The organism is Streptomyces sp. NPDC057302, from assembly GCF_042667685.1.
In the GTDB taxonomy this organism is placed as follows: domain Bacteria; phylum Actinomycetota; class Actinomycetes; order Streptomycetales; family Streptomycetaceae; genus Streptomyces.
Genome location: NZ_JBHUZJ010000066.1, coordinates 1 through 56,805, shown reverse-complemented (window position 1 = coordinate 56,805; position 56,805 = coordinate 1). Strand labels below are relative to the sequence as shown.

At 70.9% G+C, this 56,805-nt stretch carries 43 protein-coding genes, 6 tRNA genes and 1 riboswitch; of the genes, 29 read left to right on the top strand and 20 right to left on the bottom strand.

The features are described from left to right. Positions 1-40: 40 nt before the first annotated feature. Complete coding sequence (locus ACFUPX_RS33150) at positions 41-637, bottom strand: Uma2 family endonuclease (RefSeq protein WP_383331197.1); 597 nt, start codon at positions 635-637, stop codon at positions 41-43. Positions 638-734: 97 nt separating this feature from the next. Here ACFUPX_RS33150 and ACFUPX_RS33145 point away from each other — a divergent pair, with 97 nt between their 5' ends. The 4 genes from ACFUPX_RS33145 (at position 735) to ACFUPX_RS33130 (ending at position 3,938) form a co-directional block, all read left to right on the top strand. Then, complete coding sequence (locus ACFUPX_RS33145) at positions 735-1,571, top strand: M23 family metallopeptidase (RefSeq protein WP_383331194.1); 837 nt, start codon at positions 735-737, stop codon at positions 1,569-1,571. Between the two features lie 5 nt (positions 1,572-1,576). Further along, positions 1,577-2,215: a TetR/AcrR family transcriptional regulator gene (locus ACFUPX_RS33140; RefSeq protein WP_383331191.1), complete on the top strand. Its 639-nt coding sequence runs from the start codon at positions 1,577-1,579 to the stop codon at positions 2,213-2,215. 9 nt (positions 2,216-2,224) lie between these two features. Then, entirely contained in the window at positions 2,225-3,019 is a 795-nt protein-coding gene (locus tag ACFUPX_RS33135) for a sterol carrier family protein (RefSeq protein ID WP_383331188.1), read from the top strand. Positions 3,020-3,125: 106 nt separating this feature from the next. Further along, positions 3,126-3,938 (top strand): META domain-containing protein, encoded by an 813-nt coding sequence (locus tag ACFUPX_RS33130; RefSeq protein ID WP_383331185.1) that lies wholly within the window; start codon positions 3,126-3,128, stop codon positions 3,936-3,938. Here the strand turns inward: ACFUPX_RS33130 and ACFUPX_RS33125 are convergent. From ACFUPX_RS33125 to ACFUPX_RS33115, 3 genes are all read right to left on the bottom strand, one after another. Further along, a complete protein-coding gene (locus ACFUPX_RS33125; protein ID WP_383331182.1) occupies positions 3,898-5,232 on the bottom strand; it encodes an LPXTG cell wall anchor domain-containing protein in 1,335 nt (444 codons plus the stop codon). The two genes, ACFUPX_RS33130 and ACFUPX_RS33125, sit on opposite strands and share 41 nt — an antisense overlap. A 181-nt stretch (positions 5,233-5,413) precedes the next feature. After that, positions 5,414-6,844: a sulfatase gene (locus tag ACFUPX_RS33120; RefSeq protein WP_383331179.1), complete on the bottom strand. Its 1,431-nt coding sequence runs from the start codon at positions 6,842-6,844 to the stop codon at positions 5,414-5,416. 77 nt (positions 6,845-6,921) lie between these two features. Beyond that, positions 6,922-7,023, bottom strand: coding sequence for a putative leader peptide (locus tag ACFUPX_RS33115; RefSeq protein WP_383331176.1), 102 nt, complete (start codon positions 7,021-7,023; stop codon positions 6,922-6,924). Positions 7,024-7,210: 187 nt separating this feature from the next. Here ACFUPX_RS33115 and purF point away from each other — a divergent pair, with 187 nt between their 5' ends. Both purF and purM read left to right on the top strand, forming a co-directional pair. Then, entirely contained in the window at positions 7,211-8,737 is a 1,527-nt protein-coding gene (gene purF / locus ACFUPX_RS33110; protein ID WP_383331173.1) for an amidophosphoribosyltransferase, read from the top strand. Between the two features lie 37 nt (positions 8,738-8,774). Further along, complete coding sequence (gene purM, locus ACFUPX_RS33105; protein ID WP_383331170.1) at positions 8,775-9,869, top strand: phosphoribosylformylglycinamidine cyclo-ligase; 1,095 nt, start codon at positions 8,775-8,777, stop codon at positions 9,867-9,869. A gap of 122 nt (positions 9,870-9,991) precedes the next feature. Here the strand turns inward: purM and ACFUPX_RS33100 are convergent, their stop codons facing one another. Beyond that, the gene (locus ACFUPX_RS33100) at positions 9,992-10,252 is read right to left on the bottom strand and encodes a DUF3073 domain-containing protein (protein ID WP_383331167.1); all 261 of its coding nucleotides are present in this window, start codon (positions 10,250-10,252) and stop codon (positions 9,992-9,994) included. A 290-nt stretch (positions 10,253-10,542) separates the two neighbouring features. Continuing rightward, positions 10,543-11,625 carry a Leu/Phe/Val dehydrogenase gene (locus tag ACFUPX_RS33095; protein ID WP_383331164.1) on the bottom strand — a complete coding sequence of 361 codons (1,083 nt, stop codon included), beginning with the start codon at positions 11,623-11,625 and terminating at the stop codon, positions 10,543-10,545. A 210-nt stretch (positions 11,626-11,835) separates the two neighbouring features. Here ACFUPX_RS33095 and ACFUPX_RS33090 point away from each other — a divergent pair, with 210 nt between their 5' ends. Both ACFUPX_RS33090 and bldC read left to right on the top strand, forming a co-directional pair. Next, on the top strand, positions 11,836-12,720 hold the full coding sequence (locus tag ACFUPX_RS33090) for a hypothetical protein (protein ID WP_383331161.1): 885 nt from the start codon (positions 11,836-11,838) through the stop codon (positions 12,718-12,720). 488 nt (positions 12,721-13,208) lie between these two features. Further along, positions 13,209-13,415 (top strand): developmental transcriptional regulator BldC, encoded by a 207-nt coding sequence (gene bldC / locus ACFUPX_RS33085; protein ID WP_003949541.1) that lies wholly within the window; start codon positions 13,209-13,211, stop codon positions 13,413-13,415. A gap of 559 nt (positions 13,416-13,974) precedes the next feature. Here the strand turns inward: bldC and ACFUPX_RS33080 are convergent. From ACFUPX_RS33080 to hrpA, 3 genes are all read right to left on the bottom strand, one after another. Then, positions 13,975-14,184 (bottom strand): DUF6274 family protein, encoded by a 210-nt coding sequence (locus tag ACFUPX_RS33080; RefSeq protein WP_383331158.1) that lies wholly within the window; start codon positions 14,182-14,184, stop codon positions 13,975-13,977. 272 nt (positions 14,185-14,456) lie between these two features. Further along, positions 14,457-14,531, bottom strand: a tRNA-Asp gene (locus tag ACFUPX_RS33075). 95 nt (positions 14,532-14,626) lie between these two features. Next, complete coding sequence (gene hrpA / locus ACFUPX_RS33070) at positions 14,627-18,595, bottom strand: ATP-dependent RNA helicase HrpA (protein ID WP_383331155.1); 3,969 nt, start codon at positions 18,593-18,595, stop codon at positions 14,627-14,629. Positions 18,596-18,678: 83 nt separating this feature from the next. Here hrpA and ACFUPX_RS33065 point away from each other — a divergent pair, with 83 nt between their 5' ends. From ACFUPX_RS33065 to ACFUPX_RS33050, 4 genes are all read left to right on the top strand, one after another. Continuing rightward, positions 18,679-19,083 (top strand): hypothetical protein, encoded by a 405-nt coding sequence (locus tag ACFUPX_RS33065; protein WP_383331152.1) that lies wholly within the window; start codon positions 18,679-18,681, stop codon positions 19,081-19,083. 74 nt (positions 19,084-19,157) lie between these two features. Beyond that, positions 19,158-19,943, top strand: a complete 786-nt coding sequence (locus ACFUPX_RS33060; protein ID WP_383331149.1) for a DsbA family protein — start codon at positions 19,158-19,160, stop codon at positions 19,941-19,943. After that, positions 19,940-20,794: a cytochrome c biogenesis CcdA family protein gene (locus ACFUPX_RS33055; protein WP_383331146.1), complete on the top strand. Its 855-nt coding sequence runs from the start codon at positions 19,940-19,942 to the stop codon at positions 20,792-20,794. Before ACFUPX_RS33060 ends, ACFUPX_RS33055 begins: the two co-directional genes overlap by 4 nt. A 52-nt stretch (positions 20,795-20,846) precedes the next feature. Then, positions 20,847-21,944, top strand: a complete 1,098-nt coding sequence (locus tag ACFUPX_RS33050; protein WP_383331143.1) for an ABC transporter permease — start codon at positions 20,847-20,849, stop codon at positions 21,942-21,944. Positions 21,945-22,019: 75 nt separating this feature from the next. Here ACFUPX_RS33050 and ACFUPX_RS33045 read toward each other — a convergent pair. From ACFUPX_RS33045 to ACFUPX_RS33030, 4 genes are all read right to left on the bottom strand, one after another. Next, positions 22,020-22,093 (bottom strand) — tRNA-Phe (locus ACFUPX_RS33045). A gap of 22 nt (positions 22,094-22,115) precedes the next feature. Continuing rightward, a tRNA-Asp gene (locus ACFUPX_RS33040) sits at positions 22,116-22,190 on the bottom strand. Positions 22,191-22,229: 39 nt separating this feature from the next. After that, positions 22,230-22,302: transfer RNA gene (locus tag ACFUPX_RS33035), tRNA-Glu, on the bottom strand. A 79-nt stretch (positions 22,303-22,381) separates the two neighbouring features. Continuing rightward, on the bottom strand, positions 22,382-23,932 hold the full coding sequence (locus tag ACFUPX_RS33030; protein WP_383331140.1) for a metallophosphoesterase: 1,551 nt from the start codon (positions 23,930-23,932) through the stop codon (positions 22,382-22,384). A 59-nt stretch (positions 23,933-23,991) separates the two neighbouring features. Here ACFUPX_RS33030 and ACFUPX_RS33025 point away from each other — a divergent pair, with 59 nt between their 5' ends. From ACFUPX_RS33025 to ACFUPX_RS32970, 12 genes are all read left to right on the top strand, one after another. After that, positions 23,992-24,342: a metallopeptidase family protein gene (locus tag ACFUPX_RS33025; RefSeq protein ID WP_383331137.1), complete on the top strand. Its 351-nt coding sequence runs from the start codon at positions 23,992-23,994 to the stop codon at positions 24,340-24,342. Between the two features lie 108 nt (positions 24,343-24,450). Continuing rightward, positions 24,451-25,011: a hypothetical protein gene (locus ACFUPX_RS33020; protein WP_383331134.1), complete on the top strand. Its 561-nt coding sequence runs from the start codon at positions 24,451-24,453 to the stop codon at positions 25,009-25,011. 329 nt (positions 25,012-25,340) lie between these two features. Beyond that, positions 25,341-27,725 carry a DEAD/DEAH box helicase gene (locus ACFUPX_RS33015; RefSeq protein WP_383331131.1) on the top strand — a complete coding sequence of 795 codons (2,385 nt, stop codon included), beginning with the start codon at positions 25,341-25,343 and terminating at the stop codon, positions 27,723-27,725. Positions 27,726-27,878: 153 nt separating this feature from the next. Further along, positions 27,879-29,402: an amino acid permease gene (locus ACFUPX_RS33010; protein WP_383331128.1), complete on the top strand. Its 1,524-nt coding sequence runs from the start codon at positions 27,879-27,881 to the stop codon at positions 29,400-29,402. Between the two features lie 109 nt (positions 29,403-29,511). Continuing rightward, a tRNA-Lys gene (locus tag ACFUPX_RS33005) sits at positions 29,512-29,584 on the top strand. A gap of 184 nt (positions 29,585-29,768) precedes the next feature. Further along, positions 29,769-30,443 (top strand): ANTAR domain-containing protein, encoded by a 675-nt coding sequence (locus ACFUPX_RS33000; protein WP_383331125.1) that lies wholly within the window; start codon positions 29,769-29,771, stop codon positions 30,441-30,443. Positions 30,444-30,504: 61 nt separating this feature from the next. After that, positions 30,505-31,254: an ANTAR domain-containing protein gene (locus ACFUPX_RS32995; RefSeq protein ID WP_383331122.1), complete on the top strand. Its 750-nt coding sequence runs from the start codon at positions 30,505-30,507 to the stop codon at positions 31,252-31,254. 119 nt (positions 31,255-31,373) lie between these two features. Further along, positions 31,374-32,588: an alginate lyase family protein gene (locus ACFUPX_RS32990; protein WP_383331119.1), complete on the top strand. Its 1,215-nt coding sequence runs from the start codon at positions 31,374-31,376 to the stop codon at positions 32,586-32,588. Positions 32,589-32,654: 66 nt separating this feature from the next. Continuing rightward, positions 32,655-32,728 (top strand) — tRNA-Met (locus tag ACFUPX_RS32985). Between the two features lie 142 nt (positions 32,729-32,870). After that, positions 32,871-34,058 carry a PP2C family protein-serine/threonine phosphatase gene (locus ACFUPX_RS32980; protein WP_383331116.1) on the top strand — a complete coding sequence of 396 codons (1,188 nt, stop codon included), beginning with the start codon at positions 32,871-32,873 and terminating at the stop codon, positions 34,056-34,058. A 221-nt stretch (positions 34,059-34,279) separates the two neighbouring features. Beyond that, a riboswitch (cyclic di-AMP (ydaO/yuaA leader) is annotated at positions 34,280-34,426 on the top strand. Positions 34,427-34,437: 11 nt separating this feature from the next. Further along, positions 34,438-35,523 carry a M23 family metallopeptidase gene (locus ACFUPX_RS32975; RefSeq protein ID WP_383331113.1) on the top strand — a complete coding sequence of 362 codons (1,086 nt, stop codon included), beginning with the start codon at positions 34,438-34,440 and terminating at the stop codon, positions 35,521-35,523. Positions 35,524-35,634: 111 nt separating this feature from the next. Beyond that, positions 35,635-36,579, top strand: coding sequence for an aldo/keto reductase (locus tag ACFUPX_RS32970; protein WP_383331110.1), 945 nt, complete (start codon positions 35,635-35,637; stop codon positions 36,577-36,579). On the opposite strand, the gene ACFUPX_RS32965 is transcribed toward ACFUPX_RS32970, so the two are convergent. The 4 genes from ACFUPX_RS32965 to ACFUPX_RS32950 form a co-directional block, all read right to left on the bottom strand. After that, positions 36,576-37,955 carry a PrsW family intramembrane metalloprotease gene (locus tag ACFUPX_RS32965; RefSeq protein WP_383331107.1) on the bottom strand — a complete coding sequence of 460 codons (1,380 nt, stop codon included), beginning with the start codon at positions 37,953-37,955 and terminating at the stop codon, positions 36,576-36,578. The two genes, ACFUPX_RS32970 and ACFUPX_RS32965, sit on opposite strands and share 4 nt — an antisense overlap. A 43-nt stretch (positions 37,956-37,998) precedes the next feature. Next, the gene (gene trmB, locus ACFUPX_RS32960; RefSeq protein ID WP_383331104.1) at positions 37,999-38,790 is read right to left on the bottom strand and encodes a tRNA (guanosine(46)-N7)-methyltransferase TrmB; all 792 of its coding nucleotides are present in this window, start codon (positions 38,788-38,790) and stop codon (positions 37,999-38,001) included. A 105-nt stretch (positions 38,791-38,895) separates the two neighbouring features. Further along, positions 38,896-40,098: an L-2-hydroxyglutarate oxidase gene (gene lhgO, locus ACFUPX_RS32955; RefSeq protein ID WP_383331101.1), complete on the bottom strand. Its 1,203-nt coding sequence runs from the start codon at positions 40,096-40,098 to the stop codon at positions 38,896-38,898. A gap of 160 nt (positions 40,099-40,258) precedes the next feature. Next, positions 40,259-41,725: an MFS transporter gene (locus ACFUPX_RS32950; RefSeq protein ID WP_383331098.1), complete on the bottom strand. Its 1,467-nt coding sequence runs from the start codon at positions 41,723-41,725 to the stop codon at positions 40,259-40,261. 699 nt (positions 41,726-42,424) lie between these two features. Here ACFUPX_RS32950 and ACFUPX_RS32945 point away from each other — a divergent pair. After that, the gene (locus ACFUPX_RS32945) at positions 42,425-44,524 is read left to right on the top strand and encodes an asparagine synthase-related protein (protein ID WP_383331095.1); all 2,100 of its coding nucleotides are present in this window, start codon (positions 42,425-42,427) and stop codon (positions 44,522-44,524) included. 185 nt (positions 44,525-44,709) lie between these two features. Further along, on the top strand, positions 44,710-47,994 hold the full coding sequence (locus ACFUPX_RS32940) for a BTAD domain-containing putative transcriptional regulator (protein WP_383331092.1): 3,285 nt from the start codon (positions 44,710-44,712) through the stop codon (positions 47,992-47,994). Positions 47,995-48,022: 28 nt separating this feature from the next. Here the strand turns inward: ACFUPX_RS32940 and ACFUPX_RS32935 are convergent, their stop codons facing one another. Both ACFUPX_RS32935 and ACFUPX_RS32930 read right to left on the bottom strand, forming a co-directional pair. Continuing rightward, positions 48,023-49,945 (bottom strand): sigma-70 family RNA polymerase sigma factor, encoded by a 1,923-nt coding sequence (locus tag ACFUPX_RS32935; protein ID WP_383331089.1) that lies wholly within the window; start codon positions 49,943-49,945, stop codon positions 48,023-48,025. A gap of 224 nt (positions 49,946-50,169) precedes the next feature. Continuing rightward, positions 50,170-50,943: a TetR/AcrR family transcriptional regulator gene (locus ACFUPX_RS32930; protein WP_383331086.1), complete on the bottom strand. Its 774-nt coding sequence runs from the start codon at positions 50,941-50,943 to the stop codon at positions 50,170-50,172. A 373-nt stretch (positions 50,944-51,316) separates the two neighbouring features. Here ACFUPX_RS32930 and ACFUPX_RS32925 point away from each other — a divergent pair, with 373 nt between their 5' ends. Continuing rightward, entirely contained in the window at positions 51,317-52,675 is a 1,359-nt protein-coding gene (locus ACFUPX_RS32925; RefSeq protein ID WP_383331083.1) for an NAD(P)/FAD-dependent oxidoreductase, read from the top strand. Between the two features lie 142 nt (positions 52,676-52,817). Beyond that, positions 52,818-54,488, top strand: coding sequence for a SpoIIE family protein phosphatase (locus tag ACFUPX_RS32920; protein WP_383331080.1), 1,671 nt, complete (start codon positions 52,818-52,820; stop codon positions 54,486-54,488). A 36-nt stretch (positions 54,489-54,524) separates the two neighbouring features. On the opposite strand, the gene ACFUPX_RS32915 is transcribed toward ACFUPX_RS32920, so the two are convergent. Then, complete coding sequence (locus ACFUPX_RS32915; RefSeq protein ID WP_383331077.1) at positions 54,525-55,802, bottom strand: MDR family MFS transporter; 1,278 nt, start codon at positions 55,800-55,802, stop codon at positions 54,525-54,527. A 123-nt stretch (positions 55,803-55,925) separates the two neighbouring features. On the opposite strand from ACFUPX_RS32915, the gene ACFUPX_RS32910 reads away from it, so the two are divergent. Beyond that, positions 55,926-56,474: a MarR family transcriptional regulator gene (locus ACFUPX_RS32910; protein ID WP_367043520.1), complete on the top strand. Its 549-nt coding sequence runs from the start codon at positions 55,926-55,928 to the stop codon at positions 56,472-56,474. Positions 56,475-56,805 lie beyond the last annotated feature (331 nt).

Below are 56,805 nucleotides of genomic sequence, written 5' to 3'. Positions count from 1 at the left end.
ACTTCAGGTCGTCGGACGGGGCCTTCGGCGTCGGCGTCGGTCAGCCGAGGAAGTCGAGGAGTTCTGCGGTGTCGAGCTTGAAGCCGACCGGGTCCGGCAGGTCCACGGCGGATCCCAGTCGCAGCTCGTGGACATCGGTGTAGGCGCCGGTCTGGGCGTCGGGGCCGCTGTGGACCACCAGCTTGCCGAACTCGCGGTCGATGAGCAGGTACACCGGGATGCCGGCCGCCGCGTAGGCGGCGGGCTTCTCCTCGCGGTCCCGACGGTGCGTGTCGGCGTCGTGTGACGTGACCTCGACCGTCATGAGCACACCGCTGGCGTCGGCCCAGTCGCGGCGGCCCTTGAAATAGCCTTTGGGGGCGAGCGAGCTGTCCGGGCGCGCGCGGCCCTTCCGGTACGTCCCGATCGTCAACCCGTGCTCCGCGCTGTACAAGCTCAGGTCCGGCCGGTGCTGCATGCACTGCTCCTGCAGCCACGTCACGATCTCGACGTGATCTCCATCCGGCACGTTCTTGACCCCGATCCGCCCGTTGACGAACTCCAACCTGACGCCCTCGAACTGCTTCTCGGCGAATCGTGCGAGTTGCTCGAACTCCTCCACCGACATCTGAGATGTGTGCTCGGCCATGACTGTCATGTTGCACTCCTCCCTGGGCAACGGCCAGTGTTGTCCGCTGACCAGCAGTGCGGGGGTGTTCGGGGATCGATCACCCATATGAGGGGGTTCACGCACCATGTCTGTACGTCAGCGCGCATTCGCCGTCCGGCTCCAGTACCTGCTGGTCCTGTACGTCATGGGCCAAGTGATCGCCGGGTTCTTCGTGGACCTGCCCTACCCGTACTGGGTGGGCTGGATCCCGATCGTCGGGGTGATCGTGATCGCCCTCGCGCGGCGCGCTTCCGTCAACAGGGAGATAGCGGCAGATCCTCCGGCCACCGTGGAGACGGATCCGCCCGTCACCGGCCGCTGGTCCGCGCTGAACAGCCCCGCTGACAAGGTGCCGAGCCACGGCACGCACGCCCTCGGGCAGACCTACGCCATCGACATCGTGGCGGAGCCCGAGGGCGGGGAGCGTCCCGCTTTCGCCTGGCTCTGGCCCATCGCGCGGGGCAATCGCGCCTTCCCTGCCTTCGGGGCACCCCTCGTCGCCGTCGCCGACGCCACCGTCGTCCACGCGGAGGACGGCCAGCGTGACCACCTCAGCCGCAACTCCCTGCTCGCGTACCTCTACTTGTTCGTGGTCGAGGGCGTCGGCAGGGCGGTGGGCGGGGCCCGCCGCGTAGTCGGCAACCACATCGTGCTCGACCTCGGCGAAGGGACGTACGCCATGTACGCCCACGTGCAGCGCGGCTCGCTCGCGGTGCGTGCCGGGGACGAGGTCCGGGCCGGGCAGGTCATGGCCCGCTGCGGCAACTCCGGCAACTCCACCGAGCCCCACGTGCACTTCCAGCTGATGGACGGCCCCGACCTGGGCACCGCGCGGGGTGTGCCGTTCCGCTGGCGGGGCGTCGGAGTGCCCGCGGGCGGCGAGACGTTCACGGTGCGGGAAGAAGCCGCCCCGGTACCGTGACCTGCATGACTGACGAGCTGGGGCTGCGTGCGCGCAAGAAGAGGCAGACCGCCTCGCGGATCTGGCGGGTAGCTGTGGACCTCTGCTCGGAGCGCGGCTTCGACCACGTGTCCGTCGCGGAGATCGCCGAGGCCGCCGAGGTGTCGAAGATGACCGTCTTCAACTACTTCGGCACCAAGGAAGGCGCGATCGTCAGCCCGATGGAGGAGCACGTCGGCGACCCGGCCCGCGCGGTGCGCGAGCGGCAGCCGGGGGAGTCCGCGGTCGCCGCGATGCGCGGCCAGTTCCTGGAGCAGATCGCCGGGCACGACCCCTCGATCGGCCTCAGCCCCGACCCGCGCGCCCTGAAGGTGCGCCAGCTCATCAGCGAGACGCCGACCCTCGCGCACCGCATGGTGGGCTTCCACATGAGCAGCGTCCAGCTCCTCACGGACGCGCTCGCCGAGGAGACGGGCGACCCGCTCCTCGCCCGCGTCGCCGCCTCGCAGCTGATCGGCGCCCGCAACGCGCTCATCATGGAGAACCACCGGCGCACCCTCGCCGGCGACCCGCTCGACGAGATCGCGAAGGACTGCGTCGCGTCCGCCGAGCGCGTCTTCGGCCAGGTGGAAAAGGGTCTCCAGGGGTACCCCGGGAAGAATTAGGCTCGGCCCATGCCACCGGCCAAGAAGCGCACGCGCTCGTACGACTCCGCCAAGATCCGCACCGCCGTGCTCGCCCAGTTCGGGAACGTACGGGAAGCGGTCGGCGCCCTGGAGCCCGCGCAGCTCGCCCTGCCGACCCGGCTCGGGAGCTGGAGCGTCCGCGAGCTGGCCGCGCACCTCACGATGGCGCTCGGCGGCGCCACCCGCTTCCTCGCCATGCCGGAGCCCCCGGCACGCGAAGTGGCCCTGCTCGACTGGCCGTTCGCGACCGCCTCGGCCGCGGGCCAGGTGGACGAGGCGGTGCGGGCGTTCGCCGCGCAGGAGGATCTCGGCGAGCTGTACGGGCGCACGCTCGCCGAATTCGAGGCCGCGCTGCCCGACGTCACGGCCGGGCGGCTCATGCCCACCCGGTTCGGGGCGATGACCCTGGACGACTTCATGGTCACGCGTACGGTCGAACTCATCGTCCACACCGACGACTTGAACGACGCGGTGCCGGGCCTGGACGTCCCCTGCGACCGGCAGGCCCTCGCCGCCTGCACCCGGCTGCTCGCCGACGCCCTCGCCGTGCAGGCACCCGGCGGCGCCGTCGAGGTCAGGATCCCGCCGTTCGCCGTGGTCCAGTGCGTGGAAGGGCCCCGGCACACCCGCGGCACCCCGCCGAACGTCGTCGAGACGGACGCGCTCACCTGGATCCGCCTCGCGACCGGGCGCACGGACTGGAAGACGGCCCTGGACGCGGCGAAGATCAGCGCGAGCGGGGAGCGGGCGGATCTGGCGGGGCTGCTGCCGGTCATGAGCTAGCCGGGCCGCGCCGGGGAGCCGGCGGGGAACCCATCGGCGGACCGGAGGGGACCCCATCGGCGGACCGGAGGGGAACCAGATCACCCACTTGTCCCGTCACAGCGGCATGCAGAAGCAACGACTGACTCCGACCGTCATGGCCCTGGCCGCCGCGGGCATGCTCACCGCGTGCGGCACCGAGACCGGCTCCGGCAGCGGGTCCGTCGGGTCCCGACCGAACCTCACCGGCGTCCACTGGAGCGTCGAGAGCCTCACGGTGGACGGCAAGAAGCAGCAGGCCCCCGGCGACGCGTACGTCAAGATCGGCGACAAGGGCAAGGCCGAGGGCAACTACGGCTGCAACGGCTTCACCGCGGACGTGTCGATGGACGGCGACACCGTCGGCTTCGCCAATGCCCTCTCCACGAAGCGGGGCTGCGACGAGCTGGACTTCGAGAGCGCCCTCAAGGGCGCCATCGGCAAAGGCGAGCTGAAGGCCGCCGTCGACGGCGACAAGCTGACGCTCACCACGGACAAGGGAGACCGCGTGGCCCTCACCTCCAAGCCGGACACCCCGCTGACGGGCACGAAGTGGAACGTGAACGCCGTCGGAGACCGCAAGGCCACGGCGCCCCTGCCGAAGGAAGTGGACGGCAAGGCCCATCTGACCTTCGGCAAGGACGGCACCGTCCGCGGCAACCTCGGCTGCAACAGCGTCACCGCCAAGGCCGAGGTGAAGGACGGGCAGATCACCCTCGGCGCTCCCCGGACCACCCGGATGATGTGCCAGGGAGCCGCGGGGGAGACCGAGAAGAAGCTCCTCAAGCTCTTCGACGGCAAGGTGAGCTACCGGCTGAGCGACGGCGGGCTCTCGCTCACCGCCGCCGACGGTACGGTCGTCAGCGCGAATGCCGACCTGAAGCAGGAGAAGCAGAAGTAGCGGCCTTGCGGGTGCGGGACTTCAGCAGGAACGCGCCGCCGAAGGCGAGCAGCAGGCCGCCGCCGACGGAGTAGGCGAGCGTGGTCTCGGAGTCGCCGCCGGTCTCGGCGAGCTCGGTGGAGCTGCCTTCGGGGCGCGCGTCGTTGGAACTGCCCTCGGGGCGCGCGTCGTTGGCGGCGCCCGCGGGCTCGCTCTTCGTGGGCTCGGGGGCCTTCGCCGGAGCCGCCGCCGCCACCCCGTCCAGGCTCACCCGTACGGTCGCCGATTCCGCCCCCGCCTTCGTGACCTCGACCTCGACCTTTTGGGCCTCGTCCGAAAGCTTCGCCCCCGCCTTGAGCGCGTCCGCGTCGGCCGGGGCGTCGCCGCCGGTGGACTCGTCGGCGTCCGGGGTCGGGTCGATGAGCGCCGACTTCGCGTAGTCCCCGTCCGGCACCCGGTAGGCGTGCACGCCCTGGACCTCGCCGTCCACGGTGCCGGACTCGTGCCGCAGCTCCACGACCAGGCGGTCGTCGCCCAGCGGGATGTCTAGAGCGCGGACCCCGCTGCCCTTCCCGTACAGCGGACGCAGCGTGTAGGTCGCCGACTTGTCGGCCTTCGCGACCTCGCCGCCCGTCAGCCACTTGTTGTGCAGGAGCTCGGGCGAGGTGAGCCCGGCCTCCCAACCGCCGCCGCCCATCGGGGTCTTGTGGCTGGTGCCGTCCTCCTCGCACCCCTCGCCCAGGTCGCCGTCGGGGCAGCGAAGACGCATGTGGTGGCTGTAGCCGAAGTTGTGGCCGAACTCGTGGACCAGCGCCGTCATCGACATCTTGCCGTCCGCGCCGATGGGCATCCAGGTGGTGCCGCCGCCGACGGTGCCGAGCGCGAGCCAGTCGCAGCCTGCTTTCTCCGAGGGGAAGACGAGCGACAGATGGTCGTAGCTGTCCTCGGACACGCCCTTCGCGGCGAGCGCCTTGCGCGTCAGGTCGTTGATCTTGCCGGTGTCGCAGCCGGTCGCCGCGAGGTCGATGTCGACGGGCCCGGCGATCCCGTCGTCCCCGGCGGCCTTGAAGGTGGTCGCGCCTCCGGTGACCTCGTTGTAGTACGAGGTGAGGGAGCCGGTGGCGCCGAAGTAGTTGTCCTTCAGGGCGGTTTCGAGCTTGCCCGCGTCCGGGATGCGGCTGTCCGTGAAGTTCACCATGGCGACCTGGACGCGCCGCTCCGGCTCGTCGGCGGCGGGCGCGGGAGCTGCGGCGGCGGCGGTCAGGGCGGCGGCCACGGCGGCCGGTATGAGACAGAGGCGCGGGGACGGCTTCATGGGGGACCTTCCGGGTGGGGTTCGCGCGGACCTGTAGATCAAGCGGATCTGTAGATCGACTTGGGCGCGCGCCAGGCACGCTAGCGATCACTTCGGTCCACGCGAACCCCTGGGAAGGCTTCTTAGGCCGCGCTTAAGGCCCAGTTCAGGCAGCGGCCCCGGGAACAGGGAGAAACCAGGTTCAGGCAGCCGGATACGGCAGCAGCCCCTTGTCCGTCTTCTCCCAGGCCGCCTTCAGCGCCGCGAGCCGCTTCGGCTCGTCCTGCGCCCGGTCGGCCTGCTCCCGCTGGTCCGCCGCCAGGTTGAAGAGCTGGTCCTTGCCGCCCTTGCCCCGGTAGTACTTCCACTGGCCGCGCCGCAGCGCCCGCTCCCCGCGCACCCGCCAGAACAGCTCACGCTCCGCCAGCTCCTCGCCCTTGAGCAGATAGGGCGCGAGGCTGGTCCCGTCCAGCTTGTACGCGGGATCGGGCCGCGCCCCGCCGACGTCGAGCAGCGTCGCCGTCCAGTCGGGGGTGAACACCGGCTCGTGGCTGACCTGCCCGCCGTCGAGCCGCGCGGGCCAGCGCACGATCGTCGGCACGCGGATGCCGCCCTCCTGGAGGGAGGCCTTGTTGCCCGACAGGGGCCAGTTGTACGAGAAGCGCTCGCCGCCGTTGTCGGAGGCGAAGAAGACGAGGGTGTCCTTCTCCTGCCCGGACTTCTTCAGGGCCTTGAGGACCTCGCCGACCGACCGGTCCAGGTCCTGGACCATCTCCGTGTACTTCTCGACGGAGCCGCCGTCCTGATGCCAGAGCGCGCCCTGCTCGCCCGCCCTGATCCGCCGTACGATCTCGGCGCTCTCCTCGGTGTCCCCGTCGGCTATCCACGGCCAGTGCGGGGTGGTGAAGTTCAGGTTGAGCAGCCAGGGCTTGTCGCCGTGGTCCCGCCGGACGTACTCGCTCGCCCGCTCGGTCAGGATGCGCGTGTAGTAGCGCAGGTCCTTGTACTCGGCGTCGCCCTCGTAGAGGTCGTACTCACCGCCGAGCCCCAGCTTCGAGTAGTACTCCAGGGCCCCGCCGAAGTTCCCGAAGAACTCGTCCCAGCCCGATCTCGTGGGCGAGTAGTCCGGCAGGTAGCCGCAGTGCCACTTGCCGATCAGGGCCGTCGCGTACCCGGCGTCCCGCAGCAGCGAGGCGAGCGTGGGATGCGTCGGTTCGAGCCCGGCCGACTTGTCCGCGATGGGCTCCGCGAGCCCGCCCTTAGTACGGCCGGGGAAGCGGCCCGTGTAGAGGCTGAAGCGGGTCGGCGAGCAGGTCGCGGACCCCGCGTAGGCGTCGGTGAAGCGCACCCCCTGGCGCGCGAGGCGGTCCAGGTTCGGGGTCTTGATGTGCGGCGCCCCGTAGGAGGACAGATCGGCCCAGCCGAGGTCATCGCCCAGGATGAAGAGGATGTTCGGCCGCTTGGCGCCGCGGTGCGGGGCGGCGCGGAAGGGCCGCTCCTGGGCCTCGGCCGTGGCGGGCAGGCCCACCGCGGCGGCAGCGGCACCGGCACCCACCGCGCCCCCGAAGGCGCGTCGGGACAGGGCGGACCGGGACGATCGGGAGTACTGGGGGGACGAGGACGTCGCTGACATGGCTGCGCTCCTGAACGGGGCACGGCGCGGCGGAGGGCACGTACCCGAAGTCGGGAAAAAGTAGACGGAGAGTGAGCTCAGACAGCGCTGCGACAGATGGCGCTCGCGACACGGACCAGGTCGACGTGGCGGCGCTCCACAAGGACGACCGACGGGTCATCGAGGGGCAGCAGGGGCATGGACCAGGAGCTTCACGGGACCCGCCCGCCCCTGTCAACGCTCCCGCTCACCTGTTCACAAGGGCTTCGTACTCCCCGTACGCACCGACGCGCGTCACCCCGTACGCACCGGCGGTGTCATCACGCTCCGTGCGGGGTCCGTATCCCCAATTCGGACCAGTGGTCGATCTCGCCTACACTCGGTGTCGTGCCACGTGGTGACGGTCGACTCAATCATGATCTGCTCCCCGGCGAGAAGGGCCCCCAGGACGCTTGCGGCGTCTTCGGTGTCTGGGCTCCGGGTGAAGAGGTCGCCAAGCTCACTTACTTCGGGCTGTACGCCCTCCAGCATCGAGGCCAGGAGTCCGCGGGAATCGCGGTCAGCAACGGCTCCCAGATCCTTGTCTTCAAGGACATGGGGCTCGTATCCCAGGTCTTTGACGAAACCTCTCTCAGCTCGCTCCAGGGTCATATCGCGGTCGGTCACGCCCGCTACTCGACCACCGGGGCCTCCGTCTGGGAGAACGCCCAGCCGACGTTCCGTGCCACCGCGCACGGCTCCATCGCGCTCGGGCACAACGGCAACCTCGTCAACACGGCCCAGCTCGCCGAGCTGGTCGCCGCCCTGCCCAAGGAGAACGGCCGCGCGACCCAGGTCGCGGCGACCAACGACACCGACCTGGTGACGGCTCTCCTCGCGGGTCAGGTGGACGACGACGGCAAGCCGCTGACCATCGAAGAAGCCGCCACCAAGGTCCTGCCGGACGTGCAGGGCGCCTTCTCCCTCGTCTTCATGAACGAGCACACGCTGTACGCGGCCCGCGACCCGCAGGGCATCCGCCCGCTGGTCCTCGGCCGCCTGGAGCGCGGCTGGGTCGTCGCATCGGAGTCCGCGGCGCTCGACATCTGCGGCGCCAGCTTCGTCCGCGAGGTCGAGCCCGGCGAGTTCATCGCGGTCGACGAGAACGGACTGCGAACGTCCCGATTCGCGGAAGCGAAGCCCAAGGGCTGTGTCTTCGAGTACGTCTATCTGGCGCGCCCCGACACCGACATCGCCGGCCGGAACGTCTACCTCTCGCGCGTCGAGATGGGCCGAAAACTCGCCGAGGAAGCTCCGGCGGAAGCCGACCTCGTCATAGCGACCCCGGAGTCGGGAACGCCCGCCGCGGTCGGTTACGCGGAAGCCTCCGGCATCCCCTTCGGCGTCGGCCTCGTCAAGAACGCCTACGTGGGCCGGACCTTCATCCAGCCCTCGCAGACGATCCGCCAGCTCGGCATCCGTCTCAAGCTGAACCCCCTCAAGGAAGTCATCAAGGGCAAGCGTCTTGTCGTCGTCGACGACTCGATCGTCCGCGGCAACACCCAGCGCGCCCTGGTCAAGATGCTCCGCGAGGCCGGAGCCGCCGAGATCCACATCCGGATCTCGTCGCCGCCCGTGAAGTGGCCCTGCTTCTTCGGCATCGACTTCGCGACCCGCGCCGAGCTCATCGCCAACGGCATGACGATCGACGAGATCGCCAAGTCCATGGGCGCCGACTCCCTCTCGTACATCTCCATCGACGGCATGATCGAGGCCACGACCATCGACAAGCCGAACCTGTGCCGCGCCTGCTTCGACGGCGTGTACCCGATGGACCTCCCCGACCCCGAGCTGCTCGGCAAGCAGCTCCTGGAGACGGAGCTGGCCGCCGGACCGGCGTCCACGGCAGCGGCCGACGCGATCCGTCGCCCGTAAGCCACCCGTAGTAACGACACGAAAGCTCTCATCCCCCATGCCTACTGAGTCTTTTGAGCGTGCTTCGCACACGGGCACCGGTGCCAGCTACGCCTCCGCAGGCGTCGACATTGAAGCGGGCGACCGCGCCGTCGAGCTGATGAAGGAGTGGGTGAAGAAGACGAAGCGCCCCGAGGTCCTCGGCGGCATCGGCGGCTTCGCCGGACTCTTCGACGCCTCCGCCCTCAAGCGCTTCGAGCGCCCCCTGCTCGCCTCCGCCACCGACGGCGTCGGCACGAAGGTCGACCTCGCCCGCCAGCTCGGCGTGTACGACACCATCGGGCACGACCTGGTCGCGATGGTCATGGACGACATCGTGGTGTGCGGCGCCGAGCCGCTCTTCATGACCGACTACATCTGCGTCGGCAAGGTCCACCCCGAGCGTGTCGCGGCCATCGTGAAGGGCATCGCCGAGGGCTGCGTGCTCGCGGGCTGCGCCCTCATCGGCGGCGAGACCGCCGAGCACCCGGGCCTCCTCGGCCCGGACGACTTCGACGTGGCGGGCGCCGGCACGGGCGCGGTCGAGGCCGACCGCCTGCTCGGACCCGATCGCATCCGTAAGGGTGACGCGGTGATCGCCATGGCGGCCTCCGGTCTTCACTCGAACGGGTACTCGCTCGTCCGGCACGTGGTCTTCGACCGCGCGGGATGGTCCCTGGACCGCCGGGTCGAGGAGTTCGGCCGCACGCTCGGCGAGGAGCTCCTGGAGCCCACCAAGATCTACTCCCTGGACTGCCTGGCGCTCACCCGCACCACGGACGTCCACGCCTTCAGCCACATCACGGGCGGCGGCCTCGCGGCGAACCTGGGCCGGGTCATCCCGGACGGTCTGCACGCGATCGTCGACCGCGAGACCTGGACGCCCGGCGCGGTCTTCGACGTCGTCGGCAAGGCCGGTCAGGTCGAGCGCCTGGAGCTGGAGAAGACGCTGAACATGGGCGTCGGCATGATGGCGATCGTCCCCGAGGAGTCCGCCGACGCGGCCCTGGCGACCCTCGCCGACCGTGGCGTGGACGCCTGGATCGCCGGTGAGATCACCGAGCGCGGCGAGCACACGACGGGCGCCGAGCTCATCGGTGACTACGCGAAGTAGGCCCGTGCGGCGGCCCGCAGGGCAGCACAAAACCCGGTCCGGTGTGGTGACCACCCCGGACCGGGTGAAGTGCAGTTGCTACGAGAACTGCGAATACTGCAAGTGCTGCGAATGCAACGAGGTCAAGCGCCGCGGCGCTGCGGCGAAGAGTCGGACTCGTCGGAAGAGTCCTCGTCCTCGTCGTCGTTATAGCGATCCGCGTACTGGGCGTACGGGTCGTCTTCTTCCTCGTCGTCGTCTTCGAACGGCTCGCTGTTCGGCGGCTGTTGCGAAGTCGAAGCGCCCAGCTCATTGGCCAGACGCGAGAGGTCAGTCCCGCCGCTGCTGTACTTCAGCTGGCGGGCGACCTTCGTCTGCTTGGCCTTTGCCCGGCCGCGCCCCATGGCTCGACCCCCTCGGATATGGGGCTTGGTGACCCCAGAGTCTTGACACGCGTTCATGATCAGGAACGGGCTCTCCGTGGAGAGGCCGGTCCGTAGGGCTTCCACGGTACCTGCTCCTGCGGCCATACGGTACGTCGCCCGCAGGACGCGCCTCGGCGCAGAACCCGCGAGGAGCCCTGTCCTCGCTGGTCAACTGCGATTTTAACCTCTTCTTGCCGGGCGACCCGCCGACGGGGGTGAGTCTTGTCTCTCGCGCACGTCGGCGGGGCCCCTTCGCGGCACCTGCGGGATCAGCGGATACGGGCCTCCGCCATCCGCTGCTCGGCGATCCTGTCGGCCGCGGCGGCCGGCGGAATGCCGTCTTCCTTCGCACGAGCGAATATGGCAAGAGTCGTGTCGAAGATCTTGGACGCCTTGGCCTTGCACCGGTCGAAGTCGAAGCCGTGCAGCTCGTCGGCGACCTGGATCACGCCGCCGGCGTTCACCACGTAGTCGGGCGCGTAGAGGATCCCGCGGTCGGCGAGGTCCTTCTCCACGCCCGGGTGTTCGAGCTGGTTGTTGGCCGCGCCGCAGACCACCTTCGCGGTGAGCACCGGCACGGAGGCGTCGTTCAGGGCGCCGCCCAGCGCGCAGGGGGCGTACACGTCCAGGCCCTCGACCCTGATGAGCGCCTCGGTGTCCGCCACGGCCGTCACGGCCGGGTGCTTGTGGGTGACGCGGCGCACGGACTCCTCGCGCACATCGGTGATCACGACCTCGGCGCCGTCCGCCAGGAGGTGCTCGACGAGGTGGTGGCCGACCTTGCCGACGCCCGCGACGCCGACCTTGCGGTCACGCAGCGAGGGGTCGCCCCACAGGTGCTGGGCCGAGGCCCGCATGCCCTGGAAGACACCGAAGGCGGTGAGTACGGAGGAGTCGCCCGCGCCGCCGTTCTCGGGGGAGCGTCCGGTCGTCCAGCGGCACTCGCGCGCGACGACGTCCATGTCCGCGACGTACGTACCGACGTCGCACGCCGTCACGTAGCGGCCGCCGAGCGAGGCGACGAAGCGGCCGTAGGCGAGGAGGAGCTCCTCGCTCTTGATCTGCTCGGGGTCCCCGATGATCACGGCCTTGCCGCCGCCGTGGTCGAGACCGGCCATGGCGTTCTTGTACGACATGCCGCGCGCGAGGTTCAGCGCGTCCGCGACGGCGGCTTCCTCGCTCGCGTACGGGTAGAAGCGCGTGCCGCCGAGGGCGGGGCCCAGGGCGGTGGAGTGGATGGCGATGACGGCCTTGAGGCCGCTGGCACGGTCCTGGCAGAGCACTACTTGCTCATGGCCGCCCTGGTCCGAGTGGAACAGGGTGTGCAGGACGCCGTTGTCTGCTTCGGTCACTGTGGTGACTCCCGGTCAAGTGGCGGCGGTTGGGCGGGCGCCCGTGCGGGTGGCGGGGCCCGATGGGCATGAGACTAGAGCCTGGAAGAACCCGGTGGCCGCGCAGTGCCGAGGATCACCCTCTCCCGGCGCAGTCAGGGGTACGGCGGAGTTCGGCCATGGCACGATTTGCAGTGTTTTCCAGCCGGTACGCGGGGGAGGGAGCAAGCCGTGCCCAAGGTGTCTTCGTTGGTCGTTCCGTACGCGTCCTACTTGCGTGTCTATGAGCCACTCGCCGCGTTCCCCGAAGCCGAGCGCGGCCACTGGGCCCGCTACGCGCGTCGCGCCGACCGCCCCTCGTACCAGGACGAACTGCGGCGATCTCTGGCCGACTTGCTGCCCACGCCGCCGGTGCCCGTGCCGGTGCACGAGAGCAGCGACGCGTTCGTGGTGGAGACCGACGGGGTGGTGTGCGTCTGCCCCTGGCGCACCAGGCTGCGGGGCTGGCAGGCCCTGGGGGAGCTGGCGGGGCAGTTGCCGGCGCCGGTGCTCGACGCGGTCCTGCCGCCGGTGGTGCGCCGCCAGACGGCCGCGGACTACGAACACTGGCTCGCACGGAACCCGGACGCGCGCCCGTGGATCCGTACGGCGACGTGGCAGGTGCCGCTGAACTGGTTCGTGCTCGTCTCGGACGAGGAGCGTCAGTTCGAGAAGGGATACGAGAAGGCATACGAGGAGGGGCACGAGGAGGGCGATGCGGCGGCCCACTGCGCGCCCGTCCTTCGCTACCGGACGCCGATGGTGCAGGCACGGCGCCGGGTGGCCCGCGGTCTGCGCACGCTGCGGGACACGGTGGACGAGGGACCGCTCGTCGACGGGCTCACGGACGTGGGCCGGTGGCTGGAGGAGTTCCATCCGCGCTCGCTGGTCGAGCTCGACTACGGCGGGCTCGTGCACGCCCTGACCGAGGAGCAGCTCGACGGGGACCACTCGGCCGCGGACGTGGCGGAGGGAATCGAGGCGCTGCGGGGCGGCGACGGCGAGGGGGCCGGCGTGGCGTATGCGAGGCTCATGGAGCGATGGCGGGCGGTCCGGGACCGTCAGTTCTCGAACTGAGCGTCAGCGGGCCGTGCGTGGGCCATCCCTACGTGTCGCCTACACGGGACGTAGGTCCCGATCCGGGCTTTTGTCTCAAGCGTGACGGACCGCACTTACGGGGCCCTTGCGCCCATCGCCCCCCCTCGTGCCAAAATAGGACAAGGAGCCCGGGGAGGGCTCCTTCCGTCCATGTCTGGGCGGAATACTCGGCATTGCGCGCTATGGGGGGTCTGTTGACTCCTGATCGCTCTGTGACTGATCGTCACTGTGGCGTGACTGTCCGCTATGGCATGGTCCATCGGCTTCCGTCGCTGATAGACACCTGGGAGGGCAATTCCATCGGTTTGGCCGACGTGGCTGGACGGATGGTGTAGTTGTAGTGCCGAGGACAAGCCGTTCGTCCTATAACCGACTCGACTCGCGTCCGCCATTTCGGGCAACGCGGGTCAAGGTGCAGAATTTAGAGGAATGAACCGAGAAGGTTCGGTTCTCCGAGGAGGCCGCTCATGACCGCTCGCACCCCTGATGCCGAGCCGCTGCTGACCCCGGCTGAGGTTGCCACGATGTTCCGCGTCGACCCCAAGACGGTGACGCGCTGGGCCAAGGCTGGCAAGCTCACGTCGATTCGCACGCTCGGCGGCCATCGCCGTTACCGCGAGGCTGAGGTCCGCGCACTGCTCGCGGGTATCCCGCAGCAGCGCAGCGAGGCCTGATCCACCGCATAACCGCAGTACCCGGACGAAAAGAACGACTGCTGCTGGGTCCCCCAATCCGGCCGCAACGTCCGACTTATAGCTACATACGACGCGGGTCCCGCCCCAACGGGTCCCACGCCTGAGCCTCATGGGTGAGTCGTCTGAGATCGCGCTGGACTCCGCCGGGTCCAGCGCGATCTTTTTTGTGCGCCCGGAAGGTGCTGGTGGGCCTCGCCGTGAGCGGGCTTGTTGGTCTCTGAGGGGTGCTGGGGGCGCGCTGTGGGGAGCCTGTGGCGCCACCCTTCCGCCGCCCTTGTGAGGGCTGGGCGGACCCTGTGCCGGGTGGTGCAATTGCACATATTAAATTGACCTGTTGTAAAGCGGGGGTAAGTTCGGGGGTTTCCAAAACTAGTTCGGTGACACCCGTCACACGTCGTGAGCCTTGTTGTCCGCGATGTCTCTGAGCTAGAGGGGATCCCGGAGCGCGCAGGGGAGTTGGCTCCGCGCGCCCGCTCACTCCGCTCTGCTCCGCCCCCTCAGCCTCCCACCACCGGGGTGGGTCGCGGGTCGGCTTTGGTCACGCGTTCGGGGGACTTTCGTCCTCCCCGGGCTCGCAGCCGCTCTCACGGCCGCTCTGGGCGGCTGAGGCGGTCTCCAGGGCCAGCCGCTCCAGCCGGTGGCAGATCGGGCAGTGCCGGGTCAGATGGCGATAGCTGGTCGCCGCGGAGAGATGGGCCCGCAGCAGAGCGCGTGTCTCATGCCGTGCGGACGCCGCAGATGCCGTCATTACGCCACCTCCCGATGGGGGCGGTCCCGCCCCGTCCCCTGTTGTCTGGGTACCGGCGGAATGTGACGGAGTCAAGGTGCGGGCATGCAAGAGGGGCCGCACTCTTGTGAGTGCGGCTGTCGTGCTGCGGTCCTGACGGGATTTGCTGTGTCGGATTGCGGCTGCGCCGCGGGCGCGGCCTCCACCTTGGCAGAGTGGCGAGCGGGTCGGGGCGAGTGGTGCGGGCATGCAAGAGGGGCCGCACTCTTGTGAGTGCGGCCCCTCTATTGCTGCGGTCCTGACGGGATTTGAACCCGCGGCCTCCACCTTGACAGGGTGGCGAGCACTCCAAACTGCTCCACAGGACCTTGCTTTGCGGCGCTTCGTGCTGCGTTGCGCTGCGAGACAGGACTCTACAGCAGCGCAGGCCCGGCGGTCGAACTCACCCAGGGTGCACCGGTGATCACGGAGCGACGGCGTCGATCGCCTTCACGATCCGCTTGTCCGAGACGGGGTACGCCGTGCCCAGCGCGTGCGCGAAGTAGCTGACCCGGAGCTCCTCCAGCATCCAGCGGATGTCCAGGACTTCCCGCGGGACGGGGCGGCCCTGCGGGAGCTGTTCCAGGAGCCAGGCGTACTCGTCCTGCATCTCGTGGACCTTCTCCATGCGCGCGGTGTCCCGCTGCACGTTCGTCGGCATCTGCTGGAGCCGGCGGTCGGCGGCCACCATGTAGCGCATCAGGTCCGCCAGGCGGCGGAGCCCCGTGGCCGTGACGAAGCCGGGGCCGACGAGGGCGTCCAACTGCGCCCGGACGTCCGTCAGGTTGGCCAGCAGCGTCGGGCTCTTCGTCGACTTCAGACGGCGCTCGCAGGCCTGCCAGGCGGCGAGGACCTGCTGGACCTGGCTGACCGCGCGGACCGTCGTGTCGACGATCTCCGCCCGCACCTTCTCGTACAGCTTGCGGTACGACTCCTCGTCCCACGCGGGCCCGCCGAAGTCGCCGATCAGCTTGTCCGCCGCCGCCATCGCGCAGTCGGCGAAGAGCGCCTGGATGGAGCCGTGCGGGTTCGCGGACAGGGCGATCTTCTGGGCGTTGGTCAGCTTGTCCGAGACGAACTTGGCCGGATTCACCGGGATGTTGCGCAGGATGAGGCGGCGCGTGCCCTTCCACATCGCCTGCTGCTGCTCGGCCTCGGTGTCGAAGAGGCATACGGAGACGGTGTCGCCGTCGTCCACGAGCGCCGGGAACGCCTTCACCGGCTGGCCCGCGCGACGCGTCTCGAAGACGCGGCTGAGGGAGCCGATGGACCAGTCCGTGAGGCCGGAGCGTTCGACGGACGCCCCGCCACTGCGCTCGGCCGTCGCGGCCGCCGCCTGGGAGAGCGCCTTGCGGGCCTTGGGCCGCAGCTGGAGTTTCAGCGCCTCCAGGTCCTTGTCCTCGGCGAGCTTCTTGCGCCGCTCGTCGGTGATCCGGAAGGTGATCTTCAGGTGGTCCGGTACGCGGGTGAGATCGAAGTCGTCCGGCGTGACGGGCACGCCGACCATCCGCTGGAGCTCACGGGCGAGCGTCACGTGCAGCGGCTCCTGGAGAGGGACCGCCCGCTCCAGGAACGCCGTCGCGTAGTTGGGCGCGGGCACGTAGTGCCGGCGGATGGGCTTGGGCAGGGAGCGGATCAGCTCGATCACGACCTCCTCGCGCAGGCCCGGGATCTGCCAGTCGAAGCCGTCCGCCGTGACCTGGTTCAGGACCTGGAGCGGGATGTGGACGGTGACGCCGTCCGCGTCCGCGCCCGGCTCGAACTGGTACGTCACCTTGAACGTGAGCGGCCCCTGCCGCCACGTGTCGGGATAGTCGTCCTTCGACACGTCACCGGCGCGCTCGTTGATGAGCATCGACCGCTCGAAGTCGAGCAGTTCGGGCTCTTCGCGCTGCTGCTTCTTCCACCAGGAGTCGAAGTGCGCGCCGGACACGACGTCCGCGGGCACCCGCTGGTCGTAGAAGTCGAAGAGCGTCTCGTCGTCGACGAGGATGTCGCGGCGCCGGGCGCGGTGCTCCAGCTCCTCCACCTCGGTCAGGAGGCGGCGGTTGGCGGCGAAGAACTTGTGGTGCGTGCGCCAGTCGCCCTCGACGAGCGCGTTGCGGATGAACAGGTCGCGGGAGACCTCGGGGTCGATGCGGCCGTAGTTCACCTTGCGGTCGGTGACGAGCGGGATGCCGTACAGCGTCACCTTCTCGACCGCCATCACCGCGGCCTGGTCCTTCTCCCAGTGCGGCTCGCTGTACGTGCGCTTGAGGAGGTGCTGGGCGAGCGGCTCGACCCACTCGGGCTCGATGCGCGCGTTGACGCGGGCCCACAGCCGGGACGTCTCCACCAGCTCGGCGGACATGATGAAGCGCGGGGGCTTCTTGAAGAGGGCCGAGCCGGGGAAGACCGCGAACTTGGCGTTACGGGCGCCCAGATACTCGCCCCGCCCGCCGCGCTGCTTGGGATCGCTGTCCTTCGACTCCTTCACGTCCTTCATCCCGATGTGGGAGAGAAGACCGGCCAGGAGCGAGATGTGGACCTGCTGCTCAGGAGCGTCGTCCTCGTTGAGATGGATGCCCATCTGCTTGGCGACGGTACGCAGCTGCGTATAGATGTCCTGCCACTCGCGGATCCGCAGGAAGTTGAGGTACTCCGCCTTGCACATCCGGCGGAACGACGACGAGCCGCGCTCCTTCTGCTGCTCGCGGATGTAGCGCCACATGTTCAGGAAGGTCAGGAAGTCGGACGTCTCGTCCTTGAAGCGCGCGTGCTGCTGGTCGGCCTGCGTCTGCTTCTCGGCGGGGCGCTCGCGCGGGTCCTGGATGGAGAGCGCGGCGGCGATCACCATGACCTCGCGTACGCAGCCGTTCTTGTCGGCCTCCAGGACCATCCGGGCCAGACGCGGGTCCACCGGCAGCTGGGCCAGCTTGCGGCCTTGCTGGGTGAGGCGCTTCTTGGGGTCCTTCTGCGTGGGGTCCAGGGCGCCGAGCTCCTGGAGGAGCTGCACGCCGTCGCGGATGTTGCGGTGGTCCGGCGGGTCGATGAAGGGGAATTTCTCGATCTCGCCGAGACCGGCCGCGGTCATCTGGAGGATGACGGAGGCGAGGTTGGTGCGCAGGATCTCCGCGTCCGTGAACTCGTCGCGGGAGACGAAGTCGTCCTCCGAGTAGAGGCGGATGCAGATGCCGTCCGACGTACGGCCGCAGCGGCCCTTGCGCTGGTTGGCGCTGGCCTGGCTGATCGCCTCGATGGGCAGCCGCTGCACCTTCGTACGGTGGCTGTAGCGGGAGATGCGGGCCGTGCCCGGGTCGATGACGTACTTGATGCCCGGCACGGTCAGGGAGGTCTCGGCGACGTTCGTCGCGAGGACGATGCGTCTTCCTGTGTGCTGCTGGAAGACGCGGTGCTGCTCGGCGTGCGAGAGGCGTGCGTAGAGGGGGAGGACCTCGGTGAACCTGAAGGCCTTCTTGTTCAGCGCGTCCGCCGTGTCGCGGATCTCGCGCTCCCCGGAGAGGAAGACGAGGATGTCGCCCTTGCCCTCGCCCTGGAGCTCCTCGACGGCCTCGGTGATCGCGGTGATCTGATCGCGGTCGGTGTCGTCCGAGTCCTCTTCGAGGAGCGGGCGATAGCGCACCTCGACCGGATACGTACGGCCGCTGACCTCGACGATCGGCGCTTCCCCGAAGTGCCGCGAGAACCGCTCCGGGTCGATGGTCGCCGAGGTGATGACGACCTTCAGGTCCGGGCGCTTGGGCAGCAGCTGGGCGAGATAGCCGAGCAGGAAGTCGATGTTCAGGGACCGCTCGTGGGCCTCGTCGATGATGATCGTGTCGTACGCGCGCAGCTCGCGGTCCGTCTGGATCTCGGCCAGCAGGATGCCGTCCGTCATCAGCTTCACGTACGTGTCGGCGCCCACCTGGTCCGTGAAGCGGACCTTCCAGCCGACGGCCTCGCCGAGCGGGGTGTTCAGCTCGTCGGCCACGCGCTCGGCGACCGTGCGGGCCGCGATGCGGCGGGGCTGCGTATGGCCGATCATGCCGCGCAGGCCGCGGCCGAGCTCCATGCAGATCTTGGGGATCTGCGTCGTCTTGCCGGAGCCCGTCTCGCCCGCGACGATCACGACCTGGTGGTCGCGGATCGCCGCCGCGATGTCGTCCTTCTTCTGGCTGACCGGCAGTTCCTGCGGGTACGTGATCTTGGGCAGACGACTGCCCCGCTCGGCCATCCGCGCCGCGGCCTTGTCGACTTCCGCCGCGAGTTCGGCGATGACGGAGGCCCGTGCTTCGGGCTTGCGGATCCGGCGCGCACCCTCGAGCCGGCGGCCGATCCGGTGCTCGTCGCGGAGCGAGAGCTCGGACAGGCGGGGGGCGAGGGTGTCGAGGGTGAGGGCAGGCTGCGTAGACATACGGCGTCCAGGATCTCACCCGCCGCTCGAAGGTGGCGAACCGATTTATCTGGCGGGGCGCCCGGGGACGTACGATTCCGGGCATGTTGCCCCGTGCGCGTCTGTCGTGGTGCCCCTTGCTCGGGGTGCTGCTCGTCGTGCTCGGGGTGTTCTGTGCGCCCGCATCCGCCGCATCCGCCGCGTCTGCCGCGTCGGCCGGTTCTTCGGCCCAACCGCCGCGGGCCGCGGCTGCTGTGTCGACGGACTTCGTCCACGAGGCCGACGGCGTGCCCGGCTGTGGCAAGGGCGGGCAGCAGGACGGCGGGGGCCGTCCGGTGGCGCCGCCGCGCCCCAGCGCGGCACACGAACTGCTCCCCGCTCTGTACGAGGCCCATGCGGAGACCGGTTCCTGGGGCGCCGACCAGGCAGTGCTCGCCGTCGCGCCGGGCCGCGCGCCACCCGCGCTCGCGCCGCCCTCGCCGATAGAACTCTCCGTTCTGCGCGTCTAGGAGACCCCTGTTCCAGCTGATTCAGCCAGGGGTCCCTCGATCGACGACGTACGCAACAGGAGAACCGCACAGCCATGTCCAAGACGCCCAGCAAGCCCAGCAACCCCAGCAAGTCCAGCAAGAAGAACATCGCCATCGGCGCCGGCGTGGCCGTCGCCGCCCTGCTGCTCGGTGCCGCTTCCTACAGCGCGACCAAGCCCGACGAGCCCTCCTCCGTCACCGCGAAGGAGGAGCCCGCGGCGGACGTCTCCGCCGATCCGCAGGCTGGGGTCTATCCCGAGCTGGCCAAGCTCGCCCGCCGCGACGCCAAGGACCCGCTCGCGCAGGGCCGCGCGGACGCGCCGGTCGTGCTCATCGAGTACGCCGACTTCAAGTGCGGCTACTGCGGCAAGTTCGCCCGCGACACCGAGCCGGGCCTGGTGAAGAAGTACGTCGACGACGGCACCCTGCGCATCGAGTGGCGCAACTTCCCCATCTTCGGCGCCGACTCCGAGTCCGCCGCGCGCGGCGCGTGGGCCGCGGGCAAGCAGGGCCGCTTCTGGCAGTTCCACGCGGCCGCGTACGCCGAGGGCTCCAAGGAGAAGGGCTTCGGCGGCGACCGGCTCGAGGAGCTCGCGAAGGAGGCCGGGGTCAAGGACGTCGGCCGCTTCACGGACGACGCGGGCAGCGCCGCCGCGAAGGCCGCGGTGAAGAAGGACCAGGAGGAGGCGTACGGCCTGGGGGCCACGTCGACCCCGTCCTTCCTGGTCAACGGGCGGCCCATCTCCGGGGCACAGCCGGACGAGGTCTTCGACCAGGCCATCGAGCAGGCGGCCGCCGCCGGGGGCAAGGGCGGTTCGGGCAAGGGCGGGGAGAAGTGACCGCCGACGTCGGGTACTTCGCGGCGTTCCTGGGCGGTCTGCTCGCCCTGGTGAGCCCGTGCAGCGCCCTGCTGCTGCCCGCCTTCTTCGCGTACTCGATCGACTCGACCTCGCGGCTGCTCGCGCGCACCGGCATCTTCTACGCCGGTCTCGCGACGACGCTCGTGCCGCTTGGCGCGGCGGGTTCGGTCGCCGGGCGGTTCTTCTTCGGACACCGGGACCAGCTGGTGCTCGTCGCCGGGTGGCTGATCATCGCGCTCGGGGTGCTGCAGGTCGTGGGGATGGGGTTCGCCTCGCGGAAGATGGCCGAGCTCTCGGGGCGGATCCGGCCGACGACCGCGGTGTCCGTGTACGCGCTGGGGGCGGTGTACGGGCTCGCGGGCTTCTGCGCGGGGCCGATCCTCGGCAGTGTGCTGACCGTGGCGGCCGTGAGCGGCAGCCCCGTCTACGGGGGGCTGCTGCTCGCCGTCTACGCGCTGGGGATGGCGGTGCCGCTGTTCGTGCTCGCGCTGCTCTGGGAGCGCTTCGATCTCGGGCGGCGGAGGTGGCTGCGGGGGCGTGCCTTCCGGATCGGCCGCTTCGAGCTCCACACGACCTCGCTCCTGTCGGGCCTCTTCTTCGTGGCCCTCGGTGCGCTCTTCCTCGCCTACGACGGGACGACCGCGCTGCCGGGTCTGCTCGACGTGGATGACTCGTTCGCCGTGGAGCGGTGGGCCGGGGGCGTGGGCCGGGCCGTGCCGGACTCGGTGCTGCTGGTGGGGGTGGTGGCGCTGGTGGCCGCGGGGCTCGGGGTGCGGGCTTGGCGGCGGAGGGGGCGTGAGGTGGTGGAGGCCGAGGGTGAGCGAGGGTGACTTAGGGGGGTGAGGGTGGGTGAGTCCTCTTTGGGTGGTTTAGCGTACTTATATGTCTCACCCTGAGCAGGAGCCCGACCGGTCCGAGCGTGAAGAGCAGCAGCACGGCGCCCACGGGAGGACTCCCACCCGGGGCGAGCGGTGGTCGTCGTTCAAGGAGTCACCCTTCCTGCCCGCGATCGTGCTGGTGTTCATCCTGGCCGCCGCAGCGGGGCTCTTCGCGGGTTCGTACACGTACTCCATGGCGAACCCCACCCCGCACCGCATCCCCACCGCGGTGGTCGGCGCCCAGGAGGCCACGCGGGGCAAGGCGTTCCTCGACGGCATGGAGAAGGCGCTGAACGCGTCGCTGGAGGTGCACGAGTACGACAGCATCGGCGCGGCGCGGACCGGGGTGGAGGAGCAGAAGGTCTTCGCGATCCTCGCGGTGGCGCCCGGGGACAAGGTGACGTTCGACGTCTCGGGTGCTTCCGGGGCCTCGGTCGCCCAGGTGCTTGCCGAGACGGCGCCGAAGGTGGGCGAGAAGGTGGGGGTGCCGGTCACGGTGAAGGACATCAAGCCCCTCCAGGAGGGCGATCCCCGGGGGCTCGCGATCTTCTACATCTCGCTGGCCGCGGTGATCATCGGCTTCGTCGGTGCGATTCAGCTGAGCGTGCATGCGCGGGGGCTGAATCCGGCGGAGCGGATCGGCTTCACGGTGCTGTACGCGCTGCTCGGCGGGTTCGTGATCGCGGCGGTGGTGGACTGGTGGCTGGGGGCGGTGAATCTGCCGTTCGTCGAGTCGTGGCTGATCCTGGCGCTGACGATGTTCGCGTCGGGGATGGTCTTCACGATGTTCAACACGATGTTCGGGCGCTGGGCGATGATTCCCACGTGGGGGCTGATGGTGCTCCTGGGCAACCCGTCGTCGGGCGGCGCGGTTTCGTGGCCGCTGCTGCCGTCGGTGCTGGGGCACATCGGGCGGTGGCTTCCGCCCGGGGCGTCGGTGAACGCGCAGCACACGGCGGTGTACTTCGGGAACCATCAGCACGCGTTCCCGTTTCTGGTGCTGGCGGCTTGGGCGGTGGTTGCGTCCGCGGTCTTCTGGGTGTGGCGCCACCGGCATCCGGGGGGCCGGGAGAGGCCTGCTGCGCATGCGGCTGTGGGGTGAGGGTTCGTTTTGGGGGCGGGGGAGTGCCCGGGGAACGGCGAAGGCCCCGTCCAGTGGACGGGGCCTTCGGGGAAGTGGCTGGGGCCGGGATCGAACCGGCGACCTATCGCTTTTCAGGCGATCGCTCGTACCAACTGAGCTACCCAGCCACGCGATTCAAGGAATCGCAAGCGGTCCTGACGGGATTTGAACCCGCGGCCTCCACCTTGACAGGGTGGCGAGCACTCCAAACTGCTCCACAGGACCAAGCATTGTGCGAGCACTAGTCTCGCACAAGGTGTTGCGTGCCCCCAACGGGATTCGAACCCGTGCTACCGCCTTGAAAGGGCGGCGTCCTGGGCCACTAGACGATGAGGGCTAAGGGCCCACCTGGGCGCTTTGCAGCGCGTCGGGGACGTGAGAAGCATATGGGATGCGGGGAGCTATCGCCAAAACGGTTATCGGGGGGCCGGGGAGCCGCTCCCCGGGGAGCGGCCGGGAGGGGGCGGCGACGGCGTCGCGCCCGGCTGGTTCTCCTTCGGCAGATGGCGGCTGACCTCGGCCTTCGTCAGTCCGAGGCCGCCCAGTTTGATCTCGTCCCAGGCCTGGAGGCGCCGGGTGTCGCGGTCCAGGTAGAGGACCGACGTCTCGACCGGGTCCGGGTACTTGCCCTCCACCGCCCGCAGCCCGCTGCCGCCCGTCGACCCCTCCACGCGCAGCCGCGTCCCGCCGTCCATGACCTCCATCTCCTGGTGGTGCACGTGCCCCGCGAGGGCGAGCGGCACCTCGCCGTCCGTCTCGCGCGCGGCGTCGGGGTTGTGCGCGACGGCGATGTCGACGGGGGTGCCGGCCGCCCGCTGGTCGCGCAGGGCGGAGGCGAGGCCGATGCCCGCCATCTCCTCGACGGGCTTGCCCTCCGCCCGCACCGAGCGGTCCGGCGTGTGCTGCGGGTCGCCCGTCCCGGCGAACCGCAGGCCCGCCACCGTCGCGGCCCCGCCCTCGTCCAGGACGTGGACGTTCTTCATGCGCTGCAGGTACCGCTGGGTGGTGAGGGAGTCGTGGTTGCCCCGCACCCACACGTACGGAGCTCCCAGGTCCTCGATCGGGTCCAGGAAGCCGTTCTCGGTGGAGCTCCCGTGGTCCATCGTGTCGCCGGAATCGACGATGACGTTGATGTCGTACTGCTCGACGAGCGAGGCGATGATCTTCCAGCTCGCCGGGTTGAGGTGGATGTCCGAGACGTGCAGGACGCGGATCGTGGACGGGTCCGGCTGGTACGCGGGGAGCGTGGACGTCGCGTCGTACAGCTTCGTCACGTTGGTGACCAGGCGTGCCAACTCCTGCTGGTAGACGTCGAATTCGCTCACGATGCTGCGGGCGTTGCCGACGACCGAAGGGGCGCTGCTGAGCAGGCCGGAGAACTTCGGTTCCAGGACCGACTTCGGGTTCCACGTCGCGTACGCCGCCGCGCCCGACGCGGCGAGCAGCGCGAGGGCGAGACCGCCCGCCGCCAGGGCCCTGCGCGGGCGGCGGTAGACCGCGAGGCCCAGCGCGGTGGCCCCCGCGACGACGGCGGCGCAGGAGCGTACGGCCAGGTCGAGCGTGCCGTGACCGACGTCCTGCGTCACCTCGTCCTGGAGGCCGGAGAGCCGCTCGGGGTGGTCGACCAGGGCCTGGGAGCGGACCGGGTCCAGGCGGTCCACGTCCACGTCCAGGCGGATGGGGGCGATGTGCGAGCGCAGTTCGAGGGCGCCGAGCGGCGATACGTCGATCTTGGTGCCGCCGGTGAGCGAGGGGCGCAGCGTCATGCGCGTGTCCATCGGGCCGACCGGCGCGTGCACGCTGCCGACGATCAGCAGGCCGAGCCAGGCGCCGAACAGGACGACCGCGATCAGGCCCACGGCACGGCCGTACGGATGGGGAGGGCTGATGAGCTCGCCGACCGGGTGCGGGTGGCGGGAGCGGTAGTGGCGTACGAGAGCGGCGGGCGCACGGAAGTCGCGGGCCATTGGGCCGGTATGCCCAGGGGGAGAGGCGGCTATGCGGGGTGGTGGCCGACAATGGGGGTGTGCTGGAGATGACGCGGGAAGAGTTCGAGGAACTGGTCGCCGAGGCGCTCGACCGGATTCCTCCCGAGTTGACGCGGTTGATGGACAACGTGGCGGTGTTCGTGGAGGACGAACCGCCCGCCGATGACCCGGAGCTGCTCGGGCTCTACGAGGGGACTCCGCTGACGGACCGGGGCGAGTGGTACGCGGGAGTGCTGCCCGACCGGATCACCGTCTACCGCGGGCCGACGCTGCGCATGTGCGGGTCGCGCGAGGAGGTCGTCGCGGAGACCGAGATCACAGTGGTGCACGAAGTCGCACATCACTTCGGGATCGACGACGAGCGCCTGCACGCCCTGGGATACGGCTGACGGCCGCGGGCGGTCGGCGGCGGCGGTCGTCGTCGTCCGTGTCCTCTTGCCGGGCAAGGGAGTTGGGTAGGACGTCCCCGCTTCTCAGCGCCTCGGAGGTGCTCGGCCGTGCGCCAGTTGTACGTTCCTGTCCGGTTGGCCGCGGCGGCAGTGGCCGTCATGGCGACCGCGGGCTGCATGAGCATCGGTGACGACGGGGGCGGCGAGCCGGGCCCCGCGCGCTCCGCGGGCGGGGGCAGCGCGGCTGCCGCCCCGGACGGCGGCAGCGTCACGCCGGGTGGCGGGGAGGCCGGCGGCCCGGACGCGGGCCACGCCGACGCGAAGGGCGGCAAGCACGGAAAGAAGGGCAAGAAGGGCAAGGGGCGCTCCGGCAAGGCGGGCGAGTCGGGTTCCGATGCCGCCCAGGCCTCCGCCTCCGCGTCCGGGGGTGGCGATGGACCCGCCGCGCCGACGAAGGGCGGGCGGCCCACACCCACCCGTACGAAGCCGGACCCGCCGCGCCCCACACCGACGCCCGAGCCCCCGAAGCCGGACCCGACGCCGACTCCCGAGCCCACTCCGGAGCCCTCGTCGTCGGCGCACGAGGAGCCGAAGCCGGACGCACAGCTGGGGGAGCGCTCGCAGGGGCTCAGGAGCCGGGAGCCTTCGCCGGAGGCCGGGCCCGCTTAGCGTCGGGGGCGGTCCCGTGCGGGGGCGGTCCCGTGCGGGGGCCGGGACGAGCGGGGACGGTTCAGGCCCTGTCCAAAACCCGCTTCCTCGCAGGTGAGACGGGCCGTGGGGGGTGGAATCCAAGGCACCCCTGAGGGTGTGGTTTGCCTTCTGGGGGGTCTGTGGGTATGGTGGTAGATCGTTTGATCCCATTTGCCCGGCGCCGAAAAAGAAGAGCGCCGCGTGGCGCGTACTCTCCCTTGCCGTGGCTGACCGCATAGAGGCGGTCCATTGCGAAATCACGGAGTTGACGGGCGCGTGCCGAGACTCCGGAAGGTTTCGCATTTCGCATGTCCATTTCTCATTCTGACCACGCCGTCCTGCCCGAGAACGAGACGACCGACGAGCTGACGGTGGACGCGGTCGAGGCCGCTGTCGAGACCACCGACGCCGTCGAGACCGTCGAGAACGTCCAGGCCGCTGACGTCGTGGAGGCCGCCGAGCAGGTCGTCGCCGAGGCCGATGAGCCCGCGACCGAGGCTGCTGCCGAGGCCGACACCACCCAGGCCGACACCACCGACGACGCCGAAGAGGCCGAGACCGGTCCCACCTTCAGTGACCTCGGGCTGCCCGAGGCCATCGTCCGCAAGCTCGCCCAGAACGGCGTGACCTCGCCCTTCCCGATCCAGGCCGCGACCATCCCGGACGCCCTGGCCGGCAAGGACATCCTCGGCCGTGGCCGCACCGGCTCCGGCAAGACCCTCTCCTTCGGTCTGCCGATGCTCACGACGCTCGCGTCCGAGGGCCGCACCGAGAAGAAGAAGCCCCGCGGCGTCATCCTGACCCCGACCCGTGAGCTCGCGATGCAGGTCGCGGACGCGCTCCAGCCGTACGGCGACGTGCTCGGCCTGAAGATGAAGGTCGTCTGCGGCGGTACGTCGATGGGCAACCAGATCTACGCGCTCGAGCGCGGCGTCGACATCCTCGTCGCCACCCCGGGCCGGCTGCGCGACATCATCAGCCGTGGCGCCTGCTCGCTCGAGAACACCCAGATCGCGGTGCTCGACGAGGCCGACCAGATGTCGGACCTGGGCTTCCTGCCCGAGGTCACCGAGCTGCTCGACCAGGTCCCGGCCGGCGGCCAGCGGATGCTGTTCTCGGCCACGATGGAGAACGAGATCTCCTCGCTGGTCAAGCGCTACCTGACCAACCCGGTGACGCACGAGGTCGACAGCGCCCAGGGCAACGTCACGACCATGACGCACCACATCCTCATCGTGAAGCCCCGCGACAAGGCGCCCGTCACGGCCGCCATCGCCGCGCGCAAGGGCCGCACGATCATCTTCGTCCGCACCCAGCTGGGCGCCGACCGCATCGCCGAGCAGCTCTGCGAGTCCGGCGTGAAGGCCGACGCACTGCACGGCGGCATGACGCAGGGCGCTCGTACGCGCGTTCTTGAGGACTTCAAGAAGGGCTACGTCAACGCGCTCGTCGCGACCGACGTCGCCGCGCGAGGCATCCACGTCGACGGCATCGACCTGGTCCTGAACGTGGACCCGGCCGGTGACCACAAGGACTACCTGCACCGTTCGGGCCGTACCGCTCGCGCGGGCCGCTCCGGCACGGTCGTCTCGCTGTCCCTGCCGCACCAGCGCCGTCAGATCTTCCGTCTGATGGAGGACGCGGGCGTCGACGCCTCGCGTCACATCATCAACGGCGGCGGCACCTTCGAGCCGGAGGTCGCCGAGATCACCGGCGCCCGTTCGATGACCGAGGTGCAGGCGGACTCCGCGGGCAACGCGGCGACCCAGGCCGAGCGTGAGGTCAAGGACCTCACCAAGGAGCTGGAGCGCGCGACCCGTCGCGCGACCGAGCTGCGTGAGGAGGCCTCGCGCCTCACCGCGCGTGCCGCCCGCGAGCGTGGCGACGACCCGGAGACCGCGGTGGCCGAGGCCGCCGCTGCCGCCGAGGCCGTCGTCGAGGCCGCTGTCTCCGTCCCGGAGCAGGCGCCCGCCGCCGCCCGCGAGGAGCGTTCCTCGTACAGCCGTCCGCAGCGCGACGACCGCGGCAACTACGAGCGTGAGCGCCGTGACGACCGTGGTGGCCGTTCCTTCGAGCGTCGTGACGACAACCGTGGCGGTGGCTCCGGCTTCCGTGGCGGCGACCGTCGTGAGGGTGGCGGCGGTTTCAACCGCGACCGCGGCAACGACCGTGGCGGCCGTTCCTTCGAGCGTCGTGACGACAACCGTGGCGGTGGCTCCGGCTTCCGTCGCGACGACCGTCCCTCGGGCGGCGACCGTGGCGGCTTCCGCGGCAACGACCGTCGTGACGACAACCGTGGCGGTGGCTCCGGCTTCCGCCGTGACGACCGTCCCTCGGGCGGCGACCGCCGTGAGGGTGGCGGCGGTTTCAACCGCGACCGCAACGACCGTGGCGGCTCCGGCTCCGGCTTCCGCCGTGACGAGCGTCCGTCGGGCGGCTTCCGTGGCGGCGACCGTCGTGACGACAACCGCGGCGGTTCGGGCTCCGGCTCCAGCTTCCGCCGTGACGACCGTCCCTCGGGCGGCCACCGTGGCAGCGACCGTCCGTTCAACCGTGACCGTCGCGACGACCGTCCCGCCGGCGGCGCCCGCTCCGGCGGCCACGACCGCCCGGCGTTCAACCGCGACCGCTCCGGCACCGGCACCGGTTCCTTCGGCCGCCGCGACGACAAGCCGCGCTGGAAGCGCAGCTGAGTCCGAGCAGGAGCGCTGAGTGCCGAGCACTGAGCACTGAGCTCTGAAATACGGCAGCGGGCCCGTCCCTTCGGGGGGCGGGCCCGCTGTCGTATGCGTGCCGTATGCCAAACGTGACGTGTGTCATGTCCCTGCCGTGGGCAACGCTCGTGCATGAAACCACCACCCGGCTCAGACGAGGAACGCCTCGCCCAGCTCGGCTACACCCAGGTGCTCGCGCGCCGCATGTCCGCGTTCTCCAACTACGCGGTCTCGTTCACGATCATCTCGGTCCTCTCCGGCTGCCTCACGATGTACCTGTTCGGCATGAACACCGGCGGGCCCGCCCTGATCACCTGGGGATGGGTCGCGGTCGGCCTGATGACGCTGTTCGTCGGCCTCGCGATGGCGGAGATCTGCTCCGCCTACCCGACCTCCGCGGGGCTCTACTTCTGGGCGCACCGCCTGGCGCCGCCCCGCACGGCCGCCGCCTGGGCCTGGTTCACCGGCTGGTTCAACGTGCTCGGCCAGGTCGCCGTCACCGCGGGGATCGACTTCGGCGCCGCCTCGTTCCTGGGCGCGTACCTGAATCTGCAGTTCGACTTCCAGGTCACCGAGGAGCGCACGATCCTGCTCTTCGCCGCCATCCTCGTACTGCACGGCCTGCTCAACACCTTCGGTGTGCGCATCGTCGGGCTGCTCAACAGCGTGAGCGTGTGGTGGCACGTCATCGGGGTCGCCGTCATCGTCGGCGCGCTCGCCTTCTCCCCGGACTCGCACCAGTCGGCGTCCTTCGTCTTCACCGAGTTCGTGAACAACACCGGGTGGGGCAGCGGGCTCTACGTGGCGCTGATCGGGCTGCTCATGGCCCAGTACACCTTCACCGGCTACGACGCATCGGCGCACATGACCGAGGAGACGCACGACGCGTCGACCGCCGGGCCCAAGGGCATCGTCCGCTCCATCTGGACCTCCTGGATCGCGGGCTTCGTCCTGCTGCTCGGCTTCACGTTCGCCATCCAGTCGTACGACGGGGCCCGCGAGTCGGCGACCGGGGCGCCGCCCGCGCAGATCCTCCTGGACGCGCTCGGAGCCACCACGGGCAAGCTGCTCCTGCTCGTCGTCATCGGCGCGCAGCTCTTCTGCGGCATGGCGTCCGTGACCGCCAACTCCCGGATGATCTACGCCTTCTCGCGGGACGGAGCGCTGCCGTTCTCGCACATATGGCACTCCGTCAACCCGCGTACGCGCACACCCGTCGCCGCGGTCTGGCTCGCGGCCCTGGGCGCGCTCGCCCTCGGCCTGCCCTACCTGATCAACGTCACGGCGTACGCGGCGGTGACGTCCATCGCCGTCATCGGCCTCTACATCGCCTACGTCATCCCGACCCTGCTCAGGCTCCGCAAGGGCGAGGAATTCGAGCGCGGCCCGTGGCACTTGGGCCGCTGGTCGCGCCCGATCGGCATCGTGGCGGTGGCCTGGGTCGGCGTGATCACGGTCCTCTTCATGCTGCCGCAGGTCTCCCCGGTCACCTGGAAGACCTTCAACTACGCCCCGATCGCGGTCCTGGTCGTCCTCGGCTCCGCCGCGACCTGGTGGTTCGCGTCGGCGCGGCACTGGTTCCTCAACCCGGACCACGAACGGACGGCGACCCGCGAGGCCACCCGCAACGCAGGCCAGGACCCCTCCGCCCGCTGAGCGCCGAGCCGCCTCCCTGGCCCGTCACGGAGCGCGCGACGGGCCAAGGAGGCGATACCCGATCGGATGGCTGGGCCTGTCCGGCTATGCTCGGGGGGTGCGTCCGCACGGACCGTTAGCTCAATTGGCAGAGCAGTGGACTTTTAATCCATTGGTTGTGGGTTCGAGTCCCACACGGTCTACCGAATGATCAGCCCCTGACCTGCGGCGAAAGCCGGAGGGCAGGGGCTGATCACTTTCCCGCCCGTGGCAACGGGAGGATTTCTGCCTGCGGCCTGTCATGCGGGGCGGCTCTCGCTACGCTGGGATGTCGCGGCTGACGTCCGTCGCGCCGTACGAGGACCGACGAAAGCGGGGTCGGAGGGTATGGGTTCCACAGTCGGTGAACTCCTGGTCAGCTTGCCCGCGGCGGCGAACCAGGAACAGCGCCGGGAGTGGGCGGTTGCCTGCGCGCAGGCGCTGGGACTCGGGGGGATGTCCATCTCCCTGGGGCAGGAGCTGGTGTGGTTCAGCGACGGCATCAGTGAACGCCTGCAAGACCTGCAGTTCATCCTGGGGCAGGGGCCCAGCCAGCGCTTTCAGGGTGAGACAGAGGTACGTCAACTGCCCGACCTCGGCCGTCTCCTCGCCCGGCAGTGGCCGCAGTTCACCGCCGAGGCCGAAGAGCTGGGGATCGCGGCGCTGTTCATCTGGCCCGTCCACATCGGCGCCGTGCAGGCGGGGACGATGACCGGCTACCGGCGCGTGGCCGGACCGCTCAGCGCGCAGCAGTCCGCGCAGGGCCAGTTGGTCGCCGACGCGCTGGCCGAGCATGTGCTGAACCACTGGCCGAGCAGTACCGACACCAGCAACGGGCCCGGTCACGTGGGGACGGTGGACCTCCACCGGGCCGAGGTGCACCAGGCCACCGGAGTCCTCAGCGAGAAGCTGGGCGTTCCACTGGCCGAGGCCCTGGACCGGCTGCGCGCCCGGGCCTACGCCTCGGGCCAGCCCCTGGCGGCCACCGCCCACACCGTCATCCAGCAGGAACTTCCGCAATGACGACGGACAGCCCGGTCAATGACACGGGTCACCCTTCATGCGGGAGTCAAGGAGTACACCCATGAGCAGGGAACAACACCTCGCCCGTACCTTCGTGGAACTGGCCGACACCCTCGTGGAGGACTTCGACGTCATCGACTTCCTGCACCAGATGACCGTGCGCTGCCAGGAGCTCCTCGGCGTCACGGACGTCGCGGTCTTCCTGTCCCACCCCAGCCTTCATCTGCACAGCCCCGCGCCCTGCGACCCCAGTCCAGGCCTTCAGCGCGTACTGGACGCAGCCTGCAACCAGGGTCCGGCCGTGGACGCCCACACGACCGCCCGGTCGGTCACCGCGCCGAGCCCCGCCGACGCTGCCGCACGCTGGCCGGAGTTCACCGCGCACCTCCAGGACGCCGGGTACACCCGCGCCACGGCCCTGCCGATGCGGCTGCGCCAGGACAACATCGGCAGCCTCCTGCTGCTGCACACCGGGGACCGGCCGCTGAACGCCGACGACCTCGCCCTGGCCCAGGCGCTCGCCGACGCGGCCACCATCGGCCTGATCCAGGCCCGCACCATCCGCCAGCAGCACACCGTCAACGAACAGCTCCACAGCGCCCTGCAGAGCCGCATCATCATCGAGCAGGCCAAGGGCATCCTCGCGGCCCGCAGTAACGTCACCCTCAACCAGGCGTTCGAAGCCCTGCGCCGGCACGCCCGGCACCACCGGATCCTGCTCAGCAACGTCGCCCGGGAGGTCATCGAGTCCGGGCTCACCCCCGCGACCGCCCCCGCCCGGCCGCGGACCGACGCGGCGGAGACCGAGTAGCACCGCACGAACGACCCGTACGGCTCCCGACCGGTCGCCCGAACGGACCCGCATCGCCTGCGCCCCCGAGGCCCACGGGCGACGCTGGGCCTGCCAGGTGGCCGATCCGGAGGTAGAGCATGGGTTCCGTACGACGGGCTCTCGTGATGGTGCTCGTACCGCTGCTGGTCGGCGTCTCGGCCGCCTGCGGCGGTGGCTCCGGCGGCGGCACCGACCGGGCCACCGAGCGGGCCCGCCCCGCCGAGCTGGCCTTCGAGCACCCCGGAGTACTCGTCAGCAAGGCGCAGCTGGACCGCGTACGCGCCCACGTCAAGGCGCGCGAGCAGCCCTGGCTGACGGCGTTCGAGCAGATGCGGGACAGCAAGTACGGCGCGGACGACTACACGGCCAAGCCGTACGCGGTCGTCGAGTGCCCGCCCGACACCCGCCCGGGGCAGGGCTGCGTCGAAGAGCGCGAGGACGCCATCGCCGCGTACACCCAGGCACTCCTGTGGAACATCACCGGCAAGCGCGCGCACGCCGAGAAGGCCGTGCAGATCATGGACGCCTGGTCGCGGAAGATCACCGGGCACACGGAGGCCAACGCGGGCCTCCAGACGGCCTGGGCCGCCTCCTCGTGGGCCCGCGCGGCGGAAGCCGTGCGCTACACCTACGACGGCTGGGGCGACGGCGAACTCCTGCGCTTCGAGCGGATGCTGCGCAACGCCTATCTGCCCCAAGTGCGCGACGGCGCGGCCGACTTCAACGGCAACTGGGATCTCCTGATGGCCGACGCGACCATCAGCATGGCCGTCTTCCTCGACGACCACGATTCCTTCGAGAAGGCGGTGCGGCATTTCAGGACCCGCGTGCCCGCCTACTTCTATCTGAAGTCCGACGGCCCGCTGCCCGTATCGCCCGCGGGCAGCGACATCAACACCGCGGCGAAGCTCCAGAAGTACTGGTTCGGGCAGAAGACCTTCGCCGACGGGCTTTCCCAGGAGACCTGCCGGAACTTCAAGCACGCCAGCTACTCGCTGGCGGCCACCGCGCACATCGCGGAGACCGCCTGGCACCAGGACGTCGACCTGTACGGCGAGGTCAAGGAGCGGCTGCGGGCCGCGCTCGAGTTCCACTCCAAGTACCAGCTCGGCGCGGAGGCGCCCCGGTGGCTGTGCGGCGGCAAGGTGCAGCGCGACATGGGGCCCGACACCGAGGTCGGCCTCAACCACCTGCGGGACCGGCTGAAGCTCGAGCTGCCGGAGACGGAGCGGTTCACGCGGGAGCGGCGGCCCGAGGGGACGGACGATCTGTTCGTGGCCTGGGAGACGCTGACGCACGCCGAGAACACCTGACGCACGCGCCCCACCTCAATCGGTTCGCTTTCACTCCCCCTGATGGCGTAGAGTTGCATTCAACGGCGCGGGGTGGAGCAGCTCGGTAGCTCGCTGGGCTCATAACCCAGAGGTCGCAGGTTCAAATCCTGTCCCCGCTACTAAAGACCGAAGGCCCGGATCCAGAAATGGATCCGGGCCTTCGGTGTTTTCCTGCGTTATTCGGCGCTATTTGGCATCACCCGGTCGGCCCACACCGGTCGCCCCGTGCCGCCGCTCCGGGAACCCTGATTGAGCGTGGTCATGGATCTGGTCCTGGCCGCGGGATCCGGCAGGAGAAGAGCGGTGGGGCAGCGAGGAGGCAGCGGCGGGGGCAAGACTCCCGATGTCCGGCACGAGCGTGCGCTCGTGCGGGCCCTTCCGCTGCTGCTCATCGTCGTCGGGGCGGTGTACGACATGTCGACCCCGCCCGCTTTCACCGCGGCGCCCCTCTTCGCGGCGGCCCCGCTGATCGCGGCCCCCTTCTACTCGCTGATCAACACCACCCTCATCGGCGCCTTCTCCTGCGTCGCCGTGCTCGCGCTGCACTTCAAGACCGACTCGACCACCGACGTCGAAGCCGTCACCGAGCTGATCACCGTGCTGACCGTCGCCGTGCTCGCCGCCCTCATCAACCGCGTCGTACGCCGCAGCGACAAACAGCTCGCCTCCGCCCGCTCCATCGCCGAGGCCGCCCAGCGCGCCGTGCTGCCGCAGCCGGACCCCCGGATCGGCGGGCTCGACATCGCCGCGCGGTACGAGGCGGCGGAGGCCGACGCGTTCATCGGGGGCGATCTGTACGCCGTCCAGGACACCCCGCACGGCGTGCGCGTCATCGTCGGTGACGTACGGGGCAAGGGCATGGGCGCGGTGGCGGCCGTCGCCGTCGTCATCGGGGCGTTCCGGGAGGCCGCCGAGCAGGAGGCCACGCTGGAGGCGGTGGCCCAGCGTCTTGAGCGTGCCCTCGCGCGGGAGGGCACGCGGCGCGACGGGCTCGACGACTTCGAAGGGTTCACCACCGCGATCCTCGCGGAGATCGCGCACGGCGACCGATTCGTGCGGCTCATCAACCGCGGGCATCCGGCGCCGCTGCTCCTGCGCGGCGACGGACGGCTGTGCGTCCTGTCCGCGACCGAGCCCGCGCTGCCGCTCGGGATGGGCGACCTGGGCGCCTGGCCGGACCGTGCGGACGAGACGGAGTTCCCGCCCGGGGCGATGCTCCTCCTGTACACCGACGGGCTCTCCGAGGCGCGGGACGGCCGGGGCGAGTTCTACGACCCGGCGGCCCGGCTCGGGGGCCGCATCTTCCCCGGGCCGGGCGGCCCGGACGCGCTCCTCGCCACGCTCACCGAGGAAGTGCGGCGGCACACCGGCGGCGGGACGACCGACGACATGGCGCTGCTCGCGGTGCGGCGGCCGATGGCACCGGCCGATGTCACCGGCCGTGACTGAAGGACACCACTCCGCATAACAACTGACGCACTGTCAAGGAAGTGTGAAGCTCCGGTGTGTGAAGAAGTGGGGTCAACTCGCCCCGTTCCCCACCCCCGTGTCCTATTAAGTACACGCCAAAGTTGTTAAGGATCAGTCGGAACGGCTTGGAATACCGACCTGCTGTCTATTAACGTTCGATAACGCAGCGCGGTCGTCCCAGCCGTCACTCGAGTCGGCTCCGCGCGCACGCGCCTAATCCCGAAAGGGAGCCGGGGAACCACTAATTGGGGTGAATCGGGCATCCGTGCATCCGTGCCGGCTGTTCGTAGGAGACCTTCCTGCTCCGAACCCGTCAGCTAACCCGGTAGGCGAGAAGGAAGGAAAGGAGTGCGCCCCAGTGGCGTCCAACCGCCCTGCCCCCCAAGGCGCGTACGTACCGAATGACGACGACTTCGGTGGGTACGACGACAATTCCTGGGAGGAATGGAACCCCACGGAGGAGTCCATTCGTCCCGTCCGCGGCAGGCACCGCGTCCACAAGCGGGGCGGTGGCGGGCTCGCCCGCAGCTCCACGGTTCTCGGCGTAGGCGTCATCGCCGCCGTCGGCGCGGGCGGCATCGCCACCGCGCAGGGCGGCAAGCCCCCGGTCTCCATCGAGATGCCGGACCTCTCGGCCGTCAAGGACTCGCTGCCGGAGGCCAAGTCGCTTCCGGGCGTGGGGTCCCTGATATCCGACGACTCATCCGACGCGGGTTCCGCGGACAACGGCGTGACGGTCGCCGCAGCGCCCCTGAGCGCCGCCGGCATCAGCAGCGCCGACGCCGAGCAGGGCACCACGGACGCGGGCGAGGCACTGCGGGCCCGCATCATGGAGCAGGCCGAGAACCAGCAGGACCAGGCGGACGACGCGGTCCAGAAGGCGGCCGAAGAAGCCGCCGTCAAGCAGGCCGCAGAGCAGGCCGCCGCCAAGCAGACCGCGGCCGAGAAGAAGATCGCCGCCGAGAAGGCCGCCGCGAAGAAGAAGGCCGAGGCGGAGGCCAAGAAGAAGGCCGAGGCCGAGCGCCTGGCCAAGCTCGCGAAGAGCTACACCCTCCCCGTCGCCTCGTACACGCTCACCGGCACCTTCGGTCAGCCCGGCTCCATGTGGTCCTCCGGCTACCACACCGGCCTGGACTTCGCGGCGCCGACGGGCACGCCCATCAAAGCCATCCACTCCGGCACCGTCAAGGAAGCCGGCTGGGCGGGGGCGTACGGATACCGCACGGTCCTCGAACTCGACGACGGCACCGAGCTCTGGTTCTGCCACCAGTCCTCGATGAACGTCAGCGTCGGCCAGAAGGTCACCACCGGCGAGACCATCGGCCGCGTCGGCGCGACCGGCAACGTCACCGGCGCCCACCTCCACCTGGAGGTCCACCCGGGCGGCGACTCCACCGGCGTCGACCCGGCGGCCTGGCTGCGCGGCAAGGGCCAGTCGCTCTGAGGTAGCCCAGAAACCCCGGCGGTCCTGGCGACAACCCCCCGACGCCAGGGCTGCCGGTCCGGCATGTCCGCCGTACGGAATGCCGCGATCCGTATGGGCGTTGAGCCCCGTATGACTTCTCTCCGCAAGCTTGGCTCGTCCGACCTCGAGGTCTTCCCGCTCGCCCTGGGCGGCAACGTCTTCGGCTGGACGGCCGACGAGGCGCAGTCCTTCACCGTGCTCGACGCCTACACCGCGGCGGGCGGCAACTTCATCGACACCGCCGACGTCTACTCGGCCTGGGTGCCCGGCAACAAGGGCGGCGAGTCCGAGACCGTCATCGGCAACTGGCTGGCCGCGCGCGGCAACCGCTCCGACGTCGTGCTCGCCACCAAGGTCGGCGCCCACCCGGACTTCAAGGGCCTGTCCGCGAACACCATCAAGTCCGGTGCCGAGGAGTCGCTGCGCCGGCTGCGCACCGATTACATCGACCTCTACTACACGCACTACGACGACCCGACCGTCCCGGTCGAGGAGATCATCGGCGCGCTCGACGAGCTGGTCACCTCCGGCAAGGTGCGCGCGATCGCCGCCTCGAACGTGACCGCCGAGCGGCTCCAGGAGTTCCTCGACTTCTCCGACCGCGAGGGCCTCGCGCGCTACTCGGCGCTCCAGCCGCACTACAACCTCGTGTCGCGCGACACGTACGAAGGCTCCCTTGAGCAGGTCGCCTCGCGCTCCGGCCTGGCCGCCGTCCCGTACTACGCGCTCGCCTCCGGCTTCCTGACCGGCAAGTACCGCCCGGGTGCGAAGGTCGACAGCGCGCGGGCCGAGGGCGCGGGCAAGCACCTGGAGACCGACCGCGGGCTGCGCGTGCTCGCCGCCCTCGACGAGATCGCCCAGGCGCGCGGCGCCGAGATCGCCACCGTGGCCCTCGCGTGGCTCGCGGCTCAGCCGACGGTGGCGGCGCCGATCGCCTCCGCCCGTACGGTCGAGCAGCTGCCCGCGCTGCTCGCGGTGGGGGAGTTCGAGCTGACGGACACCGAGGTGTCGGCGCTCACGGTGGCTTCCGCCTAGCCGCGGTAGGGGTTGTACGCGGGGTAGGGCATCGCGGGCTGCGCGTACGGATATCCGTAGGGCTGCTGGTGTTGTTGCTGGTGCTGCTGTTGGTACTGGTATCGGTACTGGGGCTGCTGCTGCGGGTACCCGTAGGGCGGCGGCATCGGTACGAGCACCGGTGCCGTCGCGCGTGCCGCGTACGCGAGCGCGGGGCGGGCGGCCTCGCGGCGCTCCCACAGCGCGTGCAGCAACTCCCGCTCCCGTACGACGAAGTCGGCGCCCGCACGGCCCTTGCGCCCCCGGTGGCGTAGGAGCGCGAGGGACGTCGCGTACGCCTCGTACTGGGCGACCGTGCGCGCCGCGGCCTTGCCCTGGGTGTACGAGGCGTAGTCGCGGGCCAGGGTGCGGGCGCGCATCGTGCCGAGCGCGTACGGCTCGGGGGCCGTGAGCCAGCCCGCGATCGCGTACGCGGGCAGCTCGGCCCGCACGATGCGCAGGCCGCGCTGCCTGGTCCAGATCACCAGCCAGGTGAGCAGGCCGAAGGCGGGCAGCATGAAGATCGCGTACACGGCGAAGAAGCCGTAGTCCCCGAAGACCGCCGAGCCGTTCCACAGGGCGTGCAGGCCCATCGCCAGGAGGAGCCCGCCGAGCGGGAGCAGGACGCGGCGCCAGCTCTGCCGGTCGGCGCTGAGCGCGGCGATGCCGAAGCCGATGCCGGTGAGCACGGTGAAGAGGGGGTGCGCGAAGGGCGACATCACGACGCGTACGAAGAAGGTCGCCGCCGTCACGGAGGCGAGGCCCGTACCGCCGTTGATCTGGTCGGTGCCGAAGGCGCTGCCGAGATAGAGGATGTTCTCGGTGAACGCGAAGCCGGTCGCGGTCACTCCGGCGATCACCACGCCGTCGACGATGCCGGTGAACTCGCGTCTGCGGAAGAGGAAGACGAGCAGGACGGCCGCTGCTTTGGCGCTCTCCTCGACGATCGGCGCTATGACCGTCGCGCCGAGGGTGTCCGCGCTGGTGGGGTCGGCCGTGGCGGTGGTTATCCAGCGGGTCGCGAAGCTGTTCGCGACGATCGCTATGAGGGCCGCAGCGCAGGCGCCCCAGGCGAAGGCGAAGAGGAGGTTGCGCCAAGGGCCCGGCTGGACGCGTTGCAGCCAGCGGAAGGCGGCCACCAGGAGCGGCACCGGCAGTGTCGCGAGGCCGAGCCCGACCAGGAAGCCTTCGGTGCCGGTCTGCTCCCTGACCAGGGCCAGGATGACGAGGCCGGACAGGGCGAGCAGCGTGACCAGGGCAGCCGCGCGTATCGCCCGGCGCTGCCACCAGCGTGCGTGCCGCAGCCCGGCGGGCCCAGCGGGGGGCATCGGGTGCGGGTACGGAGAACGGATGGCCACCCGTTGACCCTAACGAGGGACAGGGGCGGCCCGCGACGGTGTCTCAGGTGTTCTGGCCGGAAGTGCGGCGGAACAACAGGTCGTGGACCACATGTCCCTTGTCCAGCCCTTGGCCCTCGAACCGGGTCAGAGGGCGGAAGGAGGGTCGGGGCGCGTACCCGCCGTCCGCCTGGGTGTTCTCGAAGGCGGGGTGCGCGGTGAGCACCTCCAGCATCTGCTCGGCGTACGGCTCCCAGTCGGTCGCGCAGTGCAGCACGGCGCCGGGCTTCAGGCGGGGCGCGGCGAGGTCGAGGAAGTCGGGCTGGATGATGCGGCGCTTGTGGTGGCGGGCCTTGGGCCAGGGGTCGGGGAAGTAGACGCGGAGGCCGTCGAGGGAGGCGGCCGGGAGCATTTCGCGGAGCAGGATGACGGCGTCGCCGTTCGCCACCCGGATGTTGCCGAGTTCGTTCCGCTCGGCGAGGCCGAGCAGGTTCCCCTGGCCCGGGGTGTGCACGTCGACCGCCAGGATGCCGGTGCCCGGGTCGTCGGCGGCCATCTGCGCGGTGGCCTCGCCCATGCCGAACCCGATTTCGAGTACGACGGGGCACTCGCCGCCGAACAGTTCGGCGAGGTCGAGGGTCCGCTGCCCGTCGATGTCCAGGCCCCACTTGGGCCACAGCCGCTGGAGCGCGTCCGCCTGGCCCGCGGTGACGCGGCTCCTGCGGGGCTGGAAGCTGCGGATCCGCCGCTCGAAGTGGGAGCCGGCGGGATCGGGGGCGGGGCCGTGCGGGAAGCGGGGTTCGCCCTTCGGGCGGGGGGCGTAGGGGTGCTTGGGGGTGGCGTTCGACTCAGACACAGTGGGTCGATTTTAGTCCCCCACCGGCTTTGCCGAGTTCTGATCAGTTCAGCCCGTCCGGCGTTTGAGGACATCTTGTACGGGGGGAGCCCCGCAGGGACCGCCCTACAGAGCCGCAAGCACCCGCCGGGCCACAGCCCGCCCGATCGGCAGCGAAGCCGTCGCCGCGGGCGAAGGCGCGTTCAGTACGTGGACGGCCCGCGCCCCCTCCCGGATGAGGAAGTCGTCGACCAGCGTCCCGTCCCGCAGGACGGCCTGCGCCCGCACACCCGCATCGGCGGGCACGAGGTCATCGGGAGTCACCGCGGGCAGCAGCCTCCGCACCGCCGTGGTGAACGCGCTCTTGGAGAGGGAGCGGCGAAACTCCCCCGCTCCGTACCGCCAGTGCCGCCCGGCCATCCGCCAGGCTCCCGGCCACCCCAGCGTGCCCGCGACCTCCAGCGGCCGCACCACACCCCATCCGTACCCCTCACGGGCCAGCGCCGGCACCGCGTTGGGCCCCACATGGACCCCGCCCCCGATGCCCCGCGTCAGATGCACCCCGAGGAAGGGGAAGGCCGGATCCGGCACCGGATACACCAGGCCGCGCACCAGCTCGGGCCGCGCAAGATCGAAGTACTCACCCCGGAAGGGCACGATCCGCATCCCGGGGTCGTCGCCGGTCAGCATCGCCACCCGGTCGCAGTGCAGCCCCGCGCAGTTGACCAGGACCTTGCCCCGCACCACCGAGCCGTCGGCCGTGCGGACGGCCACCCCGAGCGTCGGGCGGCGGTCGATGCGGACGACCTCCGCGCCGTACCGGACATCGGCCCCCGAGGCGTCCGCAAGGCGCTCCGCCACCGAGCCGTAGTCACAGATCCCCGTCGTGCCGACCTGGATCGCGGCGAGCCCCCGCACCTCCGGTTCGTACTCGGAGATCTGCGCGGGGCCCAGCTCCCGCACCGGAATGCCGTTCTCCCTGCCGCGCTGGACCAGTGCGTGCAGGCGGGGCAGCTCGGAGCGCTCGGTGGCGACGATCAGCTTGCCGGTGACCTCGTGCGCGATTCCGTACTCCGCGCAGAACTTGATCATCTCGGCGGCGCCGCGCACCGCGTACCGCGCCTTCAGGGAGTCGGGGCGGTAGTAGATCCCGCTGTGGATCACCCCGCTGTTGCGTCCCGTCTGGTGCCGGGCGGGGCCCGGCTCCTTCTCCAGGACCGTGACCCGCGTGCCCGGCGCCGCGCGCGTGACGGCATACGCCGTCGACAGACCGACGATCCCGCCACCGATCACCAGCACATCGCAGTCGTACGCCACGGCTCGGACCATCCCGCCTCACCTCCCACACCGATAGTGCACTGCGCCACTGACAACGCCCTCAAACCCGGCGAGGGCCGCAGGGTTACAGGGGGCGTAAATGCTGTTGCCGTTCCGGCGCTGCACGAAGGGTCGGCGCTGCATGAGGGGTCGGCTCTGCATGAGGGGCGGATTACGCGGGGGCCACGAGCAGCGGCCGCGCCCGCTCCCGCAGCTCCACCACGCGTGGCTCGTCACCGTACGGTTCCAGGCGGTGCAACAGGTCCTTCACGTACTCCGTGGTCCGCGCGGACGAGATGCGCCCCGCGACCTCCAAGGCGCGGGTGCCCTGCTCGCAGGCCGCGTCGAGGTTCCCCGACTCCAGTTCGGCGACCGCGGAGACCACGAGCCGTAAGCCGTGGGAGCGCACGAACTCCTCCGTCGGCCGCGAGAGCGCCTGCTCCGTGAAACGGCGCACCTGGCGGGGCGCCTTCAGGTCGCGGTAGCACTCGGCCGCGTCCGCCGCGAAGCGGTCGTATCCGTAGAAACCCAGCCAGGACGGGTCGTTGTCGCCGTCCCTGGCCCGCTCCAGCCAGCCCTCGGCCGCCCGCAGCGCGGCTCCCGCCGCCTGCGCGTCACTGGCGCGCGCGTGGGCGCGTGCCTCGACGAGGCGGAAGAAGCTCATCGTGCGTGCGGTGGCCAGGCCGCGGTTGCGCTCCAGGGCCGCCTGCGCGAGGTCGACGCCCTCGTCGCCGAAGCCGCGGTAGGTCGCCTGGAGGGACATGGAGGCCAGTACGTACCCCCCCAGGGGCACGTCGGCCGCCGCGCGGGCCAGGCGCAGGGCCTGGATGTAGTAGCGCTGGGCGGCCTCCTGCTGGCCGGTGTCGAAGGCCATCCACCCGGCCAGGCGCGTCAGTTCGGCCGACGCCCCGAAGAGCGAGCGGCCCACCTCGTCCGAGTACGAACCGAGCAGCAGGGGCGCCGCCTCGACCCGCAGGCACTCCGGGACCATCGACGAGCGCCAGTCACCGCCGCCGTACTTGGAGTCCCAGCGCCGGGCGTCCTCGGCGGCCTCCCGCAGCTTCAGGACGTCGCTGTGGCCGACCTTCATCGGCTGCCCGCCGTTGGCGCCGTCCCCGCCGCCGTCGGGGTGGCCCGTCTCGCGGGGCTCGTCCAGGGCGACGTCACGGGCGACCGAGCTGTCGGCCGGGGTTATCAGCCAGCGCGAGGCCGGCGTCGCGTACGCGCTCACCGCGAAGGAGCCGGCGAGGGACTGCCAGATGCCGCCGCTGCCCGCGCGCCTGCCCGCCAGATCGAGGCGGTAGAGCTCGGTCGCCGACTTCACCGCCGCGCCCACGTCGCGCGGGAAGGCGAGACCCACCTCAGGCGCGGGATCGGCGTCGGCGAGCCCGATCTCGTGCAGCGGAACGGGTCGGCCGAGCTTCTGCCCGATGGCCGCGGCGATGAGATGCGGGGCGGCGCCCTGCGGCACCATGCCCTTGGACACCCACCGGGCCACCGATGTCTTGTCGTATCGAAGCGTCAACCCGCGTTGAGCGCCGAGGTCGTTCACCCGGCGGGCGAGTCCCGCATTGCTGATTCCCGCGAGGGCGAGAACGGTGCCGAGTTTTTCGTTCGGCCCGCGTTGCTCCCTGGACATGCGCCACCCCTCGACACAGACGGCTGCCGTGCGGTGGCTTGACCGCGCGGCATTCGTGCTGCGTTCCCCCAGGGACAGCGACGTCCGCGACTACGACCGCCATGGCCCGGAACCTCGGCCGCAAGAGCATTTGGCCGAGCCCCCAGGTATATGCCTCCGCGAAAACATCAGCACACACAGCGTAGTTCGCCGAATCCCAAGCGTTAAGAGGCGCAGTTCCGTATGGCGAGATTGTTGCCGGTAGGGAAGTGGGGGAGTACCGGGGCGTGCTCCGGGTGTGTGGCCGTGCGCCTGCGTGTGCGCTCTTCACCGGCCATAAGAGGAGCGCTTCCATTGACGGTGCGTGGGTCGGCCCGCTGCGCTGGAGTCAGCGGGCTGGGGGACACCGCCGCCTTCATCCCCGCGGGCGGCGGGCCGGTCCGGGGGGCGGGCAACGCCTCCCGGACTGTGTGGTGCCGTTTGCGGTTCCGTCACGCGAGCGCCATCCGCTGATTTGGCCGAAAATCGCCGCCCCCGAGGTTTGGTGAATGCGCCCCCTCGCACACCGAAGGGCATGGTCGTGCCCTTCAAGTACCGCTCCCCCGGGGCAGATTAAGGGGAGCGCGAGCACCCCCGTAGCCCCTCCTGCGCGCCTCCTTCGTGGCAGCATGGGACCCCAGTTCTCGATGCACTGGTTGTCCACAGCCTGTGGAGGCAACGATGCGGTGGTTGGTGGGGTGGAGCAGCACTGCCGCGAAGCCTTCGGTGGTGGGCTCGGCCGGGGCCACCGGTGAGAACGGCGAGACCGTTCACCCCGTGGGCTCCCAACTCCTTTGGGGCGACCCGGATCCGCTGTGGGCGGTGGGCGACTGGCGCGCCGACGAGGTGCGCACGGTGAAGGCCGACGAACAGACGCGCATCGCGGTCCTGGGCACCTGCGGGGCGAGCGACGAGGAGCTCAGGGTCGGCCTCTTCGCGGCCCGCGGCGGCGCCCTGCGGCACCTGACCGCCTGGTCCGGCAGCTACACCGCGGTCGTCCAGGTCGGCCGCCGCGTGATGATCGCAGGTGACCTCGCGGGCGCGCGCCCCGTCTTCTACGCCCCCTGGGCCGACGGCACGGCCTTCGCCACGGCCGCGCTGCCCCTTGCCGACCTCATCGAGGCCCACCTGGACATCGGCCACCTCGCGGCGCTCCTCGCCGCGCCCGACGTGCCGGAGGCGCTCCAGGACTCGACGCCCTACCAGGGCGTGCGCCGCGTGCCACCGGGGCACGCGCTGATCCTGCGCGCGGGCGCACGGGAGATCGCCGGGTACGAACACGTGGCGTCCCTCGCGGTCGCCGCGCCCGCCGCCGACGCGTCCACCGCGGTGGACGGCGTCCGTGACGCCCTCGTGGAGGCGGTACGCGCCCGGCTCGGCGCCCCGCGGCACGTCCCCGGAGCGTCCGAGGTCGACCCGGGGCCCGTACCCGGCATGGGCCCGGCCGAGCGGCGCGCGGCCCGCGGGATGCCGGTGCCCGGCATCGGCGCCGACCTCTCCGGAGGGCCCGCTTCCGGCACGCTCGCGCTGCTCGCGGCCGGCCTCCCGGGGATGCCGGGCACGGTTCTGGGCCATGGCACGGGCGCGGGGGAGCGGCTCCTCGCCGTCACCTTCAACGACCTCGCGGTCAACGGCCGGGAGGCCGAGCTGGAGCGTGCGGGCGCCATCGCGGCCAACCCGCGCCTGCACCACGTGGTGGTCGCCGCGGGCGAAGAGGCCCTTCCGTACGCGGACTTGGACGGCCCGCTGACGGACGAGCCGAGCGGCTCCCTCATCATGGCCCAGCGCCACCGCGCACGACTGTCGTCGGGCAGCGCGGACCACTTCACGGGGTACGGCGCCCGGCAGGTCCTGGACGCGCATCCGGCCCGCCTCGCCGACCTCCTGATGGACCGCAGACGCCGCCATCTGGTGCGTCCCGTCGCCGCGTTGGCGAAGGCGGACGGCTCCACGGGATCGGTCATGGTCCCCGCGCGCGTGTACGGCGCCGCGCGCAAGCTCTCCCGGATGTCCTACCGCGCGGGCGTCGATTCGCTCGCCGACCGGCTCCTCCAGCGTCGCTTCGACGAGCCGGGCGGGGCGGTGGGGGCGTCGATGGCCGCCCTCGCGTGGGCGAGACCGGGGCCCGCCGCACGGTGGCTGACGGGCGAGGCCCTGGCCGAAGTATCGGTTCGCCTCCAGGACACCACCGGACGGCCCGGCGCCGGGCCCGGCCAGCGCCCCGGTGAGTTCCGCGCCCGCGCGGCCCTCGCCCGGCACGCGGCGGACCTGCGCGTCCTGGAGCAGGCCGCCGAGGTCCGCTTCCAGCGCCTGCACGCGCCCTTCCTGGACAACCAGGTGGTCCGGGCCTGCCGCGCGCTGCCCGTCGCCCTGCGCGTCCAGCCGGGGGCCCGCGCGGCGATCCTGCGTACGGTCCTGGAAGGCGCAGGAGTGGCCGAACTGCCGCCGGGCTGGGGCGCACCGTCCCACGCGTCGTCCGCGGCGGCGGCGCGGACGGGCCTCCGGGGGGCGGTGGACGACCTCCTGGCCCTCTTCGACACACCCCTGCTCGCGCAGGCGGGCCTGGTGGAGGCCCGCGTGGTCCGCAAGGCGCTGCGTGCGGCGGCGGAGGGCGAGCCACTGCCGCTGGACGGCCTGGCCGACCTGGTCTCCACGGAGCTGTGGCTGCGCCGGCTGCTGTCCCGCCGTGGCACCTGCTGGACGGGCACGCCCGCGCGCCAGAGGGCCGTCCCTACCGGGAGCGTGGTGCCGCAGAGGGGGGCTCTGGGGGCGGGGCGGTAACTGGCTCCGGAGCCTTGCGCGGCGTTGATCACCGGTTCAGCCCGTCCGGCGTTTGAGGACATCTTGTACGGGGTCTGGGGCGGAGCCCCAGGTAGGCCCAGGGCGCAGGCATGGTTTTCGGGAAGGGGCGGGGTTGGGGAAGGAAATCCCGCGCCCCGGTCCACCCCACCGGCGAGAATGACCCCGTGCGGTACAGAATCCTGGGCGCCACCGAGGCGTACGACGAACATGGAGAGCCCCTGCCCGTAGGGGGCCGACGGCTTCGCGCCCTCCTGGCGACCCTCGCGCTGCGCCCCGACCGCACCGTCCCCGCGGACACCCTCATCGCCGAGGTATGGGCGCAGGACGAGCCGCCCTCCGACGCTCCGGCTGCCCTCCAGGCCCTCGTCGGCCGCCTGCGCCGCGCCCTCGGCAAGAGCGCCATCGCCTCGGAGTTCGGCGGCTACCGCCTCGCCGCCGCCCCCGAGGACATCGACCTGTACCGCTTCGAGCGCCTCGTACGCGAGGGCAAGGCGGCCCTGGAGCACGACCCGGCGTCAGCCGCCCGCATCCTGCGCGAAGCGCTCTCCCTGTGGCGCGGCCCCGCCCTCGCCGACCTGCCCGACCGCAGCGCGGCGGCCCGCCCCGAAGCGCTGCTCGCCGACGCGACCCGCGCGCGGGCCGAGGCGGACCTGCTCCTGGGCCACGCCTCCGACGTCGTACCGGAACTGAGGGAGCTCACCGCCGCCCAGCCGTACGACGAGACGCTGCACGCCCTCCTGATCCGCGCCCTGCGCGACGCGGGCCGAGGCGCCGACGCCCTCGCCGCGTACGAGAACGCGCGCCGCACGCTCGCCGACGGCCTCGGAGCCGACCCGGGCCCGGAACTGCGGGCGCTGCACGCGGAGTTGCTCGACCCGCCCCTCGGGGCATCCCCGGGCCCCGACGGAGGGCCGGGGCGGCCGGAGCGGCAGGGACCGCCGGAGCGGGCCGGACGTCCGAAGCGGACCGGTAATCTGCGGCCCCGCCTGACCAGTTTTGTCGGCCGGGAACCCGAACTCGCCGCCATCCGTTCTGACATGCGACGAGCACGCCTGGTCACCCTCACCGGACCGGGCGGCTCCGGCAAGACCCGCCTCGCCGAGGAAGCCGCCGCCGGGCATCCGCAGGCATGGCTGGCCGAGCTCGCCCCGCTCGACCGGCCACAGGCGGTTCCCGGAGCCGTCGTCAGCGCGCTCGGCCTGCGCGAGACCGTGCTGATGACCAGCGAGTTGACGGTTCCGCAGAGCGACCCGGTCGCCCTGCTCGTCGAGTACTGCGCCCCGCGCAGCCTGCTCCTGCTCCTTGACAACTGCGAGCACGTCATCGGCGCCGCCGCCGAACTCGCCCAGACCCTCCTCACGCACTGCCCGGACCTCACCATCGTCGCCACCAGCCGCGAACCCCTGGGCGTGCCCGGCGAGTTCGTCCGCCCCGTGGAGCCCCTGCCGCCCGACCCGGCGCACCGCCTCTTCACCGAGCGCGCCATGGCCGTGCGACCGGACTTCGCGCAAGGCCTCGCGCAGGACTCCGTACGGGGGGAGGAGCAGGACTCCGTACGGGAGGAGGAGGCCGACGCGGTCGCCGAGATCTGCCGGCGCCTCGACGGCCTCCCGCTCGCCATCGAGCTGGCGGCGGCCCGCCTGCGCCTGCTCACGCCCCGGCAGATCGCCGACCGCCTCGACGACCGCTTCCGCCTCCTGACCAGCGGCAGCCGTACGGTCCTGCCGCGCCAGCAGACCCTGCGTGCCGTGGTCGACTGGTCCTGGGACCTGCTCGACGAACCCGAGCGGACGGTGCTGCGCGAGGTGTCCGTCTTCGCGGGCGGCTGGGACATCGAGGCGGCCGAAGCGGTCTGCACCGGTCCCGCGGCCGACCTCATCGGCGCCCTCGTGGACAAGTCCCTGCTCATCGCCGAGCCCACGGCAGGCGGCGACATGCGCTACCGCATGCTGGAGACCATCCACGAGTACGCCTCCGAGCGGGCCGCCGAGACCCCCCAGCTGCGCGCCGCGGCGGGCCACCGCCACACGGCGTACGTCCGCGCCCTGCTCGAACGGGCCGATCCGCTGCTCCGCTCGGCGGAGCAACTCCCGTGGATCCAGCGCCTGGAGATCGAGACGGACAACATCCGCGCGGCCCTCCAACGCGCCGTCGAGTCCAGGGACGCGGAAGACGCCCTGGCCATCGTTCTGGGCGCGGGCTGGTTCTGGTGGCTGCGGAACTACCGCGCGGAGGGCGTGGAGTGGGCGGCCCGCGTCCTGCGCCTGGCACCCCCGGTTCCGGCCGACGGCGCCCCCGAGGACACGGAGGATCCCCTCTACTGGTCCTGGATGAGCCTGCGGCTGCTGCACTTCTTCCTGGTGGCGGAGTCCACGTCGGCCGAGGTGCTGGCCGGGGACGGCGAGCGCGCGAACCTGGAGCGGGTGCGGGACGCCTTCGTGCGACCGGTGCCGGCGGCGGCACGCTTCCCCGGGCTGCTCTGGCCGTTCACCGTCTACTTCCTGGACGGCCCCGACGCGGCAAGGCCCGGCCTGGACATGGCGGTCGCCAACTGCCGTGAATTCGGCGGCGACTGGGAGATCGGCGTCAGCCTGATGTTCCGTACGCACCAGGCCGTCGACGCCCCGGGCAACCTGTCCGGTGTCGACGAGGACCTCGCGGAGCTGCGCGGCCTGAGCAGGCGCGCGGGCGACCGCTGGATGCGCGCCCAGGTCTCCAGCGCGGCGGGCGAGGCCGCGATGGCGCGCTGTCTGTACGAGGAAGCACGCGTCGAGTACGACGAAGCGCTGCGGCTCGCCTACGAAGTGGGCGCCTATGCCGAGACACCCTTCCTGATCGCCCGCCTCGCCGAGGTCGCGTACCGCGAGGGCGACCGCGCCCTGGCGGCCAAGGCACTCGACGAGGCAGGGACCGAGGCCGACCGGTACGGGGTGGCGGACGCACGCGCGTTCATGCGCATGCTGCAGTCGCAGATGGCGCTGGACGACGGCGACATCGTCAGGGCCCGCGCCCTCCTTGAGGAGTCCCGCGCCGACGCCGTGCGCGGCACGCCGCCACCGCAGTTCACCGCCGCGCTCCAAGGCCTCGACGCCAAGGTCGTGGCCGTCGAGTCGGGCCCGGAGCAGGCGCTGCCGCTGCTCGCCGACACCCTGCGGGTGGCCCTGGCGAGCCGGTGCGCGGAGTTGGTCATCGCGGCACTGGTGGAGTGCGGGTCCACCCTGGTGGGCAGGCTCGGCGACCACCCGCGCGCGGTCCGTCTGCTCGCTTTCGGCACCCGGCTGCGGAGCGGCAACCCGCGCCCGATGCCGGAGCTGGCCGAGGCCCATGACGTCGAGACCGCGGCGCTCGCCGTCCTCGGCCACCACCGGTACGAGGCCGAGCGCGCCGCGGGCACCGAACTCACCGCCGACGACGTGCTGGCGGAACTGAGCCGAGCGGTACTGAGCTGAGCGGTACTGAGCTGAGCCGAACCGTGGTCTACGTACAGCGGAAGCGCGACTGAGCCCAGTCCGCGAGCGCGACCGAGTCGAACGGCGAGTGCGGCTCGACGACCAGGCGGATCGTCTTGCGCCCGGTCAGGTTCACCTGCACCGGGACCGCCGCGTCCCCGCCCTCGATCAGCGGCGACTGCCACAGCCGCGTGCCGTCGCCGAAGATCGAGAACCGCACCTTGCCCAGGCCCATCGTCATGTCGTCGACGCCGACGACCGCTTCGTACGACGAGCACGAGCGGTTCAGGTCGATGGTGACGGAGGACTGGCCGTGGACGGTCACGCCGTGGCCGTAACTCCGGTCCGCGATGGACAGGCCGCCGCGCTGCCAGACCCAGCTGCTCTCGCCCAGGCGCATCTCGGGCTTGGTGCCGTCACCGACGACGCCGTACCGCAGCTCGCTCCACTGGTAGACCGTGGGGGCGGGCGGCGGCGGTGGCGGAGGGGGCGGCGGCTTCGGCTTCGGCTCGGACGGCGTGGGGGTCGGCTTCGGCTCGGGCGCCGGAGGCGTCGGCTTCTCGGGGGGCGCCGGGGTCGGCTTCGGCTTCGGCTCGGGATCAGCCTTCGAAGGCGGCTTCGGCTTCGCCTCCGAGGCCGGCTGCTCCGGATCGGGCTTGGGCTTGGGCTTCGGCTTCGGGGGAGGCGGCTCGTTCGGCTCGACCGGCTCGACGGCCGGCGGCTTCTCGGCGTTCGGCAGGTCCTTGGGCTTGTCCCCGCCGCCGGCGGTCAGGGCGATCGCGGCGGCCGCTGCCGCGACGACCACGGCCGCCGCGATACCGGCCTTCGCGGGCGCGCCGAGCCCCTCGGCGGCGGCGCCACCGCCCGCCGCGCCACCGGACGAGCCACCGCTCGCCGCCGCGGCGCCCGCGGCTCCGGCGCCTGCCGCACCCGCCGCGCCACCGCCGACGAGCGCGGCCACCTTCGCGTAACCGGCGGCACCGAACCAGCCGATGACCGCGATCGGCACGACCCCTGGGATACCGCTGGCTACTTCCTTGATCTGGCCCGCGGCCAGGCGGCACTTGGCGCACTCCTCCAAGTGCTTGCGCAGGCCGCGCTCGGCCCGGGTGCGCAGACTGCCGCGCGCGTAGGCGCCGAGCCGGTCGGCGTAGCGTGCGCACTCTTCGTTCTCGGTGAGCGTGGTGCTCACATGGGCCTGGAGATACGCCTCCTTGAGGCCCTCGCGGGCCCGCTTGGCGAGCACCCGGGTGCCGTTGGCGTCCAGCCCGAAGAGCGTGGCGACATCGCTGGGGGACTCGTCCTCGATCTCCGTGTGCCACAGCACGGCCTGCCAGCGCTCGGGAAGGCTCCGGAACGCCTGCATGGCCATGGACTGCTCGGCCTCGTGCATCGCGCGCACGTCCGCGCCCAGGTCCAGGGTGTCGTCGTCGGAGACCTCGGAGCCGCGCGAGGCCTGCGCGGCGAACACCGCGAAGTCCTCCACGAGTTGCTCCCGCTTGGCGGACTTCGTCCACCCCGCGGCGACGCGGCGCACCGTGGTGAGCAGATAGGCGCGCACCGCGTGCTCGGGCCCGCTGCCGCCACGGACCGCCTGCAGCATCCGCGCGAAGACCTCGGCCGTGAGGTCGTCGGCGGTGTGCGCGTCCCGGCAGCACGTGCGGGCGTACCGACGAACCGCTTCGGCGTGCCTTCGGTACAGCTCCTCGTACGCGGTGTCGTCGCCCGCCCGCATCCGGGCGATCAGGTCGCCGTCGGCAGGGGCGCCTTCGCGCTGCGCCGGAACACTGGGATCCAGACCGCCGGCGGCACCAACTGATCCGGTGCCGCCACTGGCTGCGGAGCCACCGCCGGACCCGTGTCCGCCCTGGCTCGGCACCTGCCGATGAGGCAGCTCCGCGGCCCCGTCGCCCAGGGCGGAGGACGGCTCGTCGCGCCCGTCACCACTCATCGCGGAAGCCCCCGCTTGCACACTCAGACCCGGCCATCCGGGAAAGAGTGCCATACGGCCGTGCTACGACGGACGGCGATGACGGTCAACCACCCTTCCGAGGTGACTTCCCGTATCCGAGCACTACCGTTCACCCATTCGGGGAAGGCTCAACCGCCGTGTTTTGACCGGCAGTTGAGCCCTCCACGTGACGAACTTGTGCGGATTTCGCGCGCGTCACCGCGTCACACCGAGGGACGCGACCGCAGCCCTTCGAGCAGGATGTCGAGCAGCCGCGACGAGGCCGCCGCCTGCTGCGCCGCGTCCGGCAGCGAGGGCGCCGCCGTGGCTATCACCAGAAGCACGTCCGACACCGTCACGTCCGGGCGCAGCTCGCCCGCTCCACGCGCCCGCTCCACGAGGCGTCCGACGACCTCCAGGAGCGCGACCGCCCCCGGGTCGTCCGCCGCCGACTCCTCGGCCGGAGCCGGGCGCTGCTCGACGAGCCGCAGCTCGGGACCGCCCGGAGCCGCCTGCCGCTGCTGCGGCACGCGCGCCTCGTTGTCCCCTGCGCCCGCGACCTCGTCCGCGACGCCCACCCGCAGGACCTGCGGCGGCAGGAGCCGCCCCGCGCCCGATGCCACGGACGTCCGCAGGAAGCGCGAGAGCGCCGACCACGGCTCGTCCTCCTGACCGAGCGCCGAACGCGCCTGGTCGGTCAGCCGGGAGGTCTCCTCCTCGGCTATGCGCCGCACCAGCACGTCCTTGCTGGGGAAGCGGCGGTAGACCGTGCCCACCCCGACCCGTGCGCGCCGGGCGACGTCCTCCATCGGCGCGCCGTAACCCAGCTCGCCGAACACCTCGCGCGCCGCGCGAAGAACGTGCTCGAGATTGCGCTGTGCGTCCACCCGCAGCGGCGTCGAACGCGGTCCGTCCCCCATGTCGCGTCCGTTCCCGCTGGTGGCGACGGCCGTTGCCGACGCCATGCTCGAAGACCAGTGAGATTCCTGAATATGCATACGCGTTCCCCCGGTAATGACGTCTCCCCCCGGAGACACTCCCCGCCATTGACTACCGAAGTGTGAGGAGCAAGCCCGAATCCGGGCCCCGTAGCTGGACCCGACGAGCGCATCCCCCGACACCCCGACGACACACGAACATAGTTGAGCCGGAGTCAATTCAGAAGAGGCGGGTTCCGCACAGAGCGCCCCCCGATCGGAGTACGCACCGATTCCGACCCGATTGCACCCCCTTACATTTCCGATCTCACCCCTGCTGACCTGCACACCTTTGACGTATGCGGCCAAGGCCGAGGCGGCGTGCAACATGCCGCGACAGGTCACACAAATTGCCGAGGCTGTGGACAAACTCAAGAGCTGGGTGCGTCATGGGATGGTGAAGGAACCTGTGCGCATTCTCGTTGTGGGCGGCGGCTACGTCGGCATGTACACCGCGCTGCGCCTCCAGCGGAAGCTGAAGCCGGAGCTGAAGCGGGGCGAAGTGGAGATCGTGGTGGTGACGCCCGATCCCTATATGACCTACCAGCCGTTCTTGCCCGAAGCCGCGGCCGGCTCCATCTCGCCGCGCCATGTCGTGGTCCCGCTCCGCCGCGTCCTGGACAGATGCCGGATCGTCATCGGCGAGGTCACGGCGGTCGACCACGCCAAGCGCACGGCGTCCTTCACCACCCTCGCCACCGCGGACGAGGGCTCGGGCGCCGTCGAGATCACGTACGACGAGATCGTCCTCGCCCCCGGCTCCATCTCGCGCACCCTGCCTGTCCCCGGCCTGGCCGAGCACGGCGTCGGCTTCAAGACCGTCGAAGAGGCCATCGGCCTGCGCAACCACGTCATCGAGCAGATGGACATCGCCTCCTCCACGCGCGACCCCGCGGTCCGCGACGCGGCCCTCACCTTCGTCTTCGTGGGCGGCGGCTACGCGGGCGTCGAGGCGCTCGGCGAGCTGGAGGACATGGCCCGCTACGCGTCGCGGTACTACCACAACGTCAAGGCCGAGGACATGAAGTGGATCCTCGTCGAGGCCTCCGGGCGGATCCTCCCCGAGGTCGGCGAGGAGATGGGCAAGTACACCGTCCGTGAGCTGCGGCGCCGCAACATCGACGTACGCCTGGAGACGCGCCTGGACTCCTGCGAGGACCGGGTCGCCGTCCTCAGCGACGGCTCGCGCTTCCCCACCCGTACGGTCGTGTGGACCGCGGGCGTCAAACCGCACCCCGTGCTCGCCGCGACCGACCTGCCGCTGAACGAACGCGGTCGTCTGAACTGCACCGCCCAGCTGTCCGTCGACGGCGCCACGCACGCGTGGGGCGCGGGAGACGCGGCGGCCGTCCCGGACGTCACCGCGGACGAGCCGGGCAAGGAGTGCGCCCCCAACGCCCAGCACGCGGTACGCCAGGCAAGGACGCTGGGCGACAACATCGCCGCGTCCCTGCGCGAACAGCCCCTCAAGGAGTACACGCACACCTACGTGGGCTCGGTGGCGTCTCTGGGGCTGCACAAAGGTGTCGCACATGTCTACGGACGCAAGCTGAAGGGCTACCCTGCCTGGTTCATGCACCGCGTCTACCACCTCAGCCGCGTGCCCACCCTCAACCGCAAGTCCCGGGTGCTCTCCGAATGGGTCCTGTCCGGCCTGTTCAAACGCGAGATCGTCTCCCTGGGGTCGCTCGAGCACCCGCGTGCGGAGTTCGAACTCGCGGCCGGGGGCAGAAGCCCGAAGGAGTCCTCCTGACCGGAGGCAGGAACTCCCCGCGTGACACCGGCGTCTGACGGATGTCAGTCCGGTCGGCCAGACTGTTCGTGTGACCATGGGCGGGCCAGGACCGCCGGAAATCCCCGCCCGATCCAGAAGCGACATCACGAGGCCTACCGCAGTGAACTTCACGCGCTGGAGCGCCCGGCTCCCCGGAACGCAGCGCCGCGCCGCGGCGCGCACCGACCTGGGGATCTCCCCGCCACAGCGAGCCGAAAGCTCCGTCCCCGCGGCCCGCGCCGAGGGACGCCAGGAGGGCACGACCCTCACCCCCGCCGCCGGCGTCGACGAACTGCCGACCCGCGAGGTGCTCGACCGCATCCCGGCCCTCGTCGCCCTGGTGCACGGCCCCGAGCACCGCATCGCGTACGTCAACGACGCGTACGCCACCGCGTTCGGCGACCGTCCCGTGGGCGAACCCGCCCGCGCGGCGCTGCCGGAGCTGGACGAGCTGGGCCTGCTGCCCCTCCTGGACCAGGTCCTGCGCAGCTCCAAGCCGCGCACGGTCAAGTCCCGCAAGGCGGCCAGCGGCCGGTCGTACACGTTCACCTGCACCCCCGTCACGCTCCCGGTGAGCGGCTCCGACACGGGGCTCATGGACGACGGCATCCTCGTCTTCGCCGCCGACGTCACCGACCACGCGGAGGCCGCCGAGCGGCTGCGGGCCAGCGAGCGCACGCAGCGCGAGACGGCGGTCACCCTGCAACGCTCGCTCCTTCCGCAGGAGTTGGAGCAGCCGGACGACCTGCGGATCGCCGCCACGTACCAACCGGGCGGCACGGAGGCGGCGGTCGGCGGCGACTGGTACGACGTGATCACCCTCGGCGGCGGCCGCACCGCCCTGGTCATCGGCGACGTCATGGGCCGCGGCGTCCGCGCGGCGGCCGTCATGGGCCAGCTCCGCACGGCCGTGCGCGCCTACGCCCGCCTGGACCTGCCCCCGCACGAGGTCCTCCAGCTCCTGGACGGCCTCGCCACCGAGATCGACGCCATGCAGATCGCCACCATGGTCTACGCGGTGCACGACCCGAACGAAGGCAGCCTCGTGTACGCCTCCGCGGGGCACCTGCCGATCCTCGTGCGGGACGAGGGCGGCACGATCCACCGCGCGGAGGAGCCCACGGGCCCGCCGCTCGGCACCGGCGGCTGGCTGCACACCTCGGGCTCGGTCCCGCTCGGCCCCGGCTCGACCGCCGTCCTGTACACGGACGGCCTGGTCGAGCGGCGCAGCGAGGACATCGACGAAGGGGTCGCCGCACTGGAGCGCGCGCTGTCGGGCGCCACCGGCACACCCCAGGTGGTGTGCGACCGGCTGATCCGCGCCCTGGGGGTGACGGCCGACCACGACGACGACGTGGCGGTGCTCGTCATCCAGCACCCCGCACGCACCGGCCTGGACGCCGAGCTGTTCCGCAACGCGGCCCTGGAGCTGCTCGGCGGGGTGGAAGCGGCGCCACGCGCGCGTGCCTTCGCCACCGGTGTCCTCGCCAGCTGGCGCTTCCCGCCCGAGCTGCACGACCTGGGAGTCCTCGCGGCCAGCGAACTGGTCGCCAACTCCCTCCAGCACGGCACACCACCGATGCGCCTGCGCCTGCGCCGCACCGACCGCCGACTGATCATCGAGGTGACGGACGGCGACGACCACCTGCCCAGGCGCCGCAGCGCCCAGCCCGCCGACGAGGCGGGCCGGGGCATCGCCATCGTCGCCACGATCGCGTCGAGCTGGGGCGCACGGCGCACACCGGGCGGCGGCAAAGCCGTCTGGTGCGAATTCGCGCTCCCGCGCGCGTAGTGCCTACAGACGCCTACGGATGACTACGGGTAACGCCTAGGAGTTCGCCGGTACGGACTCCGGGGTGCTCTGAGCCACCACCCGGCTCTTCGCCACGTACGGCTGATTCTGCAGCGGGGTGAGCTGCCGTCCGAGCCGCACCGCGAGCACCGTGATGCCCAGCGAGAACAGCAGGAACGTCACGATGTACGGCCCGTGCAGCGCGGCCCCCATCGGACCACCGACCGCGGGGCCGACGGCGAGCGCGAGCTGCTTGACCAGGGCGAAGGCCGAGTTGTACTGACCGACCATCCCGGCCGGAGCCAGATCGGCGACCAGCGGCGCGACGGTCGGCGACAGCATCGCCTCACCGAGCCCGAAGAGCGCGTACGTGGAGATGAACGCGGCGGTCGCCATGGCCTGGCTGCCGTGCCCGAGCCCGGCGTAACCGGCCGCGATCCACGCGACGGCCCAGATGAGACCGACGGCCGCGATCACCCGGGAGCGCTTGCGCCGCTCGACGAACTTCAGGACGGCGAACTGCGCGACGACGATCACCGCCGTGTTGGCGGCGAGCGCGATGCCCAGCGTCGACGGCGAGATCCCGGCCGCCTCCACGCCGTACGCGGAGAGACCCGACTCGAACTGCCCGTAGCAGGCGAAGAACAGCACGAAGCCGAGCACGCACAGCTGCACCATCGCCTTGTGGCGCAGGAGCGCCCGCAGACCGCTCTGCGGCGCGGACCCGTCCTTGGGCACGGCGTCCTGGATGGAGGGCGCGTGCGGAAGCCGCACGGTGACGACGATCGCGGCGAGCACCAGGAACATCACGGCCTCGATGGAGAACAGCGTGATGAAGCTGCCCGGGTCGTGCTCGTCGACGATCTGACCGCCGAAGAGACCACCGATGCCCAGGCCCAGGTTCTGCAGGAAGAACTGCATCGCGAAGGCACGCGTGCGCGTGGTGGGCGTCGAGCACCAGACGATCATCGTCGCGAGCGCGGGCTGCATCACCGCGGTACCGGCGCCGAGCAGGGCGGCCGAGACGATCGCGGTCGGCTCGCTGTTCGCGAAGCCCAGGGCGAGGGCACCCACCGAGGCGGTCAGCGCGGCTCCCATGAGTACGGGGAGCGGGCCGCGGCGGTCGATGATGCGCCCGGTGACGGGCAGGACGATCAGCGCGGCCATGGCAAAGGCGGCGAGCACGATGCCCGCCGTACCGGCCCCCAGCTCCCGCACCTGCGCCACATAGACGTAGAGGAACGGAACCGTGAACCCGACACCAAACGCACTCAGTGCGCTGCCTACCTGAATACGACGCATCGCTGCGCCCATCGCCCTGGTCACTTTCACCTGCCTTAGGAGTTAGACGTGAAGACTTCGAAGCTAAAGTTAGAGTCTAAACAATACACACAGAAGAACTTCAACGCCAAGTAAGGGCGTGCCATACTGCGGCCCATGGGTGACACTCCCGGCCCCAGTGAGCCGACTCTCGAAGAGCAGATCGCCGCCTACCAGCGGGAGTTTCAAGACCTCGACCCCCAGGTCGAGGAGATCGTCTCGGCCCTCGGCCGCCTCAACCGGCGGATGAGCGTCGCCTACGGGCGGCAGACCGCGACCCTCGGCATCAGCAACGCCGAGTGGGAGGTCCTCAAGGCCCTCGTCCTCTCCGGCGCCCCGTACCAAATGGGCCCCGGCGAGCTCGCCAAAGGCCTCGGCCTCACGCCGGCGGCCATGACCCACCGCATCGACCGCATGGTGGCGGAGGGTCTGGTGACCCGGGACCGCGACGAGACCAACCGCGTACGAGTGATCGTCGAGCTCACCGCGGAGGGCCGCGAGAAGTGGCTGGAGGCGATGCGCCTGGCCACGGTCTTCGAGGAGGACCTCCTCCAGGACCTCTCACAGGAGGAGCGCGGCGCCCTCGGGGAAGTACTGACGCGCCTTCTGCGCCGGGTCGAGCACGCCCAGCCGGACGCGGGCGGACGCCTCACCGACCTGGACTGAACGCTGCCTGAGCGCTGCCTGAGCGCCCGACCTCGGGCGTTTGACAGTCACCCACTGGATCCGTAAGGTTCTTCGGGTTGCCACGGAGCCGTAACGGTTCTGCGACAGCACCTCCCGCCGCTGAGACGCGGCAAAACAAACTCTGCACGACATCCCCCGGGAACGACTTCGGCATGTCCGAATTCAATTCCAGGACTCGATTATGAGTAACCGGGAAGAACCGCTAGAGTTTGAGACGTCGGAACGGCCCAACAGCCGGGAAGACAAGCCCCGCTGACTGGGAATCAGGCCCGAAAGGATCTGGTAGAGTCGGACTCGCCGGAAAGGGAAA

Coding starts and splice junctions, on each gene's coding strand:
- ACFUPX_RS33010 (WP_383331128.1), top strand. CDS start 27,879: ATGAAACCACCACCCGGCTCAGACGAGGAACGCCTCGCCCAGCTCGGC.
- ACFUPX_RS33080 (WP_383331158.1), bottom strand. CDS start 14,184: ATGACGGCATCTGCGGCGTCCGCACGGCATGAGACACGCGCTCTGCTG.
- ACFUPX_RS33050 (WP_383331143.1), top strand. CDS start 20,847: ATGTCTCACCCTGAGCAGGAGCCCGACCGGTCCGAGCGTGAAGAGCAG.
- ACFUPX_RS33115 (WP_383331176.1), bottom strand. CDS start 7,023: ATGCCCCTGCTGCCCCTCGATGACCCGTCGGTCGTCCTTGTGGAGCGC.
- ACFUPX_RS33100 (WP_383331167.1), bottom strand. CDS start 10,252: ATGGGGCGCGGCCGGGCAAAGGCCAAGCAGACGAAGGTCGCCCGCCAG.
- ACFUPX_RS33130 (WP_383331185.1), top strand. CDS start 3,126: ATGCAGAAGCAACGACTGACTCCGACCGTCATGGCCCTGGCCGCCGCG.
- ACFUPX_RS32980 (WP_383331116.1), top strand. CDS start 32,871: ATGGATCTGGTCCTGGCCGCGGGATCCGGCAGGAGAAGAGCGGTGGGG.
- ACFUPX_RS32935 (WP_383331089.1), bottom strand. CDS start 49,945: ATGAGTGGTGACGGGCGCGACGAGCCGTCCTCCGCCCTGGGCGACGGG.
- ACFUPX_RS32915 (WP_383331077.1), bottom strand. CDS start 55,802: ATGGGCGCAGCGATGCGTCGTATTCAGGTAGGCAGCGCACTGAGTGCG.
- ACFUPX_RS33000 (WP_383331125.1), top strand. CDS start 29,769: ATGGGTTCCACAGTCGGTGAACTCCTGGTCAGCTTGCCCGCGGCGGCG.
- ACFUPX_RS33135 (WP_383331188.1), top strand. CDS start 2,225: ATGCCACCGGCCAAGAAGCGCACGCGCTCGTACGACTCCGCCAAGATC.
- ACFUPX_RS33120 (WP_383331179.1), bottom strand. CDS start 6,844: ATGTCAGCGACGTCCTCGTCCCCCCAGTACTCCCGATCGTCCCGGTCC.
- ACFUPX_RS32990 (WP_383331119.1), top strand. CDS start 31,374: ATGGGTTCCGTACGACGGGCTCTCGTGATGGTGCTCGTACCGCTGCTG.
- bldC (WP_003949541.1), top strand. CDS start 13,209: ATGACCGCTCGCACCCCTGATGCCGAGCCGCTGCTGACCCCGGCTGAG.
- lhgO (WP_383331101.1), bottom strand. CDS start 40,098: ATGGTCCGAGCCGTGGCGTACGACTGCGATGTGCTGGTGATCGGTGGC.
- ACFUPX_RS32945 (WP_383331095.1), top strand. CDS start 42,425: ATGCGGTGGTTGGTGGGGTGGAGCAGCACTGCCGCGAAGCCTTCGGTG.
- ACFUPX_RS33140 (WP_383331191.1), top strand. CDS start 1,577: ATGACTGACGAGCTGGGGCTGCGTGCGCGCAAGAAGAGGCAGACCGCC.
- ACFUPX_RS33150 (WP_383331197.1), bottom strand. CDS start 637: ATGACAGTCATGGCCGAGCACACATCTCAGATGTCGGTGGAGGAGTTC.
- ACFUPX_RS32950 (WP_383331098.1), bottom strand. CDS start 41,725: ATGTCCAGGGAGCAACGCGGGCCGAACGAAAAACTCGGCACCGTTCTC.
- ACFUPX_RS33145 (WP_383331194.1), top strand. CDS start 735: ATGTCTGTACGTCAGCGCGCATTCGCCGTCCGGCTCCAGTACCTGCTG.
- ACFUPX_RS32925 (WP_383331083.1), top strand. CDS start 51,317: ATGGTGAAGGAACCTGTGCGCATTCTCGTTGTGGGCGGCGGCTACGTC.
- ACFUPX_RS33060 (WP_383331149.1), top strand. CDS start 19,158: ATGTCCAAGACGCCCAGCAAGCCCAGCAACCCCAGCAAGTCCAGCAAG.
- ACFUPX_RS32970 (WP_383331110.1), top strand. CDS start 35,635: ATGACTTCTCTCCGCAAGCTTGGCTCGTCCGACCTCGAGGTCTTCCCG.
- ACFUPX_RS32930 (WP_383331086.1), bottom strand. CDS start 50,943: ATGCATATTCAGGAATCTCACTGGTCTTCGAGCATGGCGTCGGCAACG.
- ACFUPX_RS33015 (WP_383331131.1), top strand. CDS start 25,341: ATGTCCATTTCTCATTCTGACCACGCCGTCCTGCCCGAGAACGAGACG.
- ACFUPX_RS32910 (WP_367043520.1), top strand. CDS start 55,926: ATGGGTGACACTCCCGGCCCCAGTGAGCCGACTCTCGAAGAGCAGATC.
- ACFUPX_RS33030 (WP_383331140.1), bottom strand. CDS start 23,932: ATGGCCCGCGACTTCCGTGCGCCCGCCGCTCTCGTACGCCACTACCGC.
- ACFUPX_RS33125 (WP_383331182.1), bottom strand. CDS start 5,232: ATGAAGCCGTCCCCGCGCCTCTGTCTCATACCGGCCGCCGTGGCCGCC.
- ACFUPX_RS33065 (WP_383331152.1), top strand. CDS start 18,679: ATGTTGCCCCGTGCGCGTCTGTCGTGGTGCCCCTTGCTCGGGGTGCTG.
- ACFUPX_RS32995 (WP_383331122.1), top strand. CDS start 30,505: ATGAGCAGGGAACAACACCTCGCCCGTACCTTCGTGGAACTGGCCGAC.
- hrpA (WP_383331155.1), bottom strand. CDS start 18,595: ATGTCTACGCAGCCTGCCCTCACCCTCGACACCCTCGCCCCCCGCCTG.
- purM (WP_383331170.1), top strand. CDS start 8,775: ATGCCTACTGAGTCTTTTGAGCGTGCTTCGCACACGGGCACCGGTGCC.